Origin of the sequence: Nostoc sp. JL33 (assembly GCF_017114985.1) — a bacterium.
Taxonomy (GTDB): domain Bacteria; phylum Cyanobacteriota; class Cyanobacteriia; order Cyanobacteriales; family Nostocaceae; genus Nostoc.
Map to the genome: position 1 here is coordinate 115,344 of NZ_JABXKP010000007.1, position 57,671 is coordinate 173,014.

At 43.3% G+C, this 57,671-nt stretch carries 52 protein-coding genes and 2 pseudogenes (1 of these 54 only partly in view); 37 read left to right on the top strand and 17 right to left on the bottom strand.

Going from position 1 to position 57,671, the window contains the following annotated elements:
- Nucleotides 1-272 precede the first annotated feature (272 nt).
- On the top strand, nucleotides 273-2,069 hold the full coding sequence (locus HWQ23_RS00710) for a multicopper oxidase family protein (RefSeq protein WP_292822860.1): 1,797 nt from the start codon (nucleotides 273-275) through the stop codon (nucleotides 2,067-2,069).
- Between the two features lie 378 nt (nucleotides 2,070-2,447).
- On the top strand, nucleotides 2,448-2,768 hold the full coding sequence (locus tag HWQ23_RS00715; RefSeq protein ID WP_292822861.1) for a hypothetical protein: 321 nt from the start codon (nucleotides 2,448-2,450) through the stop codon (nucleotides 2,766-2,768).
- Between the two features lie 33 nt (nucleotides 2,769-2,801).
- Here the strand turns inward: HWQ23_RS00715 and HWQ23_RS00720 are convergent, their stop codons facing one another.
- Entirely contained in the window at nucleotides 2,802-3,275 is a 474-nt protein-coding gene (locus HWQ23_RS00720) for a hypothetical protein (RefSeq protein WP_292822862.1), read from the bottom strand.
- A 207-nt stretch (nucleotides 3,276-3,482) separates the two neighbouring features.
- Here HWQ23_RS00720 and tumA point away from each other — a divergent pair, with 207 nt between their 5' ends.
- Nucleotides 3,483-3,782, top strand: coding sequence for an antitoxin TumA (tumA, locus tag HWQ23_RS00725; RefSeq protein WP_292822923.1), 300 nt, complete (start codon nucleotides 3,483-3,485; stop codon nucleotides 3,780-3,782).
- A gap of 19 nt (nucleotides 3,783-3,801) precedes the next feature.
- Here the strand turns inward: tumA and HWQ23_RS00730 are convergent, their stop codons facing one another.
- Genes HWQ23_RS00730 through HWQ23_RS00740 form a run of 3 tightly spaced genes read right to left on the bottom strand, consistent with a single transcriptional unit; the run spans nucleotide 3,802 to nucleotide 5,784 of the window.
- Complete coding sequence (locus HWQ23_RS00730) at nucleotides 3,802-4,224, bottom strand: type II toxin-antitoxin system VapC family toxin (protein ID WP_292822863.1); 423 nt, start codon at nucleotides 4,222-4,224, stop codon at nucleotides 3,802-3,804.
- Nucleotides 4,221-4,475 carry a hypothetical protein gene (locus HWQ23_RS00735; RefSeq protein ID WP_292822864.1) on the bottom strand — a complete coding sequence of 85 codons (255 nt, stop codon included), beginning with the start codon at nucleotides 4,473-4,475 and terminating at the stop codon, nucleotides 4,221-4,223. Before HWQ23_RS00735 ends, HWQ23_RS00730 begins: the two co-directional genes overlap by 4 nt.
- A 13-nt stretch (nucleotides 4,476-4,488) precedes the next feature.
- Nucleotides 4,489-5,784, bottom strand: a complete 1,296-nt coding sequence (locus HWQ23_RS00740) for a Rid family detoxifying hydrolase (RefSeq protein ID WP_292822865.1) — start codon at nucleotides 5,782-5,784, stop codon at nucleotides 4,489-4,491.
- A 200-nt stretch (nucleotides 5,785-5,984) separates the two neighbouring features.
- Between HWQ23_RS00740 and HWQ23_RS00745 the strand changes: the two genes are divergently transcribed.
- The gene (locus HWQ23_RS00745; protein ID WP_292822866.1) at nucleotides 5,985-6,293 is read left to right on the top strand and encodes a hypothetical protein; all 309 of its coding nucleotides are present in this window, start codon (nucleotides 5,985-5,987) and stop codon (nucleotides 6,291-6,293) included.
- Nucleotides 6,294-6,295: 2 nt separating this feature from the next.
- On the top strand, nucleotides 6,296-6,739 hold the full coding sequence (locus tag HWQ23_RS00750) for a type II toxin-antitoxin system VapC family toxin (protein WP_292822867.1): 444 nt from the start codon (nucleotides 6,296-6,298) through the stop codon (nucleotides 6,737-6,739).
- A 120-nt stretch (nucleotides 6,740-6,859) separates the two neighbouring features.
- On the opposite strand, the gene HWQ23_RS00755 is transcribed toward HWQ23_RS00750, so the two are convergent.
- On the bottom strand, nucleotides 6,860-7,291 hold the full coding sequence (locus HWQ23_RS00755; RefSeq protein WP_292822868.1) for an NUDIX domain-containing protein: 432 nt from the start codon (nucleotides 7,289-7,291) through the stop codon (nucleotides 6,860-6,862).
- 243 nt (nucleotides 7,292-7,534) lie between these two features.
- On the opposite strand from HWQ23_RS00755, the gene malQ reads away from it, so the two are divergent.
- A complete protein-coding gene (malQ, locus tag HWQ23_RS00760; protein ID WP_292822869.1) occupies nucleotides 7,535-9,043 on the top strand; it encodes a 4-alpha-glucanotransferase in 1,509 nt (502 codons plus the stop codon).
- Nucleotides 9,044-9,140: 97 nt separating this feature from the next.
- Here the strand turns inward: malQ and HWQ23_RS00765 are convergent, their stop codons facing one another.
- Together HWQ23_RS00765 and HWQ23_RS00770 are read right to left on the bottom strand one after the other, a co-directional pair.
- Nucleotides 9,141-9,950 (bottom strand): helix-turn-helix domain-containing protein, encoded by an 810-nt coding sequence (locus HWQ23_RS00765; protein ID WP_292822870.1) that lies wholly within the window; start codon nucleotides 9,948-9,950, stop codon nucleotides 9,141-9,143.
- Nucleotides 9,951-9,979: 29 nt separating this feature from the next.
- Nucleotides 9,980-10,738, bottom strand: coding sequence for a pseudouridine synthase (locus HWQ23_RS00770; protein ID WP_292822871.1), 759 nt, complete (start codon nucleotides 10,736-10,738; stop codon nucleotides 9,980-9,982).
- A gap of 134 nt (nucleotides 10,739-10,872) precedes the next feature.
- Between HWQ23_RS00770 and HWQ23_RS00775 the strand changes: the two genes are divergently transcribed.
- Entirely contained in the window at nucleotides 10,873-11,586 is a 714-nt protein-coding gene (locus HWQ23_RS00775; RefSeq protein ID WP_292822872.1) for an LmeA family phospholipid-binding protein, read from the top strand.
- A gap of 248 nt (nucleotides 11,587-11,834) precedes the next feature.
- Here HWQ23_RS00775 and HWQ23_RS00780 read toward each other — a convergent pair whose 3' ends face one another.
- Nucleotides 11,835-12,722 (bottom strand): phosphatidate cytidylyltransferase, encoded by an 888-nt coding sequence (locus HWQ23_RS00780; protein ID WP_292822873.1) that lies wholly within the window; start codon nucleotides 12,720-12,722, stop codon nucleotides 11,835-11,837.
- A gap of 225 nt (nucleotides 12,723-12,947) precedes the next feature.
- Nucleotides 12,948-13,550: a precorrin-6Y C5,15-methyltransferase subunit CbiT gene (gene cbiT / locus HWQ23_RS00785; RefSeq protein WP_292822874.1), complete on the bottom strand. Its 603-nt coding sequence runs from the start codon at nucleotides 13,548-13,550 to the stop codon at nucleotides 12,948-12,950.
- A gap of 94 nt (nucleotides 13,551-13,644) precedes the next feature.
- Here cbiT and HWQ23_RS00790 point away from each other — a divergent pair, with 94 nt between their 5' ends.
- Nucleotides 13,645-15,072: a serine/threonine protein kinase gene (locus tag HWQ23_RS00790; protein WP_292822875.1), complete on the top strand. Its 1,428-nt coding sequence runs from the start codon at nucleotides 13,645-13,647 to the stop codon at nucleotides 15,070-15,072.
- 268 nt (nucleotides 15,073-15,340) lie between these two features.
- Here the strand turns inward: HWQ23_RS00790 and HWQ23_RS33550 are convergent, their stop codons facing one another.
- Nucleotides 15,341-15,622, bottom strand: coding sequence for a hypothetical protein (locus HWQ23_RS33550; protein WP_375466482.1), 282 nt, complete (start codon nucleotides 15,620-15,622; stop codon nucleotides 15,341-15,343).
- A gap of 412 nt (nucleotides 15,623-16,034) precedes the next feature.
- Between HWQ23_RS33550 and tatA the strand changes: the two genes are divergently transcribed.
- The gene (gene tatA, locus HWQ23_RS00800; protein WP_196527662.1) at nucleotides 16,035-16,208 is read left to right on the top strand and encodes a twin-arginine translocase TatA/TatE family subunit; all 174 of its coding nucleotides are present in this window, start codon (nucleotides 16,035-16,037) and stop codon (nucleotides 16,206-16,208) included.
- 52 nt (nucleotides 16,209-16,260) lie between these two features.
- Here the strand turns inward: tatA and cphA are convergent, their stop codons facing one another.
- Both cphA and HWQ23_RS00810 read right to left on the bottom strand, forming a co-directional pair.
- On the bottom strand, nucleotides 16,261-18,966 hold the full coding sequence (cphA, locus tag HWQ23_RS00805) for a cyanophycin synthetase (RefSeq protein WP_292822876.1): 2,706 nt from the start codon (nucleotides 18,964-18,966) through the stop codon (nucleotides 16,261-16,263).
- Nucleotides 18,967-19,140: 174 nt separating this feature from the next.
- Complete coding sequence (locus tag HWQ23_RS00810; RefSeq protein WP_251955265.1) at nucleotides 19,141-20,004, bottom strand: cyanophycinase; 864 nt, start codon at nucleotides 20,002-20,004, stop codon at nucleotides 19,141-19,143.
- A 539-nt stretch (nucleotides 20,005-20,543) separates the two neighbouring features.
- Between HWQ23_RS00810 and trmD the strand changes: the two genes are divergently transcribed.
- The 7 genes from trmD (at nucleotide 20,544) to HWQ23_RS00845 (ending at nucleotide 28,883) form a co-directional block, all read left to right on the top strand.
- The gene (gene trmD, locus HWQ23_RS00815; protein ID WP_292822877.1) at nucleotides 20,544-21,239 is read left to right on the top strand and encodes a tRNA (guanosine(37)-N1)-methyltransferase TrmD; all 696 of its coding nucleotides are present in this window, start codon (nucleotides 20,544-20,546) and stop codon (nucleotides 21,237-21,239) included.
- A 686-nt stretch (nucleotides 21,240-21,925) separates the two neighbouring features.
- Nucleotides 21,926-22,981, top strand: coding sequence for a photosystem II D2 protein (photosystem q(a) protein) (gene psbD, locus HWQ23_RS00820; protein WP_292822878.1), 1,056 nt, complete (start codon nucleotides 21,926-21,928; stop codon nucleotides 22,979-22,981).
- A gap of 776 nt (nucleotides 22,982-23,757) precedes the next feature.
- Nucleotides 23,758-24,039 carry a 4a-hydroxytetrahydrobiopterin dehydratase gene (locus HWQ23_RS00825; RefSeq protein ID WP_292822879.1) on the top strand — a complete coding sequence of 94 codons (282 nt, stop codon included), beginning with the start codon at nucleotides 23,758-23,760 and terminating at the stop codon, nucleotides 24,037-24,039.
- Nucleotides 24,040-24,523: 484 nt separating this feature from the next.
- Nucleotides 24,524-26,242, top strand: coding sequence for an iron uptake porin (locus HWQ23_RS00830; protein WP_292822880.1), 1,719 nt, complete (start codon nucleotides 24,524-24,526; stop codon nucleotides 26,240-26,242).
- Between the two features lie 432 nt (nucleotides 26,243-26,674).
- A complete protein-coding gene (locus HWQ23_RS00835; RefSeq protein ID WP_292822881.1) occupies nucleotides 26,675-27,112 on the top strand; it encodes an RrF2 family transcriptional regulator in 438 nt (145 codons plus the stop codon).
- A gap of 91 nt (nucleotides 27,113-27,203) precedes the next feature.
- Nucleotides 27,204-28,166: a cysteine synthase A gene (cysK, locus tag HWQ23_RS00840; protein WP_292822882.1), complete on the top strand. Its 963-nt coding sequence runs from the start codon at nucleotides 27,204-27,206 to the stop codon at nucleotides 28,164-28,166.
- A gap of 15 nt (nucleotides 28,167-28,181) precedes the next feature.
- On the top strand, nucleotides 28,182-28,883 hold the full coding sequence (locus HWQ23_RS00845) for a J domain-containing protein (RefSeq protein WP_292822883.1): 702 nt from the start codon (nucleotides 28,182-28,184) through the stop codon (nucleotides 28,881-28,883).
- 376 nt (nucleotides 28,884-29,259) lie between these two features.
- Here the strand turns inward: HWQ23_RS00845 and HWQ23_RS33555 are convergent.
- Nucleotides 29,260-29,475, bottom strand: a pseudogene (locus HWQ23_RS33555) (IS701 family transposase); the annotation flags it as partial.
- A 227-nt stretch (nucleotides 29,476-29,702) separates the two neighbouring features.
- On the opposite strand from HWQ23_RS33555, the gene HWQ23_RS00855 reads away from it, so the two are divergent.
- The 5 genes and pseudogenes from HWQ23_RS00855 (at nucleotide 29,703) to HWQ23_RS00875 (ending at nucleotide 33,454) form a co-directional block, all read left to right on the top strand.
- Complete coding sequence (locus tag HWQ23_RS00855) at nucleotides 29,703-29,942, top strand: WD40 repeat domain-containing protein (RefSeq protein ID WP_292822924.1); 240 nt, start codon at nucleotides 29,703-29,705, stop codon at nucleotides 29,940-29,942.
- Between the two features lie 143 nt (nucleotides 29,943-30,085).
- Entirely contained in the window at nucleotides 30,086-30,337 is a 252-nt protein-coding gene (locus HWQ23_RS00860; RefSeq protein ID WP_292822885.1) for a DUF4258 domain-containing protein, read from the top strand.
- 13 nt (nucleotides 30,338-30,350) lie between these two features.
- On the top strand, nucleotides 30,351-30,590 hold the full coding sequence (locus HWQ23_RS00865; RefSeq protein ID WP_292822886.1) for a DUF2283 domain-containing protein: 240 nt from the start codon (nucleotides 30,351-30,353) through the stop codon (nucleotides 30,588-30,590).
- A gap of 29 nt (nucleotides 30,591-30,619) precedes the next feature.
- A pseudogene (locus tag HWQ23_RS00870) lies at nucleotides 30,620-31,472 on the top strand (Uma2 family endonuclease).
- A 731-nt stretch (nucleotides 31,473-32,203) separates the two neighbouring features.
- A complete protein-coding gene (locus HWQ23_RS00875; protein WP_292822887.1) occupies nucleotides 32,204-33,454 on the top strand; it encodes a serine/threonine-protein kinase in 1,251 nt (416 codons plus the stop codon).
- Between the two features lie 46 nt (nucleotides 33,455-33,500).
- Here the strand turns inward: HWQ23_RS00875 and HWQ23_RS00880 are convergent, their stop codons facing one another.
- A complete protein-coding gene (locus HWQ23_RS00880; RefSeq protein WP_292822888.1) occupies nucleotides 33,501-34,409 on the bottom strand; it encodes a c-type heme family protein in 909 nt (302 codons plus the stop codon).
- A gap of 292 nt (nucleotides 34,410-34,701) precedes the next feature.
- Here HWQ23_RS00880 and HWQ23_RS00885 point away from each other — a divergent pair, with 292 nt between their 5' ends.
- Together HWQ23_RS00885 and HWQ23_RS00890 are read left to right on the top strand one after the other, a co-directional pair.
- Nucleotides 34,702-36,591 carry a serine/threonine-protein kinase gene (locus tag HWQ23_RS00885; protein ID WP_292822889.1) on the top strand — a complete coding sequence of 630 codons (1,890 nt, stop codon included), beginning with the start codon at nucleotides 34,702-34,704 and terminating at the stop codon, nucleotides 36,589-36,591.
- Nucleotides 36,592-36,756: 165 nt separating this feature from the next.
- Nucleotides 36,757-37,650, top strand: a complete 894-nt coding sequence (locus HWQ23_RS00890) for an SDH family Clp fold serine proteinase (RefSeq protein ID WP_292822890.1) — start codon at nucleotides 36,757-36,759, stop codon at nucleotides 37,648-37,650.
- A 33-nt stretch (nucleotides 37,651-37,683) separates the two neighbouring features.
- On the opposite strand, the gene HWQ23_RS00895 is transcribed toward HWQ23_RS00890, so the two are convergent.
- The gene (locus tag HWQ23_RS00895) at nucleotides 37,684-38,391 is read right to left on the bottom strand and encodes a peptidoglycan-binding domain-containing protein (protein WP_292822891.1); all 708 of its coding nucleotides are present in this window, start codon (nucleotides 38,389-38,391) and stop codon (nucleotides 37,684-37,686) included.
- A 612-nt stretch (nucleotides 38,392-39,003) separates the two neighbouring features.
- Between HWQ23_RS00895 and HWQ23_RS00900 the strand changes: the two genes are divergently transcribed.
- The 12 genes from HWQ23_RS00900 (at nucleotide 39,004) to HWQ23_RS00955 (ending at nucleotide 54,943) form a co-directional block, all read left to right on the top strand.
- Nucleotides 39,004-40,452, top strand: a complete 1,449-nt coding sequence (locus tag HWQ23_RS00900) for a hypothetical protein (protein WP_292822892.1) — start codon at nucleotides 39,004-39,006, stop codon at nucleotides 40,450-40,452.
- Nucleotides 40,453-40,737: 285 nt separating this feature from the next.
- Nucleotides 40,738-41,199 carry a ribosome maturation factor RimP gene (rimP, locus tag HWQ23_RS00905; protein ID WP_292822893.1) on the top strand — a complete coding sequence of 154 codons (462 nt, stop codon included), beginning with the start codon at nucleotides 40,738-40,740 and terminating at the stop codon, nucleotides 41,197-41,199.
- Nucleotides 41,200-41,399: 200 nt separating this feature from the next.
- Nucleotides 41,400-42,677, top strand: coding sequence for a transcription termination factor NusA (nusA, locus tag HWQ23_RS00910; protein ID WP_292822894.1), 1,278 nt, complete (start codon nucleotides 41,400-41,402; stop codon nucleotides 42,675-42,677).
- A gap of 148 nt (nucleotides 42,678-42,825) precedes the next feature.
- Nucleotides 42,826-43,095 (top strand): YlxR family protein, encoded by a 270-nt coding sequence (locus HWQ23_RS00915; protein ID WP_292822895.1) that lies wholly within the window; start codon nucleotides 42,826-42,828, stop codon nucleotides 43,093-43,095.
- A 580-nt stretch (nucleotides 43,096-43,675) separates the two neighbouring features.
- On the top strand, nucleotides 43,676-46,831 hold the full coding sequence (infB, locus tag HWQ23_RS00920) for a translation initiation factor IF-2 (RefSeq protein WP_292822896.1): 3,156 nt from the start codon (nucleotides 43,676-43,678) through the stop codon (nucleotides 46,829-46,831).
- Between the two features lie 105 nt (nucleotides 46,832-46,936).
- Complete coding sequence (locus HWQ23_RS00925) at nucleotides 46,937-47,557, top strand: low-complexity tail membrane protein (protein WP_292822897.1); 621 nt, start codon at nucleotides 46,937-46,939, stop codon at nucleotides 47,555-47,557.
- Between the two features lie 124 nt (nucleotides 47,558-47,681).
- Nucleotides 47,682-47,879, top strand: a complete 198-nt coding sequence (locus HWQ23_RS00930) for a hypothetical protein (protein ID WP_292822898.1) — start codon at nucleotides 47,682-47,684, stop codon at nucleotides 47,877-47,879.
- A gap of 413 nt (nucleotides 47,880-48,292) precedes the next feature.
- Entirely contained in the window at nucleotides 48,293-49,978 is a 1,686-nt protein-coding gene (lysS, locus tag HWQ23_RS00935; protein ID WP_292822899.1) for a lysine--tRNA ligase, read from the top strand.
- A gap of 160 nt (nucleotides 49,979-50,138) precedes the next feature.
- Nucleotides 50,139-50,543: a type II toxin-antitoxin system RelE/ParE family toxin gene (locus tag HWQ23_RS00940; RefSeq protein ID WP_292822900.1), complete on the top strand. Its 405-nt coding sequence runs from the start codon at nucleotides 50,139-50,141 to the stop codon at nucleotides 50,541-50,543.
- Nucleotides 50,543-51,250 (top strand): helix-turn-helix domain-containing protein, encoded by a 708-nt coding sequence (locus tag HWQ23_RS00945; protein WP_292822901.1) that lies wholly within the window; start codon nucleotides 50,543-50,545, stop codon nucleotides 51,248-51,250. The genes HWQ23_RS00940 and HWQ23_RS00945 overlap by 1 nt, the downstream gene beginning before the upstream one ends.
- 160 nt (nucleotides 51,251-51,410) lie before the next feature.
- Complete coding sequence (locus HWQ23_RS00950; RefSeq protein ID WP_292822902.1) at nucleotides 51,411-51,887, top strand: hypothetical protein; 477 nt, start codon at nucleotides 51,411-51,413, stop codon at nucleotides 51,885-51,887.
- A gap of 29 nt (nucleotides 51,888-51,916) precedes the next feature.
- Nucleotides 51,917-54,943 (top strand): CHAT domain-containing protein, encoded by a 3,027-nt coding sequence (locus HWQ23_RS00955; protein WP_292822903.1) that lies wholly within the window; start codon nucleotides 51,917-51,919, stop codon nucleotides 54,941-54,943.
- A 160-nt stretch (nucleotides 54,944-55,103) separates the two neighbouring features.
- Here HWQ23_RS00955 and HWQ23_RS00960 read toward each other — a convergent pair whose 3' ends face one another.
- Both HWQ23_RS00960 and HWQ23_RS00965 read right to left on the bottom strand, forming a co-directional pair.
- Nucleotides 55,104-55,559: a DUF29 domain-containing protein gene (locus HWQ23_RS00960; RefSeq protein WP_292822925.1), complete on the bottom strand. Its 456-nt coding sequence runs from the start codon at nucleotides 55,557-55,559 to the stop codon at nucleotides 55,104-55,106.
- 185 nt (nucleotides 55,560-55,744) lie between these two features.
- Nucleotides 55,745-56,341: a glyoxalase-like domain protein gene (locus HWQ23_RS00965; protein WP_292822904.1), complete on the bottom strand. Its 597-nt coding sequence runs from the start codon at nucleotides 56,339-56,341 to the stop codon at nucleotides 55,745-55,747.
- 196 nt (nucleotides 56,342-56,537) lie between these two features.
- On the opposite strand from HWQ23_RS00965, the gene HWQ23_RS00970 reads away from it, so the two are divergent.
- The gene (locus tag HWQ23_RS00970; RefSeq protein ID WP_292822905.1) at nucleotides 56,538-57,167 is read left to right on the top strand and encodes a sigma-70 family RNA polymerase sigma factor; all 630 of its coding nucleotides are present in this window, start codon (nucleotides 56,538-56,540) and stop codon (nucleotides 57,165-57,167) included.
- A 98-nt stretch (nucleotides 57,168-57,265) separates the two neighbouring features.
- On the top strand, nucleotides 57,266-57,671 hold the 5' portion of the coding sequence (locus HWQ23_RS00975; RefSeq protein WP_292822906.1) for a tetratricopeptide repeat protein. It continues 677 nt past the right edge of the window; only the first 406 of its 1,083 coding nucleotides appear in the window; it begins with the start codon at nucleotides 57,266-57,268; its stop codon lies beyond the right edge, outside the window.

A 57,671-nucleotide genomic window follows, 5' to 3' on the forward strand; every position in this document is an offset into this window, starting at 1 on the left:
GAATTAATTAGTGTTACAGATATTGTTTTATGTCTATACTTTGCCGTCAGATTTGAAGTTTCCATAAAGTTATAGTCAATAGCTTGCATCTATAAACCATATTCTAATAGATTAATTTTGTCTGTAATCTGCACCACTAGGAAATATTTTTTAGCTTATTTAAATCTAAATAAGTAGGTAGGCACGATAAAACCAATATGTGTTTAGTTTTGAAAAAACGGTGAAATAACTAATTTGCAAGGTATCTGCCGAATTTATATTTCCTTATATATTTGGAAATTTCCTCGCTCACTTACTTAGCTGTTTATTCCATACCTGGAAAATATACATGGCAAGTGCTAATTAACTTCTTTGAGGGAAAAACCAAACCATTCATGACCAGAATTATTAGACGAATAGCATTAAAGCTTGCAGCACTTCCAAGGGTATTGAAGCAAAGACAACTGCGGCAACTGTTGAAGATTGCTGGCAGTCTTTTTGTTGCTCTTGTTGTTGTGATATATGCGTTACAAGTGAGGGCGCAAACCATATCCTCATCTTCTGTTTGCGCTCTACCGCCTGTGGGAAGCATTGTCAAAAACCCACCAGAAATCCGCAATCCTGATGCCGCTCATCCGGCAAACTTTACGGTTGTCAACATTGCCCCTAAGCAAAACTGCTATGTTGCCAATGGTAACTTGCAAGCACCAACGCTGAGGATGAGTCCAGGTAACGCAAACTTAGTAGTGAGATTGACTAACCAATTACCAGGTCAAGCAAAAGGAATACAAGACCAAAACTGTCAGCGCCAATATCCTGGAGGAATGGCACCCCCAAATTCAACCAACCTGCATTTTCATGGCTTGAGTATATCTTCAAAATGCCATCAGGACGAAGTTGTGCGGACGGTGGTTGAGCCGAAACAGACTTTCCAGTACAATGTCAGTATTCCACAGGGAGAGCCACCGGGATTATATTGGTATCACCCACACGTCCACATGCAGAGTCAAGCTCAAGTGCTGAGTGGATTAACAGGTGCGATTATTATTGAAGGCATCGGGAAGTATAACAAGCAAGCTGCTCAACTTCCAGAACGGGTGTTTGTGTTGCGTGATACGCAGCTATTAAAATATTTTGACTATCAGCAACCAGCGAGGGATATTTCCATCAACTCAGTTCCAATTAGGTATAAAGGTGGGGGTATTTACGATCCGCCAGCGATCATTCAAATGAAACCCAATGAACAACAGTTTTGGCGTGTGGCTAATACTGCGGCGGATACCTTCTTTGACTTGCAACTGCAATACAATAGCATTGCTCAACCGCTTCAATTAGTATCGATGGATGGTGTTCCTATCAATGCTAATAGTCAGTTGCAGAACCAGACTAAATCGGTCTACCACATTCTTGTACCCCCAGCCGGAAGGGCAGAGTTCATGATCAAAGGCCCGCAAGCGTCGGTCGCGGATGCCAAGTTTTTGACGCTCAAATATAACACAGGGGCACAAAATTATAATAACCCACAACGAACGATCGCTAGAATTCAGACGCAAGCGGCATCATCTGCTTCAGCCTCAAATCCTGAGTTAAGGGTTGACTTAACCAAGGTATCGGGCGATCGCTTTTCTGGAATAAATCAGAACAAGCCTGTAAAACAGCGCAAGCTCTACTTCTCTCAAACAGCTGCTGGTGTAGAACCAGAGCAGTATTACATCACAGTAGAGCCAAATAAGCCTAAAGTTTATGATCCAAACTTCAAGACTCCCGATATCACGGTTCAGGAGGGAACGACTGAGGATTGGATCGTGGAAAACCGAAGTTTGGTAATCCATACTTTCCATATCCACCAAATCCACTTCCTCGTCTTGAACAGTTCCGATGCGAGTGAAATCGGGATGATGCGCGACACAATCAATGTACCTATTTGGAACGGGAACCCAAACACCCCGTTTCCCAGCGTGAAACTGCGAATGGATTTCCGAGGCGTTCAGAATGGTACAAGTATTGCAGGTACTTTTGTTTACCACTGCCATATCTTGGAACACGAAGACAAGGGTATGATGGCATCTATTGAAGTCAAGAGGAAGTAACGCGAAAATAGTCAGATCGTCGTCAAATGAGCAGGCTCATATCTTGCACCAGGCGACTGGAAGTCGCGGCTACACAGCCAAAACCCGCCTGCGCGGGTTGAAAACCCTAATTTTGCATTAGTCCGCGTAGGCGGACTTTGTTTGTATAGCCAAGCCAGTGCGGTCTTGGGGGTTTCCCCCATGAGCAACTGGCGTGCGATTTCTAATCGCCAGGGCTAGGTGCAAGATATGAGCAGGGGTAATTTTTACGTGTAACCTTGATTTAAGGGACTGACAAATAAAAAAACATCCCAAATTTTGTAGTGGGATGGGTGTCCCCACCCGTCCCATATTCAGGGCGGGCAGGATGCCCACCCCACAAGATGGATAATTTATTTCTTGGAAATCCCTAAGCTCAATGTTGACCTTCTGAGGTTCGATGTTGACCTTCTGAGGTTCGATGTTGACCTTCTGAGGTTCGATGTTGACCTTCTGAGGTTCGATGTTGACCTTCTGAGGTTCGATGTTGACCTTCTGAGGTTCGATGTTGACCTTCTGAGGCTCGATGTTGACCTTCTGAGGCTCAAAAATGCTTTGGCGATTAGAAATCGCGGCTACACAAACAAAACCTGCCTTCGCAGGTTACAAAAATCTTGGGATACAAAACGCGAAAAGGGCATAACATTGTTATGCCCCTACAAATTGCGTATATTTTACTAAATTTACAACTGCTGTAATCGCCTACTTTAGACTTTAGCTAACTGGGACTTCGGGTTGCTTTTTCTTAGAACGGCGGTTAAACCTGCGTCCCATCTCATCAATAACTGCATCTAAACCTGTGACATCACCGCTAGCTTTGGCATAGCTATAAATTGCTAATGCTGCGGCATACGCTTCGCTAGCAGCAGCTATACAGGTATCATCTACTAGTTCTTGCAGTTGTGTTAGAGACAAAAGCACCGGATATAAGTCCTCAAATATCCCTAAATCTCGGCGCATCTCTTCCAAATCAAAAGAACGAGGCAAAAAATTAGGGTTTTGTGTCGCAACTTCTAAAGCTTTGCTGACAAAAGCTCGACTTTTATCTCCCATCTTCAACATTTTTCGCCGGTCTTCAGGGGTCAAATCAATCAAAAATGGTAACTTTTCTCTAATTGTAGCGATCGCCTGCATGACTGCTTCCTTGTCTGCTGGGGCTAAGTTGGCACTGATACGATTTTCTGCCATTTTTAATACTACTTTAGGATACTTGTATTCAGTATTCCCAAAATTGTAGAGGCGATGTCTACGACGGGCTACGCCTACGCTATTGTTGATAGATAATTAACGCAAGTTTGATAAACCTCTCCCTGCTTTAAACTAAAAATCAACTATCTCGACGATGAAGTGATAAAAGTGTTTAGTATAAACTAATGAAACTGAATGCAGAAATCAATGCGTAAACAAATCATCGAATATACATCTTCACTAGATGCGCTGATTGCCCTTAGCAAACAGTTAAATACCTATGAAATAAAGTACCAAATGAATTCAGAAGATTTTTTTGCCAAATATAGCCAAGGAGAAACTTCTGACGATGAAGTGTTTGTCGAATGGGCAGGAAACTATCAACATTATCTAGCTCTACACCAAGATATAAAGAGCAAACTCAAAGATAGCGATCGCATTTATCAGAGGGGAACACTCAAAAATACTTGCAATTGCCAATTCCCAACTCTGCTGCTGAAGTTCTAATTTTTCAAGTCATGATAACTCAAGCTTCTGTTTCCAGTAAAAGCGCTCGATAACCTGCTTGGACAAAGTGTTGATCGGCTGTTGCTGCAATGATTAAGCCCTGATCTTGCATGACAATAAACGAAATACAATCAGTTAGTCCCCAAGTTTTGTCTAGACGGGACTGATAGAGCTGTAAAGCACGGTTGAGGAGTTCTGTGTCTACACTCACAACACACATATTTGATGTTTGATAGCACTGCTGGATAAATCGGATCGCTGCTGTGCGATTAAAAGCACTCAAAGCATTACCAACTTCAATTAAAACAGCTTCAGTTAACCATACTTCTACGGCGCTTTGGACACGCGGTAGCAGCGTTCTAGCCTTGATATGGTATTGATCGCGTGCATTTAGTAACGCTTGGATAAAAACAGTGTCTAAAAATATTCGCTCACCTGTCATGTGTTAATTTCAGGCTGATGTTTTGGTGTGCCATACAGGTAATGGTCATGTTGACTTGCCCAATCTTCGGGTGCATCAACTGTTCCCGTTAAATCTTCTAATACATCCCACACATCAGCCGCTTTAGTTTCAGATGAGTTAATATCCTCAGAAACGATAGTAATTACGTAGCGCTTGTTTGGCTCTAAATCAAGTGGTATATCTGGTCGCAAAACAGAACCATCAAATATAACTGTTAAGATTTTGCTCATTGATACCTTCCTTCTAACCGCTAATTACTGCGATCGCATCAATTTCTACTAAGACATCTTTAGGTAAGCGCGATACCTGAACACAAGCCCGCGCTGGGGCTGTATCTTCCGGGAAATATTTAGCATAAACGGCATTCACCGCCGCGAAATCATTCATATCAGCTAAAAATACAGTGGTCTTCACTACATCTTGGAAAGTCGCACCAGATGCTGTGAGGATGGCTTGAAGATTAGCTATTACCTGCTCAGTTTGCTTTTTGACATCATCAGTGTAGACGACATCACCAAGGCGGGGATCGATGGCAATTTGTCCAGCGACGAATACAAATTGACCTGAAGCTGCGATCGCTTGATTATAAGGGCCGACTGGAGCGGGTGCGTTCTCAGTATTAATTACTTTACGAGTCATAGATATTACTTTCTCTAACGATGTTTCCTGTTTACCGATTTCCGCTTCAGGAGCAATCGGCTTGTAGACTTCTCCATCTGGCATTATTGCACGACTGAAGTCAGCATCCTCAATTAGCCATCCATAAGTAGTAGCATCAGTCAAGTCTGCTCTGGTCAAATTTGTTTCCTTCAAATTTGCCTTTCTCAAATCTGCTCCTTGCAGAACTGCTCTCTCCAGATTTGCCCTTTGGAGAGAAGATTGTCTGAGGTTTGCCTGTGTGAGATTGGCTCCAGCCAGATCAGTTCCAGCCAAATTTAAGCCTGATAGATTAAAATTCTTTAAATTTACTGCTTGCAGTTTAGCATCCTGTAGATTTGCCTTTTGAAAGTTTACGCCCTGTAAGTTAGCTCGACTCAAATCTGCTCCTACTAGGGAAACTCCACTAAAGTCTACATTACTGAGTGTTGAATTACTCAAATCTGCTCCTACCAAGGACACTTCTCTTAGTTTTGCATTACTCAAATTTGCATTACTTAAATTTGCCTTGTCTAAGTTAGCGTGACTCAAGTTTGCACTACCTAGATTTGCTTCACTTAAGTTAACACTGCTTAAGTTTGCGCCACTAAAGTTTGCTGACGGCTGTTGCAGTTCCCGCTTCCACCAAATTTCTTTACCATTTACTTTACTGAAATTTGCGGCTGTCAGACATGCCTTACTAAAATCGGTTCCGTTAATTATTGCCTCTGTCAGGTTTGCCTTACTTAAATCTGCACCTTTAAAATTTGCACCAATCAGGTCGGTATTCGATAAGTCTATTTCAATTAGGTCTGTATTTCTGAGGTCTACATTTGCCAGTACTGCTCCCTGAAAGTTCCGTTGTCCTGCGGCGTATTTCTCCAAAAGTTCCTTAGCATCCATAATGCACCTTTGAATACCACTGACACAGTATAATCACAAAAACTTTGTGTCACAGGTATTCTTCTTCCCTCTTCCTTCGCGCCCTTCGCGCCTTCGCGGTTCGTCCCTCTACCCCAACCTCGGACGTATCCCATAATGCCGTCAGGTCTGCATCTCGATCGCACTCGTATAATACTATTACGACAGACTGCAAAATATCGATGAATATTAAAGAACTATTACTCCAAGAAATTGAATCATCCTCAGATGTTCTACTAGCCCAAACGCTAGATTTTTTGCGTTTTCTCAAAACCAAACCAGGAACCGAGGAAATATCTGTTGACCTGTCAACGGAAAAAAATGATGATACTTCCAGTCATGAAACAAAACCGGAAATACAGGAAGCAACACCAATTATTAGAGGCTCTAAAGCAGAAGACTTGCTAAAATTTGCCGGAACCTGGCAAGGGGAAGATTTTGAGGAGTGCTTGCAACTTGTTTACAAAACTCGTTCCCCGGCTGAATTTTAGTGATGTACCTCTTAGACACCAATCATTGTAGCCGGATCATTTTCGGAGAAACAAACATCATTCGTCGGTTACAAGAACACATCGGCTTAGGAGTTGCAACTAGCGTGATTGTGCAAGGTGAACTCCTTTACATGGTGCAAAAGTCTTCTCAACAAGAAGCAAATCTTCGCTTTGTCAGAACTTTTCTGCAAACCATTGACCTTTATCCCATTAGTGGAGGGGTTGCCGATGTTTACGGTAGCCTCAAAGGGGAAATTGTCGAACATTTTGGCCCCAAAGATAAAGCAAAGCGTAGAAAGTTTACAGTTCAAGAATTAGGTTTTAGTGATAACGACTTGTGGATAGCATCAACTGCTCTGCACTATAACCTCACCGTCGTCTCAGGAGACAGCGATTTTCAAAGGATACAACAAGTACAAACCTTAGTCTTAGAATCTTGGCTTTGACATCCTCCCAACACCAACCTATTTCTACAGAACGTTTACACAAACTGTATGTTGGGGAATTCCAGATATTCCTCTCCCCTCTTCTCTCTGCGCCCTTCGCGCCTTCGCGGTTCGTTCCTCCTACCCCAACCTCGGACGTATCCCATAATGCCGATATCGCCAATAATCGCGCAAAATGCGATCGTGGTCAAAACATAAATTATTAGGCACTCGCCAATACTCAAAAACTCCTACACCCTTAGCATCATCCCCAGCCTTTGGTTCACCCGTAGCTGTCGCCAAAAACACAATGCTAATCGTATGCTGACGCGGATCGCGATTGGGGTCAGAATACACCAGTAATTGTTCAACTAACTCCACCTGCAAACCCGTTTCTTCCTGGGCTTCTCGCCGCGCCGCCACTTCCACAGCTTCCCCATAATCCACAAAACCACCAGGAATAGCCCAACCTAAGGGTAGATTCTGTCTTTCAATTAACACTATTGGCCGATGAGGTCGATCTACTAATTCAATGATGATATCAACTGTCGGTGTAGGATTTCGGTAAGCCATGCAATTTTGGATTTTAGATTTTAGATTTTGGATTAATTAGGGATTGGGAATTGGACATTGGGCATTTGTTATTCCCCTTGCCCCCCCACTCTCGACTCTTCACTCCCCGCTACCTACTACCGGCAGCTTTCAAAGCTGAACGTAGCATGATAAATTCAATGCGATTGGCTTTGCCACTGCCCCTTGGGCGATCGCATTGCGTGTTGATCAGACAATTGCTTCCTTCCATAATTCAGGTTAAATATGCCTTTTCCTAGATCCAGTGGTATTTTGCTGCATCCTACCTCTTTCCCCAGTCGATTTGGCATTGGGGATTTAGGCTTAGAAGCCTATCGCTTCATTGATTTTCTCAAAGAGAGCCATCAACAATATTGGCAAGTTTTACCCTTAGGCCCTACTGGATACGGCAATTCCCCGTATATGTGCTACTCGGCAATGGCAGGAAATCCCCTGCTGATTAATCCAGAAAAACTCCTAGATGAGGGTTTGCTAGCTGAAGAAGACTTTGCTAATTTACCAGGATTTCCGGTAGAAAAGGTAGATTTCCAGCAGGTTGTGCCAATTAAGATTGGGTTACTCAAAAAAGCCTGTGAAAACTTTAGAACCAATGCTACGCCTATCCAGCATAAAGAGTTTGAAGGTTTTTGCGATAGTAAAGCCTATTGGCTAGATAATTACGCCTTATTTATGGCGCTCAAAGATGCTAACGACAATGCAAGCTGGCATACATGGGATCGAGAACTTGTGAAGCGGGAACCGGAAGCATTAGCTGATGTAGAGCGTCGGCTGAATGGAGAGATTTTTTATTACAAATTCGTCCAATTTGAGTTTTTCCGCCAGTGGTCAGACCTAAAAAGTTACGCCAATATGCGTGGCATTGACATTATCGGCGATATCCCCATCTACGTAGCTCACGATAGCGCGGACGTGTGGGCGCATCCCGACATCTTTTGCTTAGATGAAGAGACAGGAGTTGCTGCCCAAATGGCAGGAGTTCCACCAGATTACTTTAGCGCCACCGGTCAATTGTGGGGAAACCCGGTTTATAACTGGGAGGAATTGCAAAAACAAGACTTTAAATGGTGGGTACAGCGCTTTGAGGCAATGCTGGATTATGTAGATATAATTCGCATTGACCACTTCCGAGGCTTTGAGGCTTATTGGTCTGTGCCCAAAGGCGAACAAACTGCCATGAATGGTAAATGGGTGAAAGCGCCTGGTGATGCTTTTTTTGAAGTGATTAGACAGAAGTTGGGCAAACTACCTGTCTTGGCGGAAGATTTGGGAGTAATTACACCAGAAGTAGATGCGCTGCGAGACAAGTATGAATTTCCTGGGATGAAAGTTTTGCAGTTTGCCTTTGGTTCTGATCCCGGTAATCCATTTTTACCATTTAATTACCCGCGAAATGCTGTAGTTTATAGCGGGACTCACGATAATGACACAACTGTAGGCTGGTTTAATTCAGCCAACGACAACGAAAAGCAAAACCTCTTGCTTTATTTAGGTTGTATTAGTCCTGAAGGCATCCACTGGGATTTAATTCGCCTAGCTTTGAGTTCCATAGCCAACCAAGCGATTATTCCTTTGCAAGATATTTTGGGATTAGGAAACGAAGCGCGGATGAATTTTCCCAGTGTTGCTGAGGGTAACTGGGAGTGGCGCTATCAAGCGTCAGCGTTGACACAAGAATTAGGCGATCGCTTAAAAGTTCTTACCAGACTCAATGGACGCGCCCCGCAAGCACAATGAGGAGTGGGGAGTGGGGAGACAAGGGAGACAAGGAAGAGGGAGGAGTAAATGCCTCCTTGTCCTCCTTGTCCTCCTTGTCCTCCTCATCTCCCTCATCTCAAAACTTAGGTTTAGCAGCAATCCTAATTTCTTCCTCTTTCCCAGGCTCTCCCATTTGCTTGGCTTTCTCTTGATTGACGCTCATCAACACACCACCAGCATTATCAGTTTTTACTGTCAGTTGCTCTTGGGCTTTCCAAATCCGGTGAGTTCCTTCTGGTAAAGTACCCTCAAACTCGGTTTTGCCATCGGCTATTACGCGAATCCAAGATGACGCTTTCAAAGTGACACCAATCTGTACAGCCTGTCTCTGTTGAACGCCGCTCAGGGTATCGCTGATCGGTTTAACCTCCACTGATTTTCCTTGGGCTAGTTTTGCTTTAACAACGGACTTTTGTTTTTGATATGGCTGGTTTTGGCTATTACTTGCTTGTAGCACAGCGTTATTTAATAACTGAGATAAGCCACTTACAGAGCAGACAATTAGGAATATGTAAAGAAAGTAAAGATGAATCGGACGTAGTTGATTAAGGGGTGAAATATTCCCCATACTTTCGGGGTTCACTTGTGCAGAACTGATTGGAAAAGTGCCAGAAAATTCTACTCCATTCAAGCCGAGTGCTTCGGCAAATTGCCTGATCAAACCCTGAATATAGATTGGTTCTGGCAGATCGTTTAAATTACCTTCTTCGATCGCCTGCAATAATCGCCGGGGAATCCTGGTCAATACAACCACTTGCTCTAGAGATAGACCCTGTTCTTGACGCAATGCCAAAAGTTTAGCGCCCAATTCTGCCAACTTTTCGGCTCGTTGTTGCTCTAATAAAACTGATGGTTGGTGATTATTCTTCTTTCTGGGCCATTTCATGCCTGCTGACGCTCCTTAATTCCACTGAATCAATAATTAGGTTGCATTATTTGCTTTTGCAAAAAGTGAATCTCATGATCTTTGAGGGAACGATATTTACCCTCATCTAAAAAGGGTTCTTTTGGTGTTTGTAATTGAATTGGCCCAATAGCAGTTCGATGCAGCTTGATTACTGGGTATCCTAACTGTTGAGCTATACGGCGAATTTGACGATTTCTTCCCTCCTGCAACACTATTTCTAAAAAGCTTTGCTCGGCACAACGTTCTATTAGCTGTACCTTGGCAGCCCTGGTTTTTCTACCCTCCAACATCACACCCTGACGCCACATTTGTAGTACTGTTTCTGGGGGATGTCCTTTGACCAAAACACGATAAGTCTTGGAAATACTGTGACGTGGATGGGTTAGTCCAAATGTCAGTTCTCCGTCATTTGTCAGGATTAATGCTCCTGTAGAGTCTGCATCTAGACGTCCAACTGGGTGAATACCTGAACCCTCTCGTAATTCTTTCGGTAGTAAATCCAGAACTGTTGGCCTGTGGTGAGGGTCGTAGCAAGTCGAAACCACTCCCGCAGGTTTATGCAGCAATAGATATATTAAAGCCGGACGGTGCTTTTCGGATACGGGTTTACCATCCACAGCGATCGCATCTTTTTCGGGATCAACTTTTTGACCTAAATGTGCCAATACTCCATTGATCTGCACCCGTGAGTCCCTAATCATTTTTTCGGCTTCACGACGTGAGGCGATACCCCATTGAGCGAGAATTTTTTGTAACCGTGCCTCCATGTGGAAATTGCTTATTTACTGTTAACAATTAAATGATATTTGCATTTTGTAGCGAGTAGGCATAAATGTTACATTTAAAGCTTGTTTAATTTCTCTTCGGTTGTTGAGCAAATACTCATAAACAGATTGGTTAGATGCCAGAGCTAAATTCCCAAACAAAAAATGCAAGTAAATTCCGCATAATTACGCAGGTACTCACAACAGCACTAAAGCTCTGGTTGAGAGCGCAAGTGAGCCAAATATCGGAATTAGAAGTTGAAATTAAAGCCAGCGATCGCCAAATTCTCTCTGGGCGCATCCCCTCGGTATCTATTTTTGCTACTGATGCAGTTTATCAAGGTCTCCTGATTACACAAATTCAATTAATCGCAGAAAATATTCGGATAAATATCGGCTCGGTACTCAAGGGACAGCCTCTGCGACTGTTAGAAACAGTACCAGTGGTTGGGGATTTGATCGTAGACGAGAAGGATCTCAATGCTTCTCTCTCATCTGACTTATTATCTACTGCTTTGAGTGATCTATTGGTTAAAGTTTTACCAACACATTACCCACAGTCACAACCAATTAATTGGCAAGAAATTATCCTTGATAACAATCAAATTATACTGCGAGGCATGAGAGTAACCAATAGTAAAACAACACCTCTAGAGATTTGTCTGGGCTTACAGTTACTTAGTGGGCATGAGTTGCAAGTGGCACATATCCAAATCAAGCCCGACCAAGGAGATATGTTAAAAGACAATCATCAGTACAATCTGGATCTTGGCTCAGATGTCGATATCCAAGCACTAACGCTGATCCCAGGCAAGCTGGTATGTCGTGGACGGATTAACGTTAATCCTTGATGATCACAAATTAAAAAATACTAAATACCACGCGATGTGCAACTTATTCTTAGAGGTTGTTTGAAAAGTGGTTGGCTGTATCTTTGCACTTTCAGATTCCTCTAAAACGTTTTGCTACCGGACAGAGGAGCTTTAAAACATCCTTTTAGAACCCCGCTTCCATTTCTCGCCATGACGCGTCGGGAAACCCACCCACGGCGCTAGTAGCTCCCCAATTCAATGCCCTGTTTGGCCAATGCCCAACTCACCTATTTACTAAGTAGTGGTAACAGCAATGTCACGAAATAGTAAACCAGAGGAGCTGTGAAAATATAACTATCGGTACGGTCTAAAATACCACCGTGACCGGGGATTAATTGTCCAGAATCTTTGACTCCAGCATCTCGCTTGAGCATAGATTCGGTAAGATCCCCTAGAAGGCTAGCAATGCCAATCAGCAAACCCAATGCTAAACCAGTGAATGGGGATCTGGGCAAGTGTAGATAATAGGCTCCGGCGATCGCTACGGCAACACTTGAAGTAATGCCAAAAACAGCGCCTTCTACAGTTTTTTTCGGGCTAATCTCAGACAGACGGGTTTTCCCAAAGAATTTGCCAATCGTGTAAGCACCGATATCGGCTGCCCAAATACACAAAAAAGTTAGCAGTGTTGCTGTATAACCTTGTGGTAAAGAAGCGGAACTTGCCTTTTGGCAGAAATCTGTCCAAATTGTGGGCCAGTAACCTCCGAAAGGGAGATTGCTAAAAGCAGCACTATCAATTGCTCGTAACCGCACCCAGTAACTTGGCAAATAACCTACGTAAAATAGCCCCATAATAGAAGCGGAAACATCAGCGATCGTGGCAAATTTTGGTTGAAACAGCAGGTAAAAACAAATAAATGTGCCAGCTATTGGCATCACAGCATCAGCTAAACTGCCATCAAGGGTACAAATCACCAGCAAAACTTGGCTGACAGCCATAGTAGTTTTAGCGGCGGGAGCGATGCCTCTGGCTCGCACCAAATTAAAATATTCCTGTTGACCCAAAAAGATGATAACCGCAAACATGATGGTAAAGTACCAACCCCCCAGAAGGGTAACAGAAAGAGCAAGAGCGATCGCAACAATTCCACTAATAATCCGAGACCAGGGCATAGAAGTATTTTGGATTTTGGATTTTGGATTTTGGATTAGAGATTAGATATTCGAGATTAGGGATTGGTAATTGTGGCTTGGTTGCTTATGATCTACGACCTAAATCCCCAATCTAAAATCTAAAATCTGTTTTGGAAAGTGACGCTCCTGCGTCGAAGAGGCTGCGCTAACAGATCGCCAAAAGCCGGCGCTCCGACTTTCCGCAAAATCTAAAATCTTTTAGATTTAGTCTAGTTTCTCACCACTGAGGATAAAAATAGGATCAACGGCGGTAAAGGTTTGAGAAAAGCCGCGCGTCTCTAAGCGGTTAACCGCAGACTGGACGACTTCGATATTTCTAGCCCTTAACAAAGAAAAGCTCTGCGAAATAGCATACAGACTTTCTAGATTAGCAGCTGTGGCTACAACCCGACCGGATGGTGGCAAATAATGCCAAGCTGCTTGCAGTATTTCCTGAATGGGGCGGCCTCCCTCGATACAAACGCGGTGAGGGGTAAGCTTGAGGTTATGTAAACACTCTGGGGCACTACCTTCAATTACTTCGACATTTTTCACTTCAAAGCGATCGCAGTTACGCTTGATCAGATTAGCTACTTCTTCATCCCGTTCCACAGCAATAATCTGTCCACCTGGACACAATAGCCCCACCTCTACCGGAATTGTACCCGTGCCTGCGCCAATATCCCACAACACAGAATCTGATTTTAGTCGCAGTTGGGCAATTAATAGTAGTCGGACTTCTCGCTGGCTCAGGGGAATTCCTGGCAAATGTTCAAACAATTCATCGGGAATACCAGGGGAAATATAAGGCCAAAGTTGGGAGGGCATAGAACTACGCAATTATACTAAAGATATCGGTTTGCCAAATTGAAAAGCCATAAGCTCTAAAAACTTTTCAGCAGTAGCATTATCAGAAACCATAATGATTGGCGAAATATTAGGCGATGTCCAGGGACAAGACGCTACGCGTCTACGCTACGAAGTTCAGCAGCTATTAGGAAAAAAAGCAGGGCGGCGGACGTTGTTAGCTCGTGATTTGCAAACTCAGGAATTAGTTGTGATCAAGTTACTCTCTTTTAGTAGTGACTTTGAGTGGGATTCACTAAAGCTGTTTGAGCGAGAAGCCGAAACTTTAAAAAACTTAGCACATCCCTTAATTCCTCGCTATTTAAACTATTTTGAGGTAAATTTACCAACCATCAAAGGATTTGCTCTAGTACAAACTTATATTCCTGCACAAACTTTAGAGCAATACTTACAAACTGGGCGGACTTTTACAGAAGCAGAAGTCAAACAGATAGCCAAAGCACTTTTAGAGATTCTCATTTACTTACATGGGCTGTATCCGCCTGTAATTCACCGTGATATTAAGCCTAGCAATATTTTATTGGGCGATCGCTCTGGTAATAGTATCGGTCAAGTTTACCTGGTAGATTTTGGCTCAGTGCAGACTATCCTCGCCACAGAAAGCGGGACAAGAACTGTAGTAGGAACCTATGGCTATATGCCACCAGAACAATTTGGCGGACGTACCGTTGCAGCATCTGACATTTATAGTTTAGGCGCAACTTTAATTTATTTAGTCACGGGTACTCACCCAGCCGATTTACCCCAAAAAGATTTTCGCATTCAGTTTGAACAAGCGGCTAATCTGAGTCCCAGCTTTAGCAATTGGCTAAAGTCGATGATTGAACCGAGTTTAGAACGGCGTTTTAGTTCTGCTACCGAAGCGATGGCAGCTTTAGAGAACCCGCAACCGACAAACTTGCCTACTTTGGCTATTAACAAACCAGATGGGAGTAAGATTCAACTAACGAAAAATCAGGATTCTCTAGAAATTATCGTTCCACCAGCTGGTTTTGATGCATCAATAGTATTCACAGGTTTATTTGCGATCGTCTGGAATTCATTTATCCTCATTTGGACAATTGGCGCACTCTCGGCACCTTTTCCTATCAACATTCCCTTTGCCATGTTCTCACTTCCCTTTTGGGGTGCTGGCTTTGTGATGGTGTATAAAATTCTCTTTCATTTATTTGGACGCATCTGCTTACGCCTGAATCGAGAACAAATTACCCTAACCTGGGAGTTATTTGCTGGGAAATTTTATCGTCCCCGTGCAGCCCCAAGAAAAAGTATTACTAAGTTGGTTTACATTCCCAAACATTTTACTAAAGACTCTGAGGGCAATAGAATTGCCGTTCCAGCACAATTGGATATTTGGGTAGGAGTAAAAAAATATCAGCTTGGTGGTATTAGTGGTGCGATCAAATCTGAAGCCGAACTGGAATGGCTAGCTTATGAATTAAGCGATTGGTTAGGTTTGCCAATTACAAATCCAATTAGATAATTAGTTGCGCTGATCATTGCTTTGTTCAACGTGTCCAGTTCTGTCTCGACCATACTCGATATAGAACTTATGTACTATTATGAGTGCAGATACTTGGCACATTGCCCTATTCATCCAGCAAACTGCTCTAAAAAAATAGCTAATACTTGGAAAACTTATGCTTTTATGGATAATACTGTCTTGCGACTTACAAATGTACTAACAAAGTTTAAATAAGATTTAATTGTAACCCTTACTACGAAACAAAATTTGGTGCTGCTTGCTGGTTCTAATATGACAGGTCGAGTTGCAGAAACTTTACAAAGACGCTGGTTAGCTTTTGAGATTGATAATAACCAGTCAGTACAGTTAGGACTGTTTTAAAATAATTCGTAATTCGTAATTCGTAATTCATAAATAGATGGGATATCTGGAGATTTAGCGATATCAAGTTGGACAGTTGGCTGATTTCTGGGGGCAGGCTGCTGAATTGATTGTTATCAAGATTTAGCACCGTTGCCTTTTCTCTGGCAGCTTGTTCGATAATTTGCAAGAGTTCTTCGTTTTTCACCTGCAAACCTCACTAACTCTGTAGCGATATTTACCAGACTAGTGTATCGCAACTTCTGCGATCGCACTCCCCCATAACTAGCATGGCGAAGGTATTGTTTTATTGGTTTTATTTATACCCTGTTTCTGCAAGCTACGGTGTACACACAAGTCATCGAATTACCCAAAACAAAAACCTCAAAGAGTCCTGACGGACATTCCTCTCCTTACCAAGGAGAGGGACAGGTTTTGCGTAGCAGAACCAGGGTGAGGTTTCTTTGGAACTATTCGATAAACCGTAAATTCTGTTAAGACTGACTTGTGTATACACGGTAGGTTTTTGCAAGAGGATCGAGCGCTGATCACTGGCGAACTCATCAGATTTGAGCCATCAATGTCTATATTTAATTACAGATGCCTTAGAGGAAATTTATATGTTTGGACTGGGATGGCCAGAAATAGCTGTAATTACCATAGTCGCTGTTCTAATTTTTGGGCCGAAAAAAATTCCCGAATTAGGAACCGCACTGGGCAAAACCCTACGAGGTTTTAAGGAGGAGATGAAAACTCCCAGCGAGGAAACCAATCAGGAAGAAGAAAAACAATGATCAAAGGAGTCCGAATACAGGAGGCAGTGCGTTGGCTCCTCCTGATTCCTGACTACAGTAAGGTATTAACAACTGAAGAAGGTGTGATCCCATTTTGGGAATCGATGACAGTTGTGCCGGGATTTTGTTGGTGTGTCTCTTCCTTTGCTAAACCACGCAACTTAATTAACTTAATCGCGCGAGTGACGCTTTCTGGCAAAATTACCACCAGGCTGTTATCTGGAGCCATATCTAAGCCTTTATTTATCGCTTGGGTTTCATCCAGAATTGATTCATAGCGGCTATCAGGCTTAACTTGGGTGATGCCTTGAATAATCAACTGGGCGGCTGATCCCCGTAGTCGTCCGCGCGTGTCATCGTCTTCTTTGATAATGATGTAATCAAAAATTTGTGCTGCTAGTTTCCCCAAAGTAACAAAGTCTTCATCACGGCGATCGCCTGGCCCACCAATTACGCCAATCCGTTGTCCTGTAGTCCAGTTCCGCACAAAGGAACCTACAGCTTCGTAACTGGCTGCGTTGTGGGCATAGTCCACTAAAGCGTGGTAGTTGCCTAAATTAAATAAATTCATCCGTCCCGGTGTTTGGCTAACTGAAGCCCGGAAGGTCTTCAAACCAGCACGAATCTGCTCAATTGTGACGTTCTGCACGAATGCTGCCAAACTTGCAGCTAAAGCGTTGGCAATCATAAACGGTGCACGTCCGCCCATTGTTAAAGGTATATTTTCTGCTCTTTCTATCCGATGTGTCCAATCACCTTTAACAATTGACAAATAGCCATTTTCATATACTGCCGCTACACCGCCCTTTTGGATGTGCTTCCGCACTAATTCCGAGTCGGGATTCATGGTGAAGTAAGCAATATTAGCCTTAGTTTTTTCTGACATGGCGGCGACGCGGCGATCGTCGGCATTGAGTACCGCATAGCCATCAGGGTATACGGCTTCTGCGACTACGCTCTTAAGGTTAGCTAGCTGCTCAATGGTATCTATATCGCCGATTCCTAAGTGGTCAGAGGCTACATTCAATACCACACCGACATTTGCGGCTTCAAAGCCCAATCCAGAGCGGAGAATCCCACCGCGAGCAGTTTCCAATACCGCTACTTCTACTGTCGGATCTTGGAGGATGACCTGGGCACTTTGGGGGCCTGTGTTATCGCCTGCTTCTACTAAGTAATCACCGATATATGTTCCATCAGTAGTCGTATAACCTACTACTTTTCCAGTCTGTTTATAAATATGTGCTAGTAGTCGGGTAGTAGTGGTTTTGCCATTAGTGCCCGTAATGCTGAGGATGGGAATTTGGCTAGATTGCTCGTTAGGGAACAGCATATCTATCACTGCGCCAGCGACGTTGCGGGGGATGCCCACACTTGGAGCAACGTGCATTCGGAAGCCGGGAGCGGCGTTAACTTCGACAATTACGCCATCCACTTCCCGCAGAGGACGGCTAATATCTGTGGTGACAATATCGAGTCCGGCGATATCCAAACCGATAATCTTCACTACCCGTTGTGCCAACCAAAGATTTTCTGGGTGAATTTCATCGGTACGGTCTACGGCGCTACCACCTGTACTCAAGTTTGCTGTTGCCCTGAGATAACAAATAGTACCCTTGGGTGGCACGCTATTTAGGGTGTAGCCTTGCCTTTCTAGCAGCTGGTAGCTGGTGCGGTCTAGTTCAATTTTGGTCAGGACGTTATCATGTCCTTCACCGCGATTTGGGTCAAGGTTTGTTTCCTCAATCAGTTCGGCGATCGTGGATCTGCCGTTGCCAATCACATGAGCTGGGACGCGTTCGGCTACTGCTACGAGTTTGCCATTTACCACCAGTACCCTGTGGTCGCGCCCAACGTAATATCTTTCGACAATAATTGAACGGGAAACTTGTCTGGCAGCTTCGTATCCGGCTTCAGCTTCTTCCCAAGTTCTGATATCAATGGTGATCCCACGTCCATGATTGCCATCCAGGGGCTTGATGACGATGGGATAGCCGCCAACGTATTCAATAGCTTGTTCCAAATCGTCTAAGAAGTTGATCACTGTACCTCTGGGTACTGGCGCACCAGCCGCCGCGAGGATGCGTTTAGTCGCTTCTTTATCGCAAGCTAGTTCTACGCCTAGAATGCTGGTGTTGTCCGTCATTGTGGCCTGCATCCGCTTCTGGTTCACGCCGTAGCCTAGCTGAATCAAAAAGCGGGCTTCCAGAGACATCCAAGGAATACCTCTTTTTTCTGCTTCTTTGATGATCGCTTCTGTGGAAGGGCCTAAGGAAGCATCACGGGTGAAGTCTTTCAGGTCTTGGATATCTTGCTCTAGTTCTGCTTTGGGATAACGGCCTCGATCAACGATACTCTGGCACAGGCGCACTGCGGCTCGTCCAGCGTAACGTCCCGCTTCCTCGTTCAGGTACTCGATCACTACTTGGAAAATTCCGGGTGTGGCTGTTTCGCGGGTGCGACCAAAGCCGACATGCATACCAGCTAATTCCTGGAGTTCTAGGGCTACGTGTTCCACTATGTGACCGATCATAGTGCCTTCTTTGACTCGCATCAAAAAACCACCACGACAGCCAGGCGAACAATAGTGACCCTCCAGACTCGGCAGCGCCTCAACTAATCCTTCATAAAAGCCAGGGATTTCATTCGAGGGTGTCTCGCCAAGGGTTTCTAAATCGAGGCGCATGACGATCAACTTGTGGCGTCGAATGCTCCAATAGTTTGGGCCGCGTAAGGTCTGGATCTTGAGGATTCTCATGGGAATAGGTAGATGGAGATTCGGAACCAAAATTCTAGTTTCTTACTGTAATTGACCGCTAAACTGTTCATTGCAAACAGTTTTTTCTTTTTACATGGTATTCTTATCATTTTTCTACGGTAAGAAATAATAAATGTGCGGTCAACTCAGTGTAACCTCAGATACTCTATCCCGTCAGCTGGAGATTCGGTGTACAGCAGGCAATACAGTGCGCTGATACAAGTGGAAGCGATCGCCGTAGCTGAGGATATGGAGACGTAAATTATGCACGGTTAATGGTTCATTAGCACCGACATGGGGTTCGTTGGTGTGGGTGAGTTCGGTGGGATCGACAATGGTAACACTGCCTTTACCCATAACTTGTAGCCAACCATCCCGTTCAAACACAGCACAAGTATCTTCGTCAATCCCAATACCTAAGCGATCGGGATGGGCTGCGATCGCACTAATTAGTCGCCCCATACGATTACGGTTGTGAAAGTGTTGGTCAACGATTACTTCTGGAATAAATCCCAAACCCGTTGCCATATCGACTAGGGAACGATTTGGCGACTCTCCACTACCGCCGCCAGCAATCATATGATGCCCCATCACTGCCGCTCCTGCACTGGTGCCTGCTAACGTCAGTTGCCCCGCTCTCACTCGCTGTCGAATAATTTCCATTGCTGGCGTATCTGCCAATACGCCACACAGACGCAGCTGGTCTCCTCCTGTCAAAAATACCCCACTACAGGCTTCTAAGGATGCTTTGATCTGGGAGGCTTCACACTGTTCCCGTTCGCGGATGTCTAAAATCTCTACCTTTTGGGCACCCATTTCTTCAAAAATGCGAATATAGCGACCACCGATGATCGCGGGTTCGCGAGAGGCAGATGGAATAATTGTAATATAAGCCTTACTAGCACCAGCACGTCCAAAAAAAGTTCGTAGGATTTCGCGCCCATGAACTTTATCTTCTGCGCCTCCGATAACCAGAACGGCGGTTTTTGTTGCTTGGGGTGTCCTCATTTCTAGCGATTTAGCTTGTAATTGCGGCATTGTGTTTCTCCTGTCAACAACTTCAGGTGAATTTAACAAGGTTCAGAAGCAGCCATGATTTTTGCGCTTTGCAACTTTCGAGAGGACACTTTTTGGAAGTTTGGAACTGGATCAGGCACTCTCCAAATTCTCGCTTAATGCTCGCGTTACCTCTGTCTAAACATGTTCGTTCCCATTCCTCAAAGCCAGCGCCTTGTTTTTCACCTGTCCACTTGCAGCAGGGCAAAATAGTCTTTAGGGGGCTAGATTCCTGCTCTAGGGTTGGGGACGAGCAGATAAGACTATGCTTTTTTCTGAGGCTGGCTCGATGCATCCTGGAAGTTGTTAACTTGATATGATTATTAATTTAAATGTAGTTGTCACAACATTTAAACATAAATTAAGTAATTAGAAAAACTTTTGATTCCATCTAAAATCCAAGAGGTCTGGTAGTTTTAGATACTATTGATAAAGTTTAAGTGGAGTTTGACCCGACCTTGGCTTGATGGTGTTTGCTAGACATTCAAATTTAAGATTAGTGTCCTCGAATACGAATAACTGTGCGCTTTGATATAGTTACGCTTTTTCCTGACTGTTTTAACTCTGTTCTCAATTCTGGGCTACTCGGTAAAGCCTTAGCCAAACAGATTGCCGAAGTGCATCTGGTTAACCCACGGGACTTTACCACTGACAAGCACCGAAAGGTAGATGATGAACCCTACGGCGGCGGCGTTGGGATGCTAATGAAGCCAGAACCTATTTTTAGCGCTGTGGAGTCGCGCCCGATTCTACCCCGAAGAGAAGTAATTTTGATGAGTCCACAGGGTCAAACGATCAATCAACCTCTTTTGAAAGAATTGGCGACAAATTATGACCAGTTAGTAGTTATTTGCGGGCATTACGAAGGAGTGGATGAGAGGGTGCTGCATTTGGTAACCCGTGAACTATCTTTAGGGGATTTTATTCTGACTGGTGGAGAAATTCCAGCAATGGCTTTGATTAATGGCGTAGTGCGGCTCTTACCTGGAACTGTCGCCAAAACTGAGTCCCTCATAGCAGAAAGTTTTGAGGAAGGGTTATTGGACTATCCCCAATATACTCGTCCTGCCAATTTTCGCGGTTTGAAAGTGCCTGATGTCTTGCTCAGTGGGAATCACGCAGCGATCGCGCGGTGGCGTTACGAACAACAAATTCAAAGAACAAGCGATCGCCGCCCTGATCTACTAGAAAAATGGCAAGGAGGGGAGCAGGGATAGGAAAGCACAGGGAGCAGCTTTCAAGGCTAGGTATTTAAAAAAGGGGCAGAATGTTTTACTCCACTACTATCTGGGATTTTAAGTCTTTGGCCAGAAGCCAAAAAACCTTTAGCATTAGCGGCCGATGCATCAACTTTGAGCGTATTTAGTCATATCTAGGACTTACGCAAAATATCTCTGAAACTCTGATTTCTCCGTGTCCTCTGCGCCTCTGTGGTTCGTAATTCCGTAACTCGTGCGTAAGTCCTAATATCAATGAAACTGTAGCAGCAGATTGGTTTGTAATTGTCACCGGGGATTCTTGATTATTAAAGCTGCTGTGCTGTACTTAATCGCCTTCCACTACCTCTAGGTGGTTTTTTCCCTGAGCCTTGGCAAAGTTTCACTTCACAACTTCATGTCTCTCAAATCACCCTCTCTACTGCCTGACTTTTAAATACCTACCCTTGAAAGCCTACTCCCTCTGCCCCCGGACTATTTTTTTGACCTCATCTAGAGCAAAAATTAATTTTTATGACAAATCCCCTAGAAAAATTAGCGATTTGCACCTAATATGATTAAAGGTATGTAAAAAATTGTAAACTAGGTTAAGAACCCAGTTAACTTTCTGCTTATAGAAGGTTTTTATATAGCCATCTATAATACAGATACAACCTGTACTTATAACCATTTGGAGATTTGCTCTCATGACCATCGCAGTTGGACGCGCCCCCAGTAGAGGGTGGTTTGACGTTCTAGACGACTGGCTCAAGCGCGATCGCTTCGTATTCGTAGGTTGGTCAGGGATATTATTATTCCCCTGCGCCTTCCTAGCACTAGGCGGTTGGCTGACCGGCACCACCTTCGTCACCTCTTGGTACACCCACGGATTAGCTTCCTCCTATTTAGAAGGTGCTAACTTCCTGACAGTGGCAGTATCCACCCCTGCCGACAGCATGGGACATTCCCTATTGCTGTTGTGGGGCCCAGAAGCCCAAGGCGACCTCACCCGTTGGTTCCAACTGGGTGGCTTGTGGCCATTCGTAGCCCTGCACGGAGCCTTCGGTTTGATTGGCTTCATGTTGCGGCAATTTGAAATTGCGCGTCTAGTAGGTATCCGTCCTTACAACGCCCTGGCCTTCTCTGCCCCGATTGCGGTATTCGTCAGCGTATTCCTGATGTACCCCTTGGGACAATCAAGCTGGTTCTTTGCACCCAGCTTTGGCGTAGCGGCAATTTTCCGGTTCCTGTTATTCCTGCAAGGCTTCCACAACTGGACACTCAACCCCTTCCACATGATGGGTGTTGCTGGGGTATTGGGTGGTGCTTTATTGTGCGCGATTCACGGTGCCACAGTCGAAAATACCTTGTTTGAAGACGGTGATGGTGCTAACACCTTCCGCGGCTTCAATCCAACCCAGTCGGAAGAAACCTACTCAATGGTGACGGCAAACCGTTTCTGGTCACAGATTTTCGGTATTGCCTTCTCTAACAAGCGCTGGTTGCACTTCTTCATGTTGTTCGTGCCAGTCACAGGTTTGTGGATGAGCGCCGTCGGCATCGTCGGTTTAGCACTCAACCTGCGAGCTTATGATTTCGTTTCCCAAGAATTACGGGCGGCGGAAGACCCGGAGTTTGAAACCTTCTATACCAAAAACATTTTGCTGAATGAGGGTATCCGCGCCTGGATGGCTCCTCAAGATCAACCCCACGAACAATTTGTATTCCCTGAGGAAGTTCTACCTCGCGGTAACGCTCTCTAAGAATTAAAAGCCGACCATGACTTGAATCAGGGTTGTGGTTGCCCAAAATTGACACCACCCAGATTAAATATCTCCTTGTAATAAGCCAATAAAGTGTCAATATTCCCCATTCTCTAGTGATCTCCCACCAAAAGGTGGGGGATTTTTTTTGTATATGGTTAATATCTTTAAATTTGTGTTATCTTAGGTGAAGGTGATAAACCCAGAGTAAATGCTCTGCCCTTTGAAAACTAAGACCGCTTAGGCAATAAGGAGGTGATGCCCATGATAGAAAGTAGTAAATCCATGGGTCATCAGGTTGCAGTTAGCCGGCTGTGTGCCGGGGCTGTTCTCTAAAAGTTAGCCTTAGTCATCTTTGAGATACTAAGTTAGCTCAAGTAGCTAGGCAAGCTCGGAGTTCCTTCCGGCAGTCTGGTTGCAACCTGAAGACCCGCTAGACCGCTCTGATTTAGATCAACTGATCCAAATCAGAGCGGATAGTTTTTTATAGGTGATTTTTGTTTTATTCAACGCTTGCTTTTAAAACTTAGATGGCAATGCCTATGGTTTTTCCTAGCCAACGCCTTTAAGTTTTGTTAAAAAGAAAAATATTTTGGCTCAAACCTTGGCAACTGATTCAGATGTGAACAATAGCGTCTATCTACCAAGTCTGATTTAAATATACACATACGCATTCTGTCTAGTTTATCCTCCGATCCTTTCTCCGTGGAGAATAAAAGGGGTTTGCCTTTGTCAAAGGCAAAATGTAACAAACATATAACTAGGAATTTTTTAATATGGCACAACTACTCACCGAAGCGGAAATTCAAGAACAGGCAAAAGTTCTGTCAGGTTGGACTGTTGAAGACTCTAAGTTGCAGATTAGCCGCACATTCAAGGATTTTATCCAAGCAATTGAGTTTGTAAATAAACTGGTGGAGCCGGCTGAATCGGCAGGACATCATCCAGATATAGAGATTTCCTACAATAAAGTAAAGATTATACTCACAACACATGATGCAGGTGGGTTGACGCCAGCAGACTTTGATTTAGCACGGGTGATTGCCAAAATCAACTAAGTGATTTCTTCTGATATCTTGCACTATGCGGGCTACCCTGCCAGAAGGCTTTGCCTAATTTTATATAGCCGAGCCAGTGTGTTCTAACTGGTGTGCGATTTCTAATAGGACTAAGTGCAAGAAGTGATTTTTCCTGACAAGCTGCTAAGTGTCTAAAGCTTTGAGTAAATAGGGAGCGAATCCCCTAAACCGTACTCCCTACTTAGATATTTACATAAGTATGTGTGACAGTTATTAAGGCGATCGGTTCAATGTTGCCATATAGATCAGATGTTTTATAATGTTATGATATGAACATATGTTTTTGCATAAGTTAATCAGATAAGTTTTTAACCCTAAGTTAATCGTTTATTAGCTTTGCAAAAACTAAAATTGTAGTAGTGGCAAGTATGCCTCATTGAAAGGTTTCATTGAGATATCGCATTTTTGAGAATTAAGTGCAACGAAGCCAATTATCTAAACAAGGTGTGAGGAGTAAAGGAAAATGTCTAATCTCTTGTGGAAATCCTTAGTGGTTAGCCCAGCAGTTTTGGGAGCAGCATTGTTAGTTTCGACAACAGCAATGGCGGCCCCAAGCACAACCACTGAAGTATCAGCAGCCAAACAACCGGGTGTAGGGGAAGTTGCCCAACAGCCAGAAATATTGGCTCAAACAACCATAGATCAAGTTAACCGCTACAGTAACGAAGGCAAGCAAAATACCTCTCAGTCTCAAGTAACATCGGTTTCGCAATTTTCCGACGTACAACCCACCGACTGGGCATTCCAAGCATTGCAGTCCTTGGTTGAGCGCTATGGTTGTATTGCAGGTTATCCAGATGCCACTTATCGCGGTAATCGTGCTTTAACCCGGTATGAATTTGCCGCTGGTTTGAATGCCTGTTTGAATCGGGTTAACGAATTGATCGCCACAGCAACAGCTGACATGGTGACCAAACAAGATTTAGCTACCTTACAACGGTTGCAAGAAGAGTTTTCCGCAGAATTGGCAACCCTACGCGGTCGTGTAGATTCCTTAGAAGCGCGGACTGCTGAATTGGAAGCTAATCAGTTCTCGACTACTACCAAACTAGTCGGTGAAGCCATTTTTGGCGTTACTGATGTGTTTGGGGGTAACACTGGTGACAACAACAATACTGTCTTCCAAGATCGGGTACGTTTAGACTTGCAAACCAGCTTCACCGGTAGAGACGTTTTACATACTCGTCTTGCAGCAGGTAATGCAATAGCCTTTTCACAATTTGATAACGCTGGGAATCAGATCCCTACTGCTGAAGGCATACAAACATTTCAAGTTGATAGCACTGGTGGCAATTCTGTCACTATAGACCGCTTGACTTATGAAGTTCCCATAGGCCCAGCCAACGTTTACTTAGCAGCTAGTGGTGGACGACACAGCCATTATGCAGCCGTCAATAATCCTTACTTTTTTGACAACACCGATGGCGGTAACGGCGCTTTATCTACCTTTGCTTCTGAAAGTCCCATCTATCGTATTGGTAACGGTGCAGGTATAGGGCTGAATCTACCCCTTGGTAAAGGTGGCGGTATTTTGGGAAATAGTTCAATCACTGCGGGTTACTTGGCATCGGAAGCTAATAATCCTGGTCTAGGTCAAGGTCTAGCCAACGGTGACTATGCTGCTTTAGGACAGTTAAACTTTAGTGTTGGCGATCGCGTGGCTTTAGCTGCTACTTATGTTCACGGATATAGTGGCGCAGGTGGTGCTTTATTTAACTCAACTTCCGCGACAAACGGAATTACAAATGTTGGAGTAGTAGGTACTAATCAAGCTAACGCTCTAACTATAAATGGAGCTTCAACTAATTCCTACGGCGTGGAGGCTGCGTTTAGACCCAGCGACAAGCTGTCAATTAGTGGCTTCGTCTCTTACCACGATGTCATCGGCTTCGGTGCAAATGATGATTATCAAGCCTGGAGCTATGGTCTTGGGGTAGCCTTACCTGATTTCGGTAAAAAGGGTAACGTTTTAGGTCTTTTCGCGGGTGCAGAACCCTATTCCTTTAACCGACCAGGTTTTGTTGGTAATGATATACCTTATCACTTTGAAGGCTTCTACAAGTATCGTGTCTCGGATAACATCTCTGTTACCCCTGGTGTAATCTGGTTGACCTCTCCTGGTCAAAACAGCAATAACGACGATGCGATTATCGGTACGCTGAGAACAACTTTCACCTTCTAGAGTGTTGACTATCCACTGAGAATTTTCAACTCTATTGCTCCCCGCCATCAGGCGGGGATTTTTGTTGTCGCTAGCAAGAATGAATAAACCCCAGTATGTAACCGGAGTATACTATAAAAGTTAGGAGTTGTGAGTTAGAAGTTATGAGTTATCGCGGATTTTATCTGAATAGACCACAGGAGGGTGGTGATTGTAATGCCCACTCCACAAGTGACTTATGCCGTGAGCAACTTTATCTGAGCGAGCTTTTCTAATAGAGCTTGGCTGTATAAAGTTACATATTACGTAATATCCTAATACCAATTTTGAATTTGGGATTTTAGATTGAAGGAAAAATCTAAAATCCAAATTGAATGACTCACAACTCCTAATTGGAGGCGGAGCTTTCCAAGGCTTTGCTGCTAATTCCTAACCCTTAACTTATTGCTGCTTGTGGAACTATCGTGTAAATCGGAATACGCAATTCTGGCCTTATTAGAGATGGCCGCTCATTACGAAAGTGGCGAACCTCTGCAAATTCGACAAATTGCAGCACAACAAAACATACCCGATCGCTATCTGGAACAGCTGCTAGCAACTTTGAGGCGTGGGGGTATAGTCAAGAGTCAGCGCGGATCAAAAGGTGGCTATCTGTTGACGCGATCGCCCCGGAAAATCATTCTTTTTGAGATTTTGGAGTGTTTAGAAGGGTTAGAGGCGCGGGCTGGTGAAGAAAACGTTAATTCTAAAACAGTAGACAGTTCGGTTATAGAAGAAATTTGGCAAGAAGCAAGTCGCGCGGCAAATTCAGTGTTGCAAAAATATACACTCCAAGAGCTTTGTGAAAAACGAGATTCCCGGCGGCAGTTGGATATCATGTACTACATTTAATCAAGAGTCATTTGTCATTTCTTATTTGTCCTTTGTTGAAAACTAATGACCAATGACTAATAACTAATAACTAATAACTAAGGACTAAATTATGCGAATAGCTCGTAACATTACAGAACTGGTTGGCCGTACTCCGCTAGTGCAGTTGAACCGCATTCCTCAAACCGAAGGATGTGTTGCGGAAATTGTAGTGAAACTGGAAAGCATGAACCCATCGGCATCAGTCAAAGACCGGATTGGGGTGAGTATGATTAACGCCGCCGAAGAGGAGGGGCTGATTACTCCTCTTAAGACAGTATTGGTAGAACCCACCTCTGGAAACACAGGAATTGCCCTAGCAATGGCAGCAGCAGCCAAGGGTTATCGATTAATTTTGACAATGCCAGAAACAATGAGTGGGGAACGACGGGTAATGTTGCGGGCTTATGGAGCAGAACTAGAACTAACACCAGGTATGGAAGGCATGAGTGGGGCAATTGGGCGAGCGCAGCAAATAGTTAATACGACACCAAATACCTATATGTTGCAGCAGTTCCGCAATCCAGCCAATGCAAAAGTGCATCGGGAAACTACAGCAGAAGAGATCTGGGAAGATACCGATGGACAAGTAGATATAATTGTGGCGGGGGTGGGCACAGGTGGTACGATCAGTGGTGTAGCAGAAGTGATTAAAGCACGCAAGCCTAGTTCTAAGGCGATCGCAGTTGAACCAGCCAATAGCCCAGTATTATCTGGGGGACGGCCAGGATCACACAAAATCCAAGGAATTGGTGCTGGGTTTATTCCCCAAGTACTAAAGATAAAATTGATTGATGAAGTGATTACCGTCACCGATGAAGAAGCGATCGCCTACAGTCGGCGTTTGGCAAAAGAAGAAGGGCTACTATCTGGCATTTCCAGTGGAGCAGCTTTATGTGCAGCAATTCGCGTTGCCCAACGTCAAGAAAATAGGGGACGTTTAATTGTAATGATTCAGCCCAGTTTTGGTGAGAGGTATTTGAGTACGCCGTTGTTCCAAGACCTGGAGGCAAGGTTAGCCGCTAGCGTCAGTTAACGATACATTGAATTAATGGTCAATTCTAAGCACGTTTCTAACCATTACGAAACTCTCAAAGTTAGTCCAAGTGCTAGCCAATCGGAGATTAAGCAAGCTTACCGCCGCTTGGTTAAGTTGTTTCATCCTGACAGTAATCACCAAACAGCCGATCACGAGCAGATTATCCGCATCAATGCAGCCTATGAGGTTTTAGGCGATAACCAAAATCGTCGTAATTATGACCAACAACTGCAAGATGATTCCCAAAAATTAAATAGCGATCGTCAACAGCGTACAGCATCAGTTCAAAAGCATTACCAGACAAGACGAAAAACAGGGCGGGAAGCTGACGAGCAAGTAGACGAATGGCTGCGCCAAGTTTATCAACCAGTCAATCGTCTGGTTTGTGGTATTCTCTATTCCCTAGAGGAGCAAATGGAGCAATTAGCAGCTGATCCCTTTGATGATCAGTTGTTAGATGAATTTCAGGAATACTTAAAAACTTGTCGAGATGACCTCAAGCAGGCACAAATTACTTTTCGCTCCCTGCCGAATCCCCCTAGTCTAGCAAGAACGGCGGCTCACCTCTACTACAGCCTTAATCAAGTAGCAGATGGACTCGAAGAGTTGGCTTATTTTCCTTTGAGCTACGATGAGCGTTATTTACACACAGGTCAAGAACTATTCCGCATAGCTACGAGATTACACTCTGAGGCACAAGCGTCTGTAAATTAATCAAGCTCAGAATACACTCTAATAATTTGTTATCGCACCTTTTCTAAATTTGAACTTTCAAAGCAGACACTAAGACAGAAGCTACATTCAATAGTTTGGTTTAACGCGCTGCATTCTTTGCCTGTGGTAAGGTGAGAAAATATGCTTTTCTGATGCAGTAACATTCACAGGACTTACGCAACTGGCATAAAGAGCGGCGAGACTTCGCCCTGCCACGCAGTACTTTAAATCAGACCAAACGCATACAAACGTCTGGACGTTTTAGTTGCTGAATCAGATAATTAGAAAGCAAGTTGTGCTTAATTCTATAAATAGTTTGACCTGTTTGATAAGCTAAATTCTTAAGTCTAAGCCAAACCAACATTGAACAAACAAAAACTGTATCATCAAAGATAATATAAGCATCTTCGTCAGCGACAATTAAATCTTTTACATTCTCCCAAAGTAAACGAGGAGTTAACCTTTCATTCTTTAAATAATAATTAATTTTATCATGACTAATATTTTCTAAGTGTTCTGCTAAATTAGTCATAGTATAGTTAATTTGACTACTAAGTAAATATTGACAATAATTAAGTTTAGTAAATTTCATTGCTAACTGATTTTTTCATACACCCACAGCTTATTTTCTCATAAAATTTTTCAGATGAATTTACACAATTTATTATTGTTAATAATTAGAGTCATATATCATCAAAGACATCTACGCTCTTCAATACATTTGTACTATTAAATTGCGATGCCTGCGGCGAGCGAAGCTATCGCGCTGTACCAGTTGCGTAAGTCCTGAAACTGTGGGAAGTAACAATAGGTAAAGAAATTCGCACTCTCACTGGCCATTCCAATGGAGTAAATTCCATTGTCTTTAGTAGAGATGGGAAAACTCTGGTTAGCGGTGGTCAAGACAAAACTATCAAACTGTGGGAAGTAGAAACAGGTAGAGAAATTTGCACTCTCAGTCATTTTAATTCAGTTGAGTCTGTCGCCTTTATTTTTAATGGAGGTTGGCTTGCTGCTGCCGACGATAGCGGGAATATCAAAATTTGGCGACGCAGCTAGTCTGGCAATAATAGCGTCAAAATAGTATTAATACTTGACAAAGTATTTCGCTATTAGCATAAACTGCCTAGAAATTTATTTCCGGTTTAATAACGCAAGTCCATTAAAATGTAGGATTTGTGGGAGTTAAAATTAAAGCATATATGAACGTCAGGTTGCATCCTCATGCACAAGCGCGATTAAATGAACGTGGGGCAACAGAAACAGAAGTTATTGCCACAGTCGAACATGGTGTTACTTTTCCTGCTCAATCTGGTAGAACTGGATTTAGATGTAACTTTCCCTTCAATGCTGAATGGAATGGAAAGTTTTATAGTACTAAAAAAGTTGAGGCAATAGCTGTTCAAGAGAAAGAATACTGGTTAGTTATTACAGTCATCGTTAAATACTTTTAAAAGGGAAATTTCAATGAAACTTACTTACGATCCAAGATACAACATAGCTTATATCTATTTCCAAGACAAAACTGCACAAGTAGAAACAATTCAAGTCAGCGAAGAAATGAATGTAGACATTGCTCCCGATGGCACGATTTATGGAATTGAATTGCTCAATGCTAACCACCAATTAAATGCTGATGAACAGGGTAAGTTAATCGTAGTCAATGAAGCATTAGGAGAATCTGCGGAATTTAAGTTGTTACTGTAATCTGAACAATCTCAAATTATACTTTTACTATGACTTCTTCTCCGCACTATATTCCTCAATCTGACCCGCCGCTTCCTCCTTGGGAAACTCTACCAACGATGTATGATTTACCAAGTGACAACCCAGAGGAACCAGGTTTGCCAGATGATTTTCTCTTTTTACAACCCTTACTTTTATACTTAACTTTTCAGCCCATTAACTGGAATCCAGAGCTAGTTTATAGTGCTGCTGACCTTAATCTCTACTATGATCTTCAGCATCCTTTGTGGTGTAAGCGCCCAGATTGGTTTGGTGTAGTAGGGGTAGAAAATTATACAAAAGGCAGGACTTAGGTTAAGTTATGTAACTTGGCAAGAGCCAGCAAATCCCTTCGTGGTTGTTGAGTTATTATCTCCAGGTACAGAAGACGAAGATTTAGGCACAAGAAGAGAAAGTGCAGCAGATAAACCTCCTAGCAAATGGGAAGTTTATGAACGAATTTTGCGGATTCCCTACTATATTGTTTTTAGTCGCTACACTAATGAACTTCGGGCTTTTCAGTTAGTCGGTGGTCACTATGAACCGATGAATTTGACTGATGGATGCCTACTAATGCCAGAGATAAATTTAAGTTTAGGCTTATGGCAGGGTTCATTTCGAGATATTGAAAGGTTGTGGTTAAGATGGTTCACTTTAGAAGGAGAATTAATTCCCGCACCTACAGAGTCAGCTGTTGCTGCAACTCAACGAGCTATCATTGCTGAACAAGAAGCTACAGAAGCTAAACAAGAAGCTACGGAAGCTAAACAAGAAGCTGCTCAAGCCAAACGAAAAGCAGAACAATTAGCAGAACGTTTGCGTCAGTTAGGTGTGAATCCTGATGAACTAGATGAATTATTGTAGCTTCAGGAGTCTTTTCTGATACGCAGCATGATTTTCTGCTTTTAAGGAATCACCTGTACTCAAAAGTTTGATAGCCGATACCAAGGCAGTTATTTAATAAGAATATTTGCTCCCAGAAAGATTAACTTTTGAGTGCGATGTCTACGACGAGCTGCGCTAACGCATATTCACCACTTGAAATACATATAATATTTCCTTCAGGAAGTCTATAGCAACGTCAGTTTTTCAGAAAAACTATGATGTTATGCTATATCGTTACTGTTCGCAATGGCGTAAGTCCTGGCAAAGCCTCCTCTTTCTTGACCACAGGCAGAGCCTCTGGTCATACATTAAGAGTCTTAAAACTCTTAACGAGGCGACACAAGCCTTTGGGCTTTTCTTAGTGCGATTCGTTACTCTTCCCAAAGTCATTGTAAATTGGGTTACTAGGGCTAATATAAGGTTCAGCAGCAAATTTTAAAGGCGATATTCGCAGATATTACCGCAGACACTGGTTATGTTGCGGCTGCTAAAATATTTAAATATAAGTACTATGATCAAATTACCCCGGTAAAAATCGTCTATTTTGTAACACAAGACCATTAAAAAATTGTAGAAAAGTGTATTTCCTTGTCTCCGTAGTGGTGCTAATCTCAATTTTAAGGATATTATCAGCCTTTATCTGCTAGAGCTTCTGACTTTCAGCAAACTAGATAATTTATCAACAATAAAATCGCTAGGAGTGCGATGAGATGTCACAGTCCCCTATGACAAGACCAGAGATAGCTGCTGGAACTCTAATCGATAACCGCTATATTATCCAAAAACTTCTGGGACAGGGAGGATTGGGGCGAACTTACTTGGCGTTTGACACTCGTCGGTTTAATGAACCTTGTGTTCTCAAAGAATTTGCACCCATTGGCACAGGGGAGAGTGGACTGGAACAATATCGCAACTTATTTAAAAGAGAGGCAAAAATTCTTCATCAATTGCAACATCCTCAAATTCCCAAGTTTTTGGCTTGCTTTGAAGGAGATGGTCGGCTATTCCTAGTACAAGAGTATGTTGACGGTAAAACATATTCTAGGCTACTGGGAGAACTTCAACGTCAAGGAAGAAATTTTTCTGAAGAGGAAGTTATACAGTGGCTAAAGAATCTGCTACCTGTTTTGGAATATGTCCACCAGCACAACATCATCCATCGAGATATTTCTCCTGACAACATCATGTTACCTGATGGCAAGGATCTGCCAGTGCTGATTGATTTCGGTGTAGGCAAGCAAATTGCTGACATGAATGAAGCGAGAAGTTCCAACCACCAGGTGACGTTTGTTGGCAAAATGTCCCTTGTCGGCAAAGTGGGATATGCTCCCCGCGAACAGATTAGCTTGGGTTTATGTTCTCCCTCTAGTGACCTTTATGCTTTGGGGGTAACAGTTATTGTACTACTCACAGGTAGAGATCCATCTTTACTAATTGATCAGTATTCCTTAGAATGGAACTGGCGTTATTATACTTATATTACTGATAGTTTAGCTCAAATACTCGATTGCATGTTGGCAGATAGACCTAACAAGCGATACCAAACAGCCAGGGAAGTTCTTATAGATTTAGAGCGGATTGGAGAACCAGAAGTGGCAATGACTCCTGGAATCATGCTTGATGATTTGCCTACCACGGTATTTAACCCGGAATTTCAGGCTATCTCGGCAATATCGCCGTCATACAACCAACCTGGAGAAACAATAATTAGTTTATCTAGTTCATCTGCTAGTCCGCAAATGGGGCAAATTGAACAACAACAACCTTCACTCAAACCAGCGTTTATCAAATCTTGTCAGCAAAAGCTAGCCTACCACATCGGGCCAATGGCAAATCTGATTATAGAAGAAATATTAGCTCCAAATCCTTACATTTCGCCTGACCAATTTGTTGAACTTATCGCCAGGGAAATTCCTGACTTTAAAGCAGCTTTTGAATTCAAAAAAAGCTTATTTTCATAGATATTTGAACAATGCGTGAATGCGTGAATGCGTGAATTTTTAATTGTTAATCCCCTATACCTCCCTGAGTGCGTTTGATTCTTTTCATTGCCATTTCTAAACTTAACTGCATCCGTCTAAAAGCTTTAGCTAAATTACCGATTTCATCATTAGACATCTGCTCAAATTCAACTTCCATATGTCCGGTACTAACTTCTTCGGCTATGCGAGTCATGCGTTTGAGAGGCATAACAACTTGTCGATTCAAGAAAAAGTTGACTAACAAAATAGTCGCTATAAATATAGTTGATACAATTAGCATAATGAGTAAGGAAGACTGATGAGCTTTATTGATCACATTCTTCGCAGGGACTGATATAATTTGAGCGCCGACAATTTCATTCAGCTTCCACCCAAATCCATTTGCTGCACCATAAAGAGTAATCATACTTTGAGGTGCAACTTCAGGTGTGTTATGACACTTCAGACAGCTTTCTTCCGAAATTGGTAGCGGACGAGCAATATAAAAGATATCCCCACCAGGAATTGAGCGAAATCCGCTCAATTCTTTCAGGTCTGATTTATTTCTGAACCTTTCTACAATTTCCGTCTCAAAACTGTCAGCCTTATCCCGAAGATTTGTGGGATTGAGAGTTGCTTCTTTATAAAAGAAATCACGGTAGTCTGTTGTTTTCCGTAAAATCTCAAATACCTCCCGTGCTGAATATGCAGGCACACTTTGCGGCAAAAACTCAGTTTCCAATTTATCAGCTAGCTCTGGATTCACTTGAGTACTGGTGTATTTACGAACAGAACTCATTGTTTGCATGAGCATCAGAGCAGTTGAGCTAATATCTTGTTTAGCATTTTCCCTGAGCAGAGAAGAAAGAGCAAATCCACTCAAGCTCAAACCGAATGTCAGAATTACAAGTAGCAGAATTGTAAACTTTTGTTTCAAATTCAGATTTTTCAGCATAATTTCAGATTACTTACAAGTCAAATTATTATCAGCAAATATGACTAAAGTCATTGTTTACTCTAGCATGAGCAATTAATTAAATATTTTAGTGTAAAGGTGATAAATTAGCTAAAAATATTAGGGTATACCCAACTTTATATTAGTAATTATTGAGGTTAATGAAAATGTTCTTTAAGTAACTAAGTTCCAAAAAGCTACAACAGCAAAACAAAATTGAATTTCCAAAAATTCGTATTGGCTGTTCTGATCCCGTGCCAAAATAAATACCAGGAATTGTCAAATATTACTAATGGTGTGGAATGCAGGAAAGTCTTTATTCGGTGGACGCTACATTATTGAAAGCCAACTAGGCGAAGGCGGAATTGGCATTACTTATCTTGCCAGAAATCAACAAAATCAACTGCGAGTGATTAAAACTCTCAAAGAAGAAATCCTGAATCACCCCGCTTGGATACTCCACCGAAACAAGTTACGGCAAGACTTCCGGGATGAAGCAGTTCGGCTGGCGGTGTGTCACCATCCTCATATAGTACAGATAGAAACCATCTTCGATGACGGAAATTTGCCCTGCATGGTGATGGATTACATCGAAGGCGAAGATTTAGGACAGCGCTTAAGGCGGGTAGGGGTGCTATCAGAAGCAGAAGCGCTGCTGTACATCCGGCAAATTGGCAAGGCTTTGACCCTAATTCACTCTAAAGGACTGCTGCATCGGGATCTGAAACCACGTAACATTATGATCCGCATTGATAAATTAGAAGCAGTGCTGATAGATTTTGGCATCGCTAGAGAATTTATTCCCAATATGATCCAAAAGCATACAGTGTATCGCACTCCTGGTTTTGCCCCACCTGAGCAGTATGAATCAGAAGCGCCACGAGGCGAATACATTGATATCTATGCCCTAGCTGCTACCTTGTATAATTTGCTCACCGGCGTTATACCGACGAGTGCAGATGATCGGCGTCACAATATTAATTTAGAACCACCACAATATTTTAATCCTAACATCAGCAACAGGGTCAATCAGGCTATTATGTGCGGAATGGATCTGGAGTCAACCTATCGTCCGCAGTCTGTGCAGGAGTGGTTAGATTTATTGGGAACTGAACCTGGGGAGGATGTAACAGCAAAGTCATCTACCCTAGCGATAACGTCTAGATTTAAACCATCTCGACCTGTTGTATTAGATCAACAGAACTGGCAATGTGTACAGACCCTAAAAGGTCATTCTAGTATGGTTCATGCGATCGCCATTAGTCCAGATGGGCAATTTATTGCTAGTGGCAGTAATGACAAGACTATCAAACTTTGGCAACTGCGTACTGGCAAGCTAGTGCGTCAACTGGGTCGTTGGTCTTCTGGTCATTCCAGTATGGTTCATTCCGTCGCCTTTAGCCCAATCTCCTCAAAGCTTTCTTATCAAGGGGAGTCAGGCAAATCTGCAAGAATCGCAGACCTGAAGTGGGGGGTTTTAGCTAGCGGTAGTTGGGATAACACAATCAAATTATGGGATGTAAACACAGGCAAAGAAATTCGTACTCTCATTGGTCATGCTAATTGGGTGAATTCCGTTGCCTTTAGTCCAGATGGCAAGTTTCTGGCTAGTGGCAGTGCTGACTGCACAATTAAAGTGTGGCAGGTACACACAGGCATAGAAATCCAAACTATCACAGGTCATTGTGACTCAGTTTCGTCAGTCGCCTACTCTCCGAGAACGCCGACAACGAATAGCAAGGATAGACAACTTCTAGCTAGTGCCAGTAATGACTACACCATCAAACTGTGGCAAGTATACACAGGCAAGAACATTTGCACACTTACAGGTCATTCCTTCTTCGTCAACTGTATCGCCTTCAGCGAGGATGGGGAAATTCTCGCCAGTGGCAGTGCTGATAACACGATTAAACTGTGGCATGTAAATACAGGCAGAGAAATTCGTACTCTCATTGGTCATTCTGATTCAGTTTGGTCAGTTGCCTTTAGCCAGGATGGGCAATTTCTCGCTAGTGGCAGTTGGGACAACACTATCAAACTCTGGCACGTAGACAGTGGCAGAGAAATCAGCACACTTACAGGGCATTCCAATTATGTTAGATGCGTCGCCTTCAGTGCCAATGGACAAATCCTAATTAGCGGTGGTGATGACGACACTATCAAGATTTGGCGACGCGGATAATAAATAATTCGTAATTCGTAATGGGCTACGCCCCGCTACGCTAACGTAATTCATAATATTTTTGCTGAGTGTGGTTAGTGACTTTTAAACCTACAGATAGAAATGCGATCGCTCCAAATTTGTGACAATAATAACGTCAACCGTGATTATTGAACAATAATTTTTATGGGCTTTGGTATTGGTGATTTATTCTGGATTTTCCTCCTTCTGACTTCTTTGCAACCCCTTTGGCAAAAACGTCAAATAGAATATCGGCGCTTGCGTGCTTTACAACAATTCCAGCAGGAACGTAAAAGTCGGGTGATTTTGCTGATTCACCGTCAAGAGTCCATTAGCTTCCTGGGAATTCCCATATCTCGCTACATTACTATCGAAGACTCAGAACAAATATTGCGAGCAATTCGCCTTACACCCCCAGATGTGCCAATTGACTTAATTTTGCACACTCCTGGTGGTTTGGTTTTGGCTACAGAACAAATCGCCAGAGCATTAATTCGCCACCAGGCAAAAGTCACAGTCTTTGTACCGCACTACGCCATGAGTGGGGGTACAATGCTGGCGATCGCCTCGGATGAAATTATTATGGATGCTAATGCTGTCTTGGGGCCAGTTGATCCCCAACTGGGTAATTACCCCGCAGCGAGTATCCTAAAAGTAGTTGAAGATAAACCCATCAGTGAGATTGATGACCAAACTCTAATTATGGCTGACCTCTCACGCAAAGCAATTCAGCAGGTACAGAGGTTTGTACGAACTCTGCTAAAAGACAGTATACCTAAACAAAAAGTTCTGCCAGAAAATATCGAATCGATTATTGAAGCCTTGACAACTGGGCGCGTCACCCATGACTATCCCATCACTATTGAAGAAGCAACAGAAATGGGGCTGCCCGTAACCGTCGGACTGCCCCATTCTATTTATGATCTCATGGATCAGTACCCACAGCCACAAGGAGGGCGACCCAGCGTGCAATATATTCCTATGCCTTACAATGACCGCCGTCCAACTCTACCTACACCCAAGGGCAGACCCTTAGAAGAACCAAATCAGATGACTTGAGGCTTTGAGTGAGGTAGGAATTTTTTGTGGCAACTAGGGTGTAGTTGTTGGTGTAGCTGTTGGTGTAGCTGTTGGTGTACTTGTTGGTGTAGTTGTTGGTGTAGACATCGGTGTAGACGTCGGTGTAGCTGTTGGTGTTGGTGTTGTAGTTGGTGTAGTTGTTGGTGTAGCCCTTGGTGTTGTAGTTGGTGTAGCCCTTGGTGTAGCCCTTGGTGTAGCCCTTGGTGTAGCCCTTGGTGTAGTTGTTGGTGTAGCTGTCGGCTGACTGAAGACTGTCTTTGCTTCCTCATTCAGCTTTTGGCGGAGTGCTAAATTAGCAATTCCAGTTTCTTGCAACTGATATTTCCTCTGATACTCCTTCACCACTGTTTCCGTCTGTGAACCATAAAAATGATCGCGCGGGAGGGGAGGATTTGGCTTCACCACTGCATTCAAATTTCTGTGCAGAATTTGAACGATGTTAGCAGCAAACTGTTGGGTTTTTGGCCCTGCTATCCCATCAACTGGTTTTAGCTTATAACCCGTCTGAAATTCACGAATTGCCTTTTTAGTTTCTTGATCCGTCAAAGGACTATTTGTTACCTTGACGTTATAGCCTAACCCCCGCAATACAGCACGGAATTGCTGGGGCGTATAGCTACGTTGAGAGGCTGCGAAACCTGTGTCTGCAATTACCACACTAGCAGTTATCAGGCAAGTAACAGCAAAGGTCGCGCTTGATTTTCCAAACCCACACCACATACTTAAAACTCCTTTGGATTAAATCAGCAGGATTATAAAGGTTAACAGCTGCATTTTAAGTTTGTTTAATAACTTTTTTCGCGATTATTTAATGATTTTTGAATAATTTGTGAATTGTTTTTGTAAAATTCACTTTAAATTACAAAGTTTATTGTATGTCATCCATCCAAAGGAGTATCTTGTATTAGCAAAGATAGTTATCATTCTTGAACACTAAATTACAGTATGGATGCATAGATGTGCGCCCGTGTCAACTTCAAGCCAGGGCGAATTATGAGGCTGTTGGTCAATTCAGGATGGGTTAAACTCCCCATCCTTAAAACATTGTTTTGCGTTGGTTTCACGCCCTGCAATAAATTGCGGGCTAATAGCTAAAGTCCTTGAAACGCACTCAAATTAAAGAAATTAAGATGGATTGAGGCTGATGGGTTAGACCCCGCAATCAATTCGCCAACACGCGCTTTTAAGGTTAAGTTGACACGCATGAACAGATATGATCCCCTACTGGGGTCTACTAAACTGCAAATTGCTGTAATTTCTTGGAAAAAGCCGAAAATAAATCAAAGAGCTTATATTCAAAATATTCCCAGAATGTATAATATCTAACAAAATATGAAAGACATAAAATCTTCTAAGCAGCGCAATCTTTGGTTTGAAAGATTTATGGCAATTACTGCCACCGTAAATTTAGGTTTAGTGTTGTTTGATTTAAGTTACGTACCTTGGCGAGATTTTTACTTGCGAAAACTTCCCCAAATTATTAAGATTTATGACCCAATAAAAGGTATTGAAGCTCATCGAGATACAAAAAGTTATCTAGAAACAGTAGACGCATTAGAAGAACAAGTCAATCAAACAGGGTTACAGTCGTCTCAGGTAAATAGCAGGCTAATACAAATAAGTCGTCTTAGTAGCGAGATGATTGACAGCAACCCGTTTGCGGGAGTGAATAAGAGTGGTACCCTAGAAAAAATCAAAAGGCGGATGCGCGATCGCATCGGCAAAGAATCTGCAAAACAGTCCTTTGCCACTTTTTGGAGTCAACCTTACTTATCACAACATGGCTGGATTCAAGAAATTAATTTTTTCAACCAAAGCATCCGCCCTTTGATTGCCTCTAACTACTACCGCCAAATCGGGGAAAATGGGGAATTTGTTGATGATTTCTGGATTATTGACTTACCTTTTGTGATTTTATTTGGCGTAGAATTGCTGGGGCGTACTTTCTTGCTCAGACGCCAACATCCTGGTTTTAGCTGGTTGGAAGCAGTATTGTGGCGTTGGTACGATTTATTTTTACTACTGCCATTTTGGCGGGGGTTGCGAATCATACCTGTATTAATTCGCCTCGATCAAGCGCGGTTATTTAATCTGCATCCAGTGCGAAAGCAAATTAATCAGGGGATTGTCGCCAATTTTGCCGAAGAACTTACAGAAATTGTAGTGGTGAGGGTAATTAATCAGGTTCAAGGTTCAATTCGGCGGGGTGAGTTAACGCACTGGCTCTCACAACAGGAAAATTTACGTCCCTACATAGATATTAATAATGTGAATGAAGTCGAAGCGATCGCAAGTCTTTTGCTAAAAACAATTGTCTACCAAGTGCTACCGGAAATTCAACCTGCGATCGTTGCCATTTTGCGCCACAATATCGAAACCGTCTTCCATCAAGTCCCCGTCTACCGCAAACTCCAGAACCTCCCTGGCGTGGGACAGGCCCAAACCCACTTAAGCGAACAACTAGCAACCCAAATCACAACTAATCTTTACAAAACTTTAGTTAGCGCTGTTGAAGACCCTGTTGGCGCAAAACTCACCAGTAAACTCGTAGAAAGCTTCAGCGACGCCTTGGGAGCGCAAATAAAGGAAAAACACGTACTTTCAGAAATTCAGAGTTTACTTTTTGACTTCTTAGAGGAAATTAAACTCAACTACGTCCAGCGTTTGTCCCAAGAAGACATAGACCAAATTATCGAGCAAACCAGGCAGCTACGAACACAAGTATCAGTTCCAGCAGTAGTGGATAAAGCCAATACTCTGCCAGAAATACGCCAAGGGTAGAAAGAACAGGGGAGTAAGAATTGAAGAATTTAGATTTGAGACTTCGACTTCTCTTTGAGACGCTACGCGAACCTCAGTCGAACGATTAAAGAATTGAAATTTAATCCAAAATCCAAAATCTAAAATCCTTGCATTGAATTGCCCTTTTTCGCCAATGCGCGACTATAAAAGAAATGCGCTAAACTCGAATTAGGCGAATCATCATTGGTTCGTCACAAGACTTCTTGGAAGATATACCTATCGCAGGAAGTGGGTCGATGCCCACTTTTTTTATTGAATTCTCTCATGGCTCATCCTTTAGTTCCACAAATTATTGATTTGGCGACACCAGTGGCAGAAGAACTGGGATTGGAAGTGGTTGGCGTAGTTTTTCACACTAACCAAAGTCCACCAGTGTTGCGGGTAGACATTCGCAATCCTCAGCAAGACACCGGGTTGAATGATTGTGAGAAGATGAGCCGTGCTTTAGAAGCCTCCTTAGATACTGCCCAAATCGTTCCAGATGCCTATGTCTTGGAAGTGTCTAGTCCTGGTATTTCACGGCAACTGGTAACAGACAGGGAGTTTATTTCCTTTAAAGGATTTCCTGTCATCATCTCCACTTCGCCACCCTACGACGGACAACAAGAGTGGACTGGTCAGTTGATTCGCCGAGATGAGACAGCACTTTACTTAAACCAAAAAGGTCGTGTAGTCGAAATTCCCCGCTCCTTAATTACTAAGGTGCAGCTAGACGAGCGCCGATAAACAAAGGGCTAGGGCTTAGGAGTTAGAGATTAGAGTGCGATTCGCTCAAGGCTAGAGGTTAGGGGCTAGAGGTTATGGACTAAGGGCTAGAGATTAGGGGCTAGTGTAAAGCTATTCTCTAATCCCTGGCTCTATCTAATGCGTAGTTTTCACTCCCCACTCCCCATTCCCCATTCCCTGATTTTTAAAGGAGATTGCTTATGTCAATGGTTACTTTACCTGGATTAAAAGAATTAATTGAAAGTATAAGTCGCGATCGGAATTTACCCCGTCTTGCAGTTCAATCAGCTATTAGAGAAGCACTACTCAAAGGCTACGAACGTTATCGTCGCGCCCAAAATTTAGAGCGCAAACAGTTTGACGAAGATTATTTTCAGAATTTTGAAGTAGAACTCGATATTGAAGGAGAAGGATTTCGCGTTCTTTCCACCAAAACCATTGTCGAAGAAGTCGATAACACAGACCACCAGATTTCCCTAGAGGAAGTTCAACAAGTAGCTCCGGAAGCGCAGTTAGGAGATTCTGTGGTGCTGGATGTTACCCCCGACCAAGGAGAATTTGGTCGGATGGCGGCGATGCAAACCAAGCAGGTACTGGCACAAAAATTACGCGATCAACAGCGCCAGATGGTGCAAGAAGAGTTCCAAGATTTAGAAGGAACTGTGCTGCAAGCAAGAGTCCTGCGGTTTGAGCGGCAATCGGTGGTTCTGGCTGTTAGCAGTGGCTTTGGCCAGCCAGAAGTAGAAGCCGAGTTACCGAAGCGGGAACAGCTCCCTAACGATAATTATCGGGCAAATGCCACCTTCAAGGTATATCTCAAAAAAGTCTCCCAAGGTCAGCAACGAGGGCCACAGTTGCTTGTGTCTCGTGCTGATGCTGGATTGGTGGTTTATCTTTTCGCCAACGAAGTCCCAGAAATCGAAGATGAGGTGGTACGGATTGTTGCCGTAGCTAGGGAGGCAAACCCCCCTTCCCGTTATGTAGGCCCCCGGACTAAAATAGCAGTAGATACCCTTGATCGCGATGTAGACCCAGTAGGCGCTTGTATCGGAGCCAGGGGATCGCGAATTCAAGTCGTAGTCAACGAATTACGCGGTGAAAAAATAGATGTAATTCGCTGGTCACCAGACCCAGCAACATACATTGCCAATGGCTTAAGTCCAGCACGGGTTGATGAAGTACGCCTAATGGACCCAGAAAGTCGGCAAACTCACGTACTTGTGGCTGAAGATCAACTGAGTTTAGCCATTGGCAAAGAAGGACAAAACGTCCGTTTAGCAGCCCGCCTGACTGGTTGGAAAATAGACATCAAAGACAAAGCTAAGTATGACTATGCAGCAGAGGATACCAAATTTGCAGCGGTCAGAACGAAATATCAACCAGAGGAAGATGATCTTGACTTTGAGGAAGAATTAGAGGATGAAAATCAGGACGAATTAGAAGAGGAGGATAGTTTTGACAATAACGATGACGAATAAATGATAAATTTTGTAAAATTTTGATACTGTTGATTGTAGTCTCAGTCTCAAGGATTATTTTCTCAAAAGCTACTTGGTATAAGTAAAAAATAGTAATAATAAACTTCTTTTTACACCCAGAATGCTGGAGTGAAATGACAGATAATCGATGAAACCAAATTATCGGCGCTGTATTAGTTGCCGGAAAGTAGGCTCAAAAGATGAGTTTTGGCGGATTGTCCGCGTCTTTCCATCGGGAAAGGTACAATTAGATCAGGGCATGGGGCGTTCTGCCTATATTTGTCCTGAAACGAGTTGCTTACAAGCGGCTCAAAAAAAAAATCGACTAGGGCGATCGCTACATGCATCAGTGCCAGAAACACTGTACCAAAGCTTGTCGCAACGTCTAGCCCCCAGCAATACCCAAAATAAAATTTAGAGTAGTTTTCTGTGGGCAAGTAAAACTTTGACGGTACAAAAGTGTTGAAAATTTTTGTATTATTCAAGTTCTGCGGTGGGGCATCCCGTGGAATTAAAACAAAGCTCAGTTAATGTCCGACGGAATACCGGGAGTCGCTGAGAAGCCTACACTGTACCGCAGGTCAGGGTAGAAGTATGTCACTGCCAAAATAGTAAATGGGTGGAAAAGGCATTCGGCTCTCCAATATATTTAAGAGGGGCGAAGCAACATTCCCAGAATCAAGATGTACTCGATTGTGTTGTGGAAGACTCAGAATCAACAAAACAAGAAAATACAAAAAAATGGCAACCTGGTAGCGCCCAGGCGCAGTTCGGCGTCAAGGCTTCCCATAAAAATCTTTTATTTAAGGAATTTTTATGGGTGTCCCTCAACCATCATTCCTGGTGGAGATGCCATTATTAAACCGAAACATCTCTCTTTCCTGATTGGAGGCACCGGCAAAAACTGAACGGCAACCTAAAAACAGTAATCCAAGGATGGAGATGTCGCACTCCCAGGCAACCATCCGCTAAAACTGTAAATTAAAGGGGAAGAGTGGATGAACAACGGCAAAGTTAGAATTTATGAATTATCAAAGGAATTGAATTTGGATAACAAAGAGCTATTAGCAATTTGCGAGCAGCTCAGCATCTCGGTCAAAAGTCATAGCAGCACGATTTCAGAATCCGAGGCAGAAAACATTCGCGCGGCAGCAGAAAAACTGGCAGCCACGAGTGTGTCGGCCAAAAAGGAACTAGGTACAACCAGCCAGAAGCCAAATTCACCACCGAACGGCGGACGTAACCGACCTGCTGCACCCCACAAACAGCAAATTTTGGAAATACGCAAACCCAAAATATTGAGAAATACTACCTCCAACGCCCCAGAGGCGTCACTTGCTAACAATACCCAAGCTGCCTTGTCTGAAGCTAATCCTCCCTCTCCTCCACGGCCTTTTGCTACACCAGTCTCACCCATGAAGCCGACGGTACCAACTCGACCTGTACCCCGGAATCAATCTGAGACCCAAGAGCAACCTACTGTCATAGACTTGGAACAAACGCCTAATCCAAATGAGGCGCCGGAAAAAATAGCATCCCAAAAACCGGAAAAAATAGTTCCACCCAGACCGAAAGCGGAAAAACCTCAAAAACCGCAACTAGTTGCCCCTCCAGCGAGACCTGCGGCGGAAGAAGCCGAGGTGGCAGATGAGCAGGTATCTCAAGCAGACAAACCGATCCTCAAACGCGACCAACGGCTACGGCCCGTCGAAGGCGATCGCGATCAACAAATTAAGCCAAAAGTCGCTAAACTGCCAACTGACCAGTCCCCACAAGCTGCACCACAAAGACAGGCTCGTCCCACCCCTTCACCCAGCAGACCAGAGCAGAGGGTCAATAGACCATCTGCACCATCACAACTAGGAGAAGGGCAACGACCCAGACCAGCACGTCCAGGTGAAGCTGTAGCAGCCGCAATGCCGATCGCTACTCCACCCAGACAAATGTCAGGAATAGCCGGCAAATCTCAAGGATTGGGTGATGAACCAGTCGCCCCTGATCTCCTCGATTTAAAACGCCCAAGTCCGCCTCGCCCGACCAAAGGCGGCAAAAAGTGGGTAGAAGAGGAAATCATTGACGAAGTTAAAGAGAAGGCTAAAGCTGGCGTCAAAGGCAAGCGGATCAAGCCGATACTTGATGATGAGTTTGAAGAAGATTTGCTGGATGATGACGATCTCGACTCACCAGCCACCGTCCAAGTCAGCCTTTCCATCGCCCGTCCTCCCAAACCTAAAGCGACTCGACCTGTACAGATGCCAGGCGCAACCCTTGCTAGCGCCCCAACTGCAAGAGCGAGAAAGTCTGGTTCCAAGTCTGGTTCCAGCCGCGACCATCACCAGAACCGTCGCCAACAAGAAGCTGACACCAAGCGTGACCGTCCAGAAAAAGTGGTGATCACAGGCCCGTTGACTGTGCAAGAACTGTCTGACGTTTTAGGCGTTGCCGATACAGAGATTGTAAAAATCCTGTTCCTTAAAGGCATGGCGGTCAGTATCACCCAAAATCTGGATATTCCCACAATTACCCTACTAGGAAAAGAACTAGAAATAGAAGTCGAAACCGCCGAGCGAGAAGCAGAAGCTCGGAAAATTACGGAAATGGTCGGCGTAGAAGACCGAGAATATCTCCACCGCCGTCCGCCAGTCGTGACAATTATGGGTCACGTAGACCACGGTAAAACAACCCTGCTCGACTCAATCCGCAAAACAAAAGTGGCTGCTGGCGAAGCTGGCGGTATTACTCAACACATCGGTGCGTACCATGTGGATGTCGTACATGAGGGCAAACCGCAGCAGATAGTCTTCCTGGATACCCCAGGTCACGAAGCCTTTACAGCTATGCGGGCACGAGGAGCGCGGGTAACAGACATTGCCGTGTTGGTAGTGGCTGCTGATGATGGTGTCCGTCCCCAAACGATTGAAGCCATTAGCCACGCCCAAGCCGCAGGAGTGCCAATTGTTGTTGCAATCAACAAAATTGACAAAGAAGGGGCACAACCAGAACGGGTGAAACAAGAACTCACCCAGTATGGTCTGACCGCAGAAGACTGGGGCGGTGAGACAATCATGGTTCCGGTGAGCGCTATCAGAGGTGAAAATCTGGATACGCTCCTAGAGATGATTCTCTTGGTAGCAGAGGTTGGAGAACTATCTGCCAACCCAGATCGTTCCGCCAAAGGAACTGTAATTGAAGCACATCTGGATAAAGCCAAGGGAGCAGTTGCTACCCTGCTAATTCAGAATGGCACCCTGCATGTGGGAGATATCTTAGTAGCTGGCTCGGCTTTCGGTAAAGTCCGGGCGATGGTGGATGACAGAAGCAAGAGAGTAGACATTGCTTCTCCTTCCTTTGCTGTCGAGGTGCTAGGTTTAAGTGATGTGCCAGCAGCAGGCGACGAGTTCGAGGTCTTCCAGAACGAAAAAGAAGCCAGAGCACTCGCTAGCGATCGCGCAGACAGACAACGCCTATCCCGCCTGTTACAAGGTCGTGTTACCCTTACAACCCTGTCGGCTCAAGCACAAGAAGGCGAGTTGAAAGAACTCAACTTGATCTTGAAAGGAGACGTACAAGGTTCGGTGGAAGCCATTGTGGGAGCGCTCAAGCAAATCCCACAAAACGAAGTCCAAATTCGGATGCTGTTGGCTACTGCTGGGGAAATCACCGAGACAGATATCGACTTAGCAGCTGCTAGTAACGCTGTGATTATTGGCTTCAACACCACCTTCGCCAGTGGGGCTAGACAAGCCGCCGATGAAGCGGGTGTAGATGTCCGGGAATACAACGTGATCTACAAACTCCTAGAAGATATCCAAGATGCCTTGGAAGGTCTTTTGGAACCAGAGTTGGTGGAAGAACCCTTGGGTCAAACCGAAGTACGTGCCGTCTTCCCAGTCGGTCGTGGTGCTGTTGCCGGTTGCTATGTTCAATCTGGCAAGTTAGTTCGTAACTGCAAAGTCAGGGTGCGACGCGGCGGTAAGGTGATCTTTGAAGGCGTCCTTGACTCCTTAAAACGGATGAAAGAAGATACCCGTGAGGTCAACGCCGGTTATGAATGCGGTGTCGGCATAGATAAATTCAATGATTGGGTTGAAGGTGACATCATCGAAGCCTATCAAATGGTTACAAAACGCCGCACTCTCACCTTAACGAGATAGTGTTGAGGGTAAAATGGTTAGAAATTAGGAGTGATAAATTAGGAGTTAGGAGTTAAAGGCTGCTAACTCCTAACTCCTAACTCTTAACTCACAACTTTTTATAAAATGCATTCATTTCGCTCTGAACCTATTTTGTGGATTCACGTCGCTGGATTGGCGACGTTGCCTGTTTTTTTAGTACTCTGCTTATTGTTCCTGTCTGTGGGCGAGCCGTTTTTGCCAGTGTGGATGGAGCTATTCTTAGTTGCCGCCATTGGTGTTCTCCCCCTGCTATGGATGCAATTGCGTCGCCCTTTTTATATATTTGCTCTTTTAGGAATAGCCTTAAAGCCAGAAAATCTGACTGAGCGGCAGCGAAAAATTCTCTGTTTAATTAATACAAAGTTAAATCGGATACTAGCCCTAGTGGCAGCAGTATTGTCGGTTTGGGTGCTGTGGCATCTCTACCAAATTGCCCCATTAGTAGCAAATTCAGCTAAATTTCTCCCACAATGGCGCAGCGTTGCACTAGTGCTTGCGGGATTAGCCTTTTTGGGCAGCAATCTTTTTTTACAAATACCTGTGAGCGTAATGCGAGTTTTGGTGATTAATGAGACAGAATTCGCTGGCATAGAGCCATTATCTTTAGAAAAGATTAAGCAGGATTTCACAATTTTAGGGGTGCGGGTTAATCAAATCGTGCCCCGGTTGTTGCAATCTTTGTTTAGGATTAATACAGATTCTTAACAGTCCTCAAAGTAATATTATTTTACTTTAAGAGGCTAGAAATAAGCAGCAGAGGAGCAGGGGGAGAATAACCAATGCCCAATGCTCAGTTACCGTTGAACTTAAAACAAAGGAATGAGAAACTATGGCTCAAATTCCAACTTCTAGCGATCGCCAATTTTCTGCTGATACTCAAATTTGGTATAGCCTCAAATGTGCGATCTCCACTAGTTCCGGTTTTCAACGCTGGCAACTAGAACGCGATGCTCAATTAGAGGGAATTCGCTTGGAACAGCAGGTACAACGGTATTTAAGGGAAACTTTAGAAACTTTAGCTTACTAAATAGAAAATTTATTTTCTAGGCTTGTTTGCAAGCGAGGGAGTTGACGGTATGGACTCTCCAAGCGATGCCTACGGCGGTAAACTACGCCATCAACTTCCACTTTATTTGTCGGATAATTCTTAATAATTTCAATCAGCGACACCTACCCGTCTTGACCCGCAGAAAGTACCAAAGCGGCTCGCAAAGCCTGTCAGTCTGCTCTTTGAGACGGTTTATAAATAATTTGACTAATTTGATTCAAAATAATATTGCCAATCCGGCTATTCAGAACCTCTAAAATGGGATATGAATTGTTGAACTTATCCCAACGCAGATCATTTTTAGGCGATATCATCTGCAAACTGCAAATATCTCTTCCTCTCAACTTTTGCAGCATCTATAATTAATCTTGCCCTCTGAATAGTTCGTTACCATGTCGGAAGAAGATATCCGAGCCGCAAGGCTGGAGAAAGTAGAACAACTCAAGCAGCTAGGGACTAATCCCTACGCCTATCGCTGGGAATCTACCCATCATGCAGCGCAGTTGCAAGAAAAGTTTGCCGATTTAGCCAGTGGTGAAGAAGTTGATTTAGAAGTTGCGATCGCTGGACGCATTATGGCGCGTCGCGTTTTCGGTAAACTGGCTTTCTTCACCTTGCAAGATGAAACCGGCACAATTCAGCTTTATCTAGACAAAAATCGCATCCAAGAAGGTATGGCAGATATTGATGCTGATGCCTTCAATCACTTGAAACAACTCACAGATGCAGGCGACATTCTGGGAGCCAAAGGTACTATTAAACGGACTGAAAAGGGCGAGTTATCTGTCTACGTTAAACAATATACTATCCTGACTAAATCCCTGTTGCCCCTACCCGACAAGTGGCATGGATTAACGGATGTTGCCAAGCGCTACCGTCAGCGCTATGTTGACTTGATTGTTAACCCGGAAGTGCGGCAAACTTTCCGGCGTCGCGCCCAAATTACTGCTGGTATTCGTCGTTATTTGGAAGAACGGGATTTTCTGGAAATTGAAACGCCTGTTCTGCAAAGCGAAGTTGGGGGTGCAGATGCGCGTCCATTTATCACTTACCACAACACTTTAGAAATGGAGTTGTATCTGCGAATTGCCACAGAACTCCATCTCAAGCGGTTGATTGTGGGCGGTTTTGAAAAGGTGTTTGAATTGGGGCGAGTTTTCCGCAATGAGGGAATTTCGACTCGACACAATCCCGAATTTACGACAATTGAAGTTTACCAAGCTTACGCCGACTACAACGATATGATGGCGCTGACAGAAGGGATTATTACCACTGTTGCCCAAGACGTACTCGGCACATTGCAAATCACCTACCAAGGGGAACCTATAGATTTAACACCACCTTGGCGGCGAGTGACAATGCACGATTTAGTTAAAGAAGTTACGGGCTTGGATTTTAATTCGTTCCAAACTTTGGAAGAAGCAAAAACAGCAAGTAAAAATGCTGGGATTCCTGGTGTAGATGAAGCAAAATCAATTGGTAAGTTACTGAATTTAGCTTTTGAAGAGAAGGTAGAAGCTAATTTAATTCAACCTACTTTTGTAATTGATTACCCAGTAGAAATTTCGCCCTTAGCAAAACCTCACCGTTCTCAACCTGGTTTGGTGGAAAGATTTGAGTTATTTATCGTCGGGCGAGAAACTGGGAACAGCTTCTCAGAACTTACCGATCCGATTGAGCAAAGAGAACGCCTAGAAGCCCAAGCTGAAAGAAAAGCTGCTGGCGACTTAGAAGCCCAAGGTGTAGATGAAGACTTTTTGACAGCTTTAGAATACGGTATGCCGCCTACGGGTGGTTTAGGGATTGGGATTGATCGGTTGGTAATGTTATTAACTGATTGTGCCAGTATTCGGGATGCGATCGCCTTCCCTTTACTCAAGCCTGAAGGCAGTGTTATCAAGCAATTTACCTATGAGTCGAAAACTCAAACACTGACTATTGAATTTGATAGTGGAAGTGTTTACGAGTATTTCAAAGTACCTCCCAGTGTTAAGGATGAATTAGACAATGCCGCATCCAAAGGTCAATACTTTAACAAGTTTATTAAAGGGAAATTTAAGTTTGAACAGTTGAGCTAGTAAGTACTATTCACTATTCAACAGTCGGGTGCGTTAGGCAAAGCCATAGCGCACCATTTTTATTTACCTAAGTTGCACTCACTTATTCTATATGATATTCCTTTAAAGGAATAATGTGATTGACATTCCTTATAAGGAATACTATACTGTGAGGTAGGAAGTGGCCTGGACTTGGGAACTTTATCTAGATGTCAATGGGGAAATCCCCAAAGATTTGCTGGCTTTTTTCATCAGGATGATTCCTGAAGAGGAGAAACCAGAAAATCCACCAAAGCCATTACTAAGTGCTTCCGAAACCAAGCGTCTGCAAGTTAATCTTGGCTACCTGTGCGACAAAGGACTCGCATCACTTACCAGTGGCATCTTTGACAAGCTGGAAGATGACTTGTATGAGCTACGTATGACTAAGAGCGAACATAATCCCCGGTTTATCTTAACGGCTGCGACTCCTCAGAAGTTTGTGGTGCTGCACGCCTTTATGAAGAAATACGACGGCGCTATCAAAGATAGAGATAAAGAACCTGCAAGAGTCAGATTGCGTGAATTGCAGCAGAGGGAAAAGTAATGAAAAAGCCTAATTTTCAAGCTTGGTTACAGCAAAAGGTAAGCGACGAACCAGAGGTTATTCTGGCGGGAAAATTAGAGTATCTGCGCCTATATCTTACCGATGCCATGCGGGAAATACGTAATAAAGCAGGATTGACTCAGGCACAGCTAGCTCAAAAACTGGGAGTAAAACAAGCTGCGGTGTCCAAGTTAGAGTCGGCGTTAAAGGAACATGAGTTGGAATCAGTTTTGCACTATTTACACGCGTTAGGTGCAGATTTGCTGATAGCCGTCAAACAAGGAGATGACTTATATCAAGCTAGCGATAACGAAGGTGTATTGCTGGTAGACGTACCAGATGTAGTTTTCCAAAAGGCATTGGCGGCAAACATGAGCGTGCGGGAATATGTGCGTGTAGCCGTTGAGAAGTTTTCCAGTGAGGATAATGGACTGAGAACAGCTTTGGTGAAACTGCTAGAAAGTGACGATTCGGTAGCGGTGAAAGTGAGAGAGCGTTTGGGTACAAGGACAATCCAAGAAGTTGCGGCTGAGTTGGAAAAATGTTTGAGTCTAGTTAAAGAAGAAGATAGGCTTTTTTCTGTGAAAAATGTTTTGGCTGTTAATGTGAGGAGTGGAGAAAGTAATCGTGGAAATAGTGATGAAATTGATGAAATTGAGTTATTGGATTTAGCTGAGGAATTGCTGGAGAAATTGGCAGATTTTTAGGATGACACAGACTACAGTCTACTTTGGTGCTACATCATATTATTAGATAACAGCGATAATCTTAGTAGAAGTAGTTATTTAAAATTTAATTTGTAGTTGTCGGTCACTTTCATTTACTGGATTTGTATAGCCACCTTATTACTTAACAAAGTGAGTCCTTATGGTTCAGGAAAAACAATCTGACCGTCAACAGAGATTACAGAACTTTTTACAAGCTGTAGAAGCTGCTCAAAAAGTGCAGGATGACATCATGAAGTATGGGCTTGAAGCCGCTCATTTATATTGTGATGATGTTGATGGAGATTGGCTAGAAACATGGGGAGAAGACGAAGATGGGCAGCAAAGTTTTGTAGAATTAGTAACTAATTTCCTTCAAAGTGATGACTTGGTAGTGGTGAAGGTAAGAAAGCAGCTAAAAGATAAATCGCTAGAAAAAATTGCTGTTGAGTTGGAAAGATGCTTGAGGTTCTCGAAAGAAGAAGATAGGATTTTTGCTGTAAAAAATGTGTTAGCTGCTAGTGTAGCGGGTGGAGAAAGTAATCGCGGAACTAGTGATGAAATTGATGAAAGTGAGTTGTTGAATTTAGCTGAAGAATTGCTAGAGAAGTTGGCAGAAATTAAAGGTAGCGCTGAATAAGTTGTAGGTGAGAGGTTAACTGAGTCAATATGGCAAAAGGATTCGGCGCAGGCAAACCCAAAAAGGGAAATATAAAACGCCAAAAGGCTTATCTTGAGCTTATCTTTGCGCTGCTGAAGTGTCCCGATAAGTTGAAACCAAAGATGTTGATGGCTAACCGAAATTTGATTGATTCTAGTTTGGTGAAGGCTCTAGAAATAGTAGCCATAAAGTTAGCTGAAGAAGGCGATGACCAGTCAGCTAACTTTTTAATTGAGCTTGCCAATGGGCTTACAGAAGAACTGGGTTTATTATCTAGCGACTCGGAAATATTTTCCCGTTTTTTGCTTCAGATGAAGCTGGCAATGGATAAGAGGAATGGTCATCTAGATGCAGTGCATCCAATTCTACAAACATATTTAGAGCGAGACAATCTTTTTATTCAGCGTTTTCGTAGCTGGGCAACCTCTAAACTGAATAATTTGGCTTCACAAGATGCAAACAAAATCTTGGCAGTGCTTCTAGCTGCTTTCGGTAGTATAATTTCAGAATTTCCTTTAGGAGATCGCGCTGAAAATGTAGAAGAGGCGATCGCTTGCCATCTAACTGCGTTAGAAGTATTAAGTCTTGAAACATCTCCTAAACAATGGGCTGATGCTCAAGATCGCCTAGCTACTGCCTGTTGCAATCGTATTAAAGGCGACCAAGCCGAGAACCAGCAAATTGCTATTGATGCCTACGAAAAAGCCTTACAGGTTTTCACTCGTGAGGAGTCTGCTAGAGAATGGGGAAAAATTCAAAACAATCTAGGTAATGCTTATCGTGACAGGATTTGGGGCGACAAAACAGAAAACCTTGAGTTAGCGATAATAGCGCACCAAAGCGCTTTGCAAGTTCGTAGTCGAGATGAGTATCCAGAACTGTGGGCGATGACACAAATGAATTTAGCGGTGGACTATCGTCAACGAGTAGAGGGTGACAAAGAGAAAAATTTAGATATAGCAATCGCAGCTAACCAAGCAGTTCTGCAAGTCTACACCCGTAGTGTATTTCCCGAAGATTGGGCAGATACTCAAAACAACCTGGGCAATGTTTACCGCGATCAAAGTGAGCAAATTTTTGGTGATAAGTCAGAGAATCTGAATTTGGCGCTTTCTGCCTTCCAAGCAGCTTTGCAAGTCTACACCCGCAATCAGTTTCCTGAAAAATGGGCACAGACACAGATGAATCTAGGCAATGTCTATCTCCTCGACCTTAAGCAGACAGTTAAGTGGATAGAGTGTTTTCGAGCAGCCTTAGAAATTTTTACACCCACTGACTTTCCCCAGCACTGCTTCAAAGCATCACGTAATATGGGTTATGCTGCTTTTCAGTCTCAATTGTGGTGGGAAGCGATTGAAGGTTTCACTCCTGCAATTGAAGCTGTGGAACTTAGTCGCAGTTGGGTAAAATCTGAATCACGTCGTCAAAAGATTCTAGAAGAATCCATCGGCATTTACGAAAGTATGGTGCAAGCTTGCATCAACGCTGGACAAATAGAAAAAGCCTTTGAATACTCCGAGCGATCGCGCTCTAAACGCCTGGTAGACTTAATGGCAAGCTACAACCTCTCTCAAGGTGAAGAAATCCCCCCAAAAGTTCAAGAGTTATTACAGCAGTATGAAGAACTGCAAGAACAAATTGACAAAGAACGCCAAAGCCATAAATCTGAAAATAATCGCAGTGAAACACGCGCTGCTTGGGAAGCTTACAATGAAGCGATCGCATCTTTAGAAACCCAAAAACAACAAGTTTGGGAAAATCTCAGACGCGAAGATCCCGTATTAGCTGGAGAAATTCAAGTAAACCCCCTCAGCTTGTCAGAAATTCAAAAGCTAATTGATCAGCCCAATACAGCTATCCTCAGTTTCTACACAACTAACAGCGACACCCATATTTTTGTCGTGCAGAAAAACAAAATTACTCTCCACACCTGCATAGGACAAGGATTAGATACGTTGCAAGGCTGGATTAACCAGAATTGGTTATTGCCTTATATGAATGATTCCAAAAAATGGGAAACTCAAATTAACAATATTCTCCGTGAACTAGCTGAACGCCTGCAAATATCTGAACTTATATTCAAACATCTTGAAAGAATAGAAGAATTAATTTTAGTACCTCACCTGTTATTACATCAGATTCCCTTGGCTGCTTTGCCTACAGGAGAATATCAGGAATATTTAGGAGATAGATTTCTGATTCGTTACACCCCAAGTTGTCAAATTTTAGAATTTTGTCAACAACGCGACACTGTAGGCACATTTAATCAAATATCTCTACAATATGGAACTGTAGAAGATGCTGAAGATAACCTTCCCTGTGCCAGATTTGAAGGCGAACAACTTGCCCAAATGTACAATATTCCACCAGAGAAGAGATTAATTGGCAGCAGTCAAGCCACTTGTGAAAACTATCGACAGTTGGCACAACAAGTTCAAGTACTTCATTCCTGCCACCATGCCCAATCTCGCCTCGATAATCCTTTAGAATCACAGTTAAAATTAGCTGATGGTTGCATCACATTAGGGCAATTGATGACACCAAGCTGGCGTTTACCTCAACTTGTAGAAGTGTTTTTATCTTGCTGCGAAACTAATTTGGGTACTCCTTCGCTAACTGATGATATTCTGACTCTCTCCACAGGTTTTTTGTGTGCAGGTGCTAGAAGCGTTGTTAGTACTTTGTGGTCAGTTAATGATTTAGCCACAGCATTATTTTCCATTTTCTCCTACCAGCAGCGACAAGAAGGTAAAAACCGTCCTGAAGCTTTACAGCAAGCCCAAATTCAGCTACGGGAATTTACAAAAGTAGACGTAAATAAAATATTTCAGGAAGTAGAAGCAAGGGAAAAAGAACTAATAGTAAATAGAAAAAAATATCCTTCAGGTTCTATCGACCATGAACAATGGAAGCTTGAATATAATATGTATGCCAAATTGAACAGCCGAATTAAAGAAATCGAAAACTCTACTCAGCAATTTCCCTTTTCAGATCCTCGTTACTGGGCTGCTTTTATTTGCCACGGTTTACGGTGATATAGCGTTTCCTAATAAGAGTGAAGTAGAGCTTAACCTCAGATAAAGCTGTGTTTTATCTCCCCTCTCCTTACTAAGGAGAGGGGTTGGGGGTGAGGTTTTGATATGTACTTTATGCACCTGGGAACCGCGATAAAACAGTATTGAGGTAATTACTCGCTTACTCATCAACCTGATTCGCATTGGGTAAAAATTCAGGATTCAAAGTTTGGTCTAAAGTGTAGGGGCATATTTCTGGAAAAACCTGCTCACCCAACTCAGTTTCTCGAATTGCTAAAGCTAAACCTAGTTCATAAACAGTGAAGAAAACTTCATCAAGATAGGGTTTCAAGCTAGGGCTATCTTGCAAAAGCAGCTTAATTTGAACACGTTGCTCTCGAATTGTACTCAACCAGCTATTGCTACGTTTTTCAGGTTGAAAATGCCATTTTAATAGGTGTCCTAACAATACTCCTAGCCGATTTCTCAATTCTTGCCGTTCTCTTCTGCCCAAAGTTTCAATTTCTTCAATCAGGTTAACCGTATCTAATTGATCCCACTGTTGAGTTTTAAGCAAGCTAACCTGTTCTTGAGTCCAAGTATAGAAGTCTGTTTTATACAGATAAGATGTGTACATCTTTTCAACAGTCATAAGCTTTTATTTAGCAAAACCCGATAATGACTTTAAATAATCAATGGTAGACCGATGCTGGAGGCGGCAAGCTACGCTTCACCTGCTATATAAAAAAATATTGGGTGGTGCGATGCCGAAGGCGGCAAGCGATCGCACCACCCAACCTAAAATAATCTAAAATCTAACGACTAATTCGCTACTTCAGCCAGTTCAATAACCCGCCCTTCATAGTCCTTAACCAAAAAATTCAGGGGCTTCTGGTTACGAATCTTGAATTTCAAACCGCGCATTTCGACTCGCATTAAAATCATTTCTAGGCAGTCATGGTCAAAACAAACGTGGCGTTGCTGATTTTTGATACCTAAACTCGCACCAGTAATGACGTGTAGCTGGGTGTTTTTCTTCAATTGATACCACAGCCCATCATTGGCATTATTCATCATTTTGCTAGACAAGCTCGGCCCTGTAGACATATATAGTGGATCAATCCCAGTTGCGCCTATAGTTTGTTCGTAGTTGTAGTAGTAGTGCAATGGCACCTCAGCTGCTGGCAAATCTAGCAGCCCTTCATACAACTGTCGGGCAATCTCCAAATCTGACACCATTACAGTGTGTACTTTTGGGGCACTGGTGAGGAACATCCACATGGCACCAGCGTAAGCTGCTAGCAGCATTACCATAATGCCTTGGGTGGAGAACAAGCTATCTAAGGGCAGGGAAGGCAGAAAGGAGCCTAAGGTAAGGGGACTGAGCAGGAACGATATCACACTAACTGCTATAACCATGAACAAATAAGGATTCTATAAGGGAGCCGATTTTATGATTGTCGATTAAGACTAAAATTAAGTCTTTGTTTCTAGTTTATCAATACTCAAGTAGTCTGAGTCTGGGCTACAAACTGGGCAACACCAAGATATTATGCGATTAACTCCCGTAGTTCAATTCTCAAAACTATTTTAACAACTATCAACTCAAAGGCTTGTGCAAATTCCTCATTTTCCGGAATCTAATCACCCCCTGGTGAAGTCGCTGTTTCATCACAGTGACGATGAACTACTGACTCTATTCCAGCGCTATCCAGAGGCAGGGAAGTATTTTACGGTGATTTTTTGCCGCTATAGTCCCATAGTCTATACCTTAATTCGGCATTCGGCGCGATCGCCTGTGCAGGCAGATTATCTGTTTGCCCTCACCTGGCGGCATATCTACTACGAACTCGGTGGACTAAATTTAACCGCCTCTCAATCAGGCGAGGAAGCCTTAACGATTCAAAATTGGTTAATTAATATGACAGCTTTCTGTATTAACGAGATTAAACTACCACCTACAGAAGCAATTCATTATTCTCTTCAAGCGACTTCGCCGCCACTATGGTGCTATGTAGAACAGGCATTAGACCAACTACCACCACTTTTGCGATTGATGGTGTTAATGGCTCAAACTTTCCACTGGAGCGAAACTAGAATCGCTGCCTATCTCCAAGCCGAAGGAGAAGCGATCGCTCCAAGTGTTGTAGCCAATTCTCTCCAGGAAGGCTATCGTATGCTAGAGGACAAATTACCCACAGATATTCGCGCCATATACTTTGGGGAAGATTTTGCTCAACCATAATTTAAGTATAAACGCGTATATTGGTTGTCTTCAATTTAAAAACTTAAAACTTCTTCTTAGACCTTCTACTTAAACCCGCAATTTTACGGGTAATTTTTATGAAACAACAGCTTGTATTTCCCAGGCAAAAGGTAGGCTTAATTTGCGTAGGTGCGATTTCTCCTCCCCAGATACTTTTACACAGCTTTTTACTGTTTACTTTTTTGCTGAGTCCGATCGCGGCGGGTGCAGTTGATATTACCCAACAACTCCACCGCCCTTTAAATAGTTCTGTTGGGCGACAATCAAGAGATGAAGCAGACAGTTTACTGGGTATCGGTGAACAACAATACGCTTCAGGATATGCCGATAAAACAATTACGTCTTGCTTACGGGCACTACAACTATATCATTCAATTGGTGACCTGAAAGCACAAGGTCTGACTTACAATTTGCTTGCAAAGGCTTATGTCCAGCTAGGTAGTTTAAAAGAGGTGGAAGATTCATTACGACGAGGATTAGCGA

What these genes read in the sequence shown, in the direction of transcription:
- HWQ23_RS00720 (WP_292822862.1), bottom strand. Translation starts at nt 3,275, where the DNA reads ATGGCAGAAAATCGTATCAGTGCCAACTTAGCCCCAGCAGACAAGGAA.
- tumA (WP_292822923.1), top strand. Translation starts at nt 3,483, where the DNA reads ATGCGTAAACAAATCATCGAATATACATCTTCACTAGATGCGCTGATT.
- HWQ23_RS00730 (WP_292822863.1), bottom strand. Translation starts at nt 4,224, where the DNA reads ATGACAGGTGAGCGAATATTTTTAGACACTGTTTTTATCCAAGCGTTA.
- HWQ23_RS00735 (WP_292822864.1), bottom strand. Translation starts at nt 4,475, where the DNA reads ATGAGCAAAATCTTAACAGTTATATTTGATGGTTCTGTTTTGCGACCA.
- HWQ23_RS00740 (WP_292822865.1), bottom strand. Translation starts at nt 5,784, where the DNA reads ATGGATGCTAAGGAACTTTTGGAGAAATACGCCGCAGGACAACGGAAC.
- HWQ23_RS00745 (WP_292822866.1), top strand. Translation starts at nt 5,985, where the DNA reads ATGAATATTAAAGAACTATTACTCCAAGAAATTGAATCATCCTCAGAT.
- HWQ23_RS00750 (WP_292822867.1), top strand. Translation starts at nt 6,296, where the DNA reads ATGTACCTCTTAGACACCAATCATTGTAGCCGGATCATTTTCGGAGAA.
- HWQ23_RS00755 (WP_292822868.1), bottom strand. Translation starts at nt 7,291, where the DNA reads ATGGCTTACCGAAATCCTACACCGACAGTTGATATCATCATTGAATTA.
- malQ (WP_292822869.1), top strand. Translation starts at nt 7,535, where the DNA reads ATGCCTTTTCCTAGATCCAGTGGTATTTTGCTGCATCCTACCTCTTTC.
- HWQ23_RS00765 (WP_292822870.1), bottom strand. Translation starts at nt 9,950, where the DNA reads ATGAAATGGCCCAGAAAGAAGAATAATCACCAACCATCAGTTTTATTA.
- HWQ23_RS00770 (WP_292822871.1), bottom strand. Translation starts at nt 10,738, where the DNA reads ATGGAGGCACGGTTACAAAAAATTCTCGCTCAATGGGGTATCGCCTCA.
- HWQ23_RS00775 (WP_292822872.1), top strand. Translation starts at nt 10,873, where the DNA reads ATGCCAGAGCTAAATTCCCAAACAAAAAATGCAAGTAAATTCCGCATA.
- HWQ23_RS00780 (WP_292822873.1), bottom strand. Translation starts at nt 12,722, where the DNA reads ATGCCCTGGTCTCGGATTATTAGTGGAATTGTTGCGATCGCTCTTGCT.
- cbiT (WP_292822874.1), bottom strand. Translation starts at nt 13,550, where the DNA reads ATGCCCTCCCAACTTTGGCCTTATATTTCCCCTGGTATTCCCGATGAA.
- HWQ23_RS00790 (WP_292822875.1), top strand. Translation starts at nt 13,645, where the DNA reads ATGATTGGCGAAATATTAGGCGATGTCCAGGGACAAGACGCTACGCGT.
- tatA (WP_196527662.1), top strand. Translation starts at nt 16,035, where the DNA reads ATGTTTGGACTGGGATGGCCAGAAATAGCTGTAATTACCATAGTCGCT.
- cphA (WP_292822876.1), bottom strand. Translation starts at nt 18,966, where the DNA reads ATGAGAATCCTCAAGATCCAGACCTTACGCGGCCCAAACTATTGGAGC.
- HWQ23_RS00810 (WP_251955265.1), bottom strand. Translation starts at nt 20,004, where the DNA reads ATGCCGCAATTACAAGCTAAATCGCTAGAAATGAGGACACCCCAAGCA.
- psbD (WP_292822878.1), top strand. Translation starts at nt 21,926, where the DNA reads ATGACCATCGCAGTTGGACGCGCCCCCAGTAGAGGGTGGTTTGACGTT.
- HWQ23_RS00825 (WP_292822879.1), top strand. Translation starts at nt 23,758, where the DNA reads ATGGCACAACTACTCACCGAAGCGGAAATTCAAGAACAGGCAAAAGTT.
- HWQ23_RS00830 (WP_292822880.1), top strand. Translation starts at nt 24,524, where the DNA reads ATGTCTAATCTCTTGTGGAAATCCTTAGTGGTTAGCCCAGCAGTTTTG.
- cysK (WP_292822882.1), top strand. Translation starts at nt 27,204, where the DNA reads ATGCGAATAGCTCGTAACATTACAGAACTGGTTGGCCGTACTCCGCTA.
- HWQ23_RS00845 (WP_292822883.1), top strand. Translation starts at nt 28,182, where the DNA reads ATGGTCAATTCTAAGCACGTTTCTAACCATTACGAAACTCTCAAAGTT.
- HWQ23_RS00860 (WP_292822885.1), top strand. Translation starts at nt 30,086, where the DNA reads ATGAACGTCAGGTTGCATCCTCATGCACAAGCGCGATTAAATGAACGT.
- HWQ23_RS00865 (WP_292822886.1), top strand. Translation starts at nt 30,351, where the DNA reads ATGAAACTTACTTACGATCCAAGATACAACATAGCTTATATCTATTTC.
- HWQ23_RS00875 (WP_292822887.1), top strand. Translation starts at nt 32,204, where the DNA reads ATGTCACAGTCCCCTATGACAAGACCAGAGATAGCTGCTGGAACTCTA.
- HWQ23_RS00880 (WP_292822888.1), bottom strand. Translation starts at nt 34,409, where the DNA reads ATGCTGAAAAATCTGAATTTGAAACAAAAGTTTACAATTCTGCTACTT.
- HWQ23_RS00885 (WP_292822889.1), top strand. Translation starts at nt 34,702, where the DNA reads ATGGTGTGGAATGCAGGAAAGTCTTTATTCGGTGGACGCTACATTATT.
- HWQ23_RS00890 (WP_292822890.1), top strand. Translation starts at nt 36,757, where the DNA reads ATGGGCTTTGGTATTGGTGATTTATTCTGGATTTTCCTCCTTCTGACT.
- HWQ23_RS00895 (WP_292822891.1), bottom strand. Translation starts at nt 38,391, where the DNA reads ATGTGGTGTGGGTTTGGAAAATCAAGCGCGACCTTTGCTGTTACTTGC.
- HWQ23_RS00900 (WP_292822892.1), top strand. Translation starts at nt 39,004, where the DNA reads ATGAAAGACATAAAATCTTCTAAGCAGCGCAATCTTTGGTTTGAAAGA.
- rimP (WP_292822893.1), top strand. Translation starts at nt 40,738, where the DNA reads ATGGCTCATCCTTTAGTTCCACAAATTATTGATTTGGCGACACCAGTG.
- nusA (WP_292822894.1), top strand. Translation starts at nt 41,400, where the DNA reads ATGTCAATGGTTACTTTACCTGGATTAAAAGAATTAATTGAAAGTATA.
- HWQ23_RS00915 (WP_292822895.1), top strand. Translation starts at nt 42,826, where the DNA reads ATGAAACCAAATTATCGGCGCTGTATTAGTTGCCGGAAAGTAGGCTCA.
- infB (WP_292822896.1), top strand. Translation starts at nt 43,676, where the DNA reads ATGAACAACGGCAAAGTTAGAATTTATGAATTATCAAAGGAATTGAAT.
- HWQ23_RS00925 (WP_292822897.1), top strand. Translation starts at nt 46,937, where the DNA reads ATGCATTCATTTCGCTCTGAACCTATTTTGTGGATTCACGTCGCTGGA.
- HWQ23_RS00930 (WP_292822898.1), top strand. Translation starts at nt 47,682, where the DNA reads ATGGCTCAAATTCCAACTTCTAGCGATCGCCAATTTTCTGCTGATACT.
- lysS (WP_292822899.1), top strand. Translation starts at nt 48,293, where the DNA reads ATGTCGGAAGAAGATATCCGAGCCGCAAGGCTGGAGAAAGTAGAACAA.
- HWQ23_RS00945 (WP_292822901.1), top strand. Translation starts at nt 50,543, where the DNA reads ATGAAAAAGCCTAATTTTCAAGCTTGGTTACAGCAAAAGGTAAGCGAC.
- HWQ23_RS00950 (WP_292822902.1), top strand. Translation starts at nt 51,411, where the DNA reads ATGGTTCAGGAAAAACAATCTGACCGTCAACAGAGATTACAGAACTTT.
- HWQ23_RS00955 (WP_292822903.1), top strand. Translation starts at nt 51,917, where the DNA reads ATGGCAAAAGGATTCGGCGCAGGCAAACCCAAAAAGGGAAATATAAAA.
- HWQ23_RS00960 (WP_292822925.1), bottom strand. Translation starts at nt 55,559, where the DNA reads ATGTACACATCTTATCTGTATAAAACAGACTTCTATACTTGGACTCAA.
- HWQ23_RS00965 (WP_292822904.1), bottom strand. Translation starts at nt 56,341, where the DNA reads ATGGTTATAGCAGTTAGTGTGATATCGTTCCTGCTCAGTCCCCTTACC.